The following is a 57,671-nucleotide window of genomic DNA, read 5'->3' as shown; positions in this document are numbered from 1 at the left end:
CAAACGATTGTTGCAGGGGGTAGCGATTTTTCAGCTCGCGGAGCGGATAGAGTCGGTACAGCATCCCTTTGAGGCGGTGCAGGAGCGAGCGGGGCGTCTTCAGCGGCGCGACCAGGCCGCGCTCGCGGAGGAGTTGCTTCGATTCGAGTTGCGCCAGGCTGCCGATGTGCATCTGAATGAAGCGGTGGTGACGCTTCCTGGGCGGCAGTAGTCGCCGTTGGAGATGCGTGTTGGCCGAATCGGGTGGCCGGCGCTTAGGCTGTGGTCTGTGCGTTCGCTGCTGTCAGGAGTCTTGATGGTTCAGGCTGCCCCCGGCGTGGGGCAGCCGTTTTTCGTGTTCCAGCCATACACGCCCTATGTGTCAGGGGATACCCGATACACCTATGATCGCGATCTGTTTAATACCCGCGATTCGCGGCTGTCGTCGTCTCAGGATCTCGAGACAACCCTGAACGGGCGCTACGGTGGTCGCGGTTACCTTTGGCGCCCCTGGTTCTCACAGTTATCCTCTGATCTGGATGTGAATCTTAGTCATCGCGTTGCCAGCGGTGATACCAGTAGTGACGAGTCGGTTTCCTGGGATGGGTCGCTGTCGGCCTCTCTTGATCTGGTGCCGCGTAGCCATGTGCCGTTTAACTCGTCGCTGTTTTATTCTCGCGATGATACGCAGTCGGAGTTGTTGCGGTTGCGAATGCAGCAGGAGGTAAACACCTTTAGTCCGGTTGTACCTGACTATCGCTTCAGCTACGAGTACGAGAACCGTCGTCGGCGCACCAGTGAGAGCGAGCGTCACAACTTTTTGTCTCGTCTTGATGGTGACTACCGGCAGCATGATTACAGCGCCCAGCTGAATGTGCTGCAGCTCAATAATGAATCCTCTACTTCCGCCAGCGAGACCCTTACTTACGATTTGACCGCAGATCATCGCTATGACTGGCGCGATGATCTGTCTGTGTCGGAGTTTGTCAGTGCCTTTGATTCGACTACAGACAGTGGTGATTCTGAGGCTTGGGCCGGTGGAGCGCAGACGAATGTGATCGCAACCTGGAGTCCGCTGGGGAGTTGGTCCGGTAATGCGCTGCTGTCGGCGCGGCAGAACGAAAGTTCCTTTGAAGATACGTTCGACCGAACCAGTTTTCGTCAGACCGAATACACCGGTTCAGTAGCGTTGGAGTACCGTCCCAATAGCGATTTTCGTACCAGTTTGTCATCGACCTATTCTCACGTTGATCGCCGCGAGGATGGTGTCAGTGAGCAGTCCGATGTGGTTCTGTCATCCTTCTATACACCGGCGTTGACCACGCTTGGCGAGTTCGACTATCGGTGGGATGCCTCTGGGCGTTACCGGGTCGCGTGGGTCAATTCGGTGCGGACGGATGATGCCGATGCCGGGGTCGGGCATACCTTGAGTCGCCGTTGGGGTGGTCGTGGTTCTGAGTGGCTTTTGGATATCAATCAGGATCTTTCCAGTAGTTTTATCCAGGCGAGCGAAACCTCGGATGTGGTCGAGCTGAGTCAGCGGGCGTCGCTGAGTTGGCGAGGTGAAGCTGAGTCCTATCGGGATTATGCGCTGCTCTCGTTTTCTGATCGGCGCGAGTTTTTCGGTACTCGGGCCGAGGCTCAGTCGATTGACATGAGTTTTAATCGCCAAGGCGACCTAGGGCGGTTCAGTCGCTGGGAAGTTGATGTCAATTATCAGATCTTTCGTGAGGTTGGCGAGGATGGGCAGAGCTCTGTGGATGACGACGCCAGCTCTCGTGGCAAGTTGACCCTCCTGTATACTCGTGCCAATGTCTGGGGCATCTTTAACCTCTACTTCCGTTCCGAGTTGGACGCGCAGTTGGACTATGAAAAAGAGGATGACAGCGTAATGCGCGACAGTCGCTGGGAGAATGCGCTGGAGTACCGTTTGGGGCGTCTTTCTTCGGAGTTGTCGGTGGAGGTTACCGAAGCGGATGATGGTGCAACAGGGGCGTTGTTCTTTGAAGTGCGCCGGCGGTGGGATAGTCGTTAACGCAGCTGCGGCTGAGCAGAATGGCTGGTTTCATTGTCCTAGCTCAATAGAACCGAAGTTTCGCCGCAAAATTGCGCTCAGAGCTGCAGTATAATGTTGCGGCTTTTTTGTGGGCATTGTGAGTGTTGGAACGGATTCTCAAACCTTGAACTAAAGAAACTGGAGTGAAACCAGAATGATGAAGGCAGTCAGCACGCTAGCGACCGTACGCCGGATCGCACTGGCGATGTGCCTCTTGCTTGGTGGGTTGATCGGTTCGACCGCAGCCCACGCAGAGTATGGGGACATCGTGATCAACAACTATTCCGATGAGGCGGGTATGCGCCCGGCCATTTTCCCGCACTGGTTTCACCGCATCCGTTTCCGTTGCAAAGTGTGCCACGCTGATCTTGGTTTCAAATTTCAGGCCGGCGGCAACAAAATCAATATGTTGAAAATCATTGATGGTGAGTTCTGTGGCGCCTGCCACAACGGCGAAATCGCATGGTCTCCCGAGAACTGTAACCTGTGCCACTCCGGCAAGCCGGGTACGCCGACTCAGGTTCACCACAGTACCGTACAAAAACTCGTTGACCGTAAATAAGGAGGTGGATCGTGTTGGTAACAATCTTTAAACGGTCTGCACAGGCCGCGCTGCTCGCCTCCTTTTCATTCGCTGCCGTGGCAGCAGATGATCTGGCTGCGGGTAAGGGTATCTATGACAAGGCCTGCTTCGCCTGCCACAAATCAGGCGTCATGGGAGCTCCCAAACTGGGCGTCAAAGAAGATTGGCAAGTCCGTGTCGATCAGGGGCGTAAAACCCTGCTCGACCATGCGCTGAACGGCCTGAACAGCATGCCGGCTCGTGGTGGCAATCCCGCGCTGAGTGATGCTGATATCACCAATGCCGTGGCCTATATGGTCGATGCCGCTGGTCTTAAGCTGGATGGTGGTGCTGCCAAAGCCGCTGCCGCCAAGCCTGTTGAGAAAAAGGCGCCGGTCAAACCGGTTGCCAAAGCTGAGCCTAAAGCGGAACCCAAGGCCAAATCTGCGCCGGTAGCTGCCGCCAAGCCAAAGCCGACGGTGAAGTTTAACCGGTTGATGAAATCGGCTGATGAGTGGAACCCGCCGCCGGCAGAAGACGGTATTCATGATCCGGACAACGAAGGCGTCGTGCTGCTGCAGTCCCCGCGAGAAGGTATGCAGGGATTTGCACCGGGTATCTCCGGCAACCGCGTCGACTGGGTGAAAACCCTTGAAGCAGGAACAATCAACCCGCGTTTCGACCGGTTGGACCCGACCAAGAAGCCGTTCGTGATGGATCTGAATATTGTGCGCGAAGTGAAGGGCTCGATGCCTGACGTGGTTTATCCCCACAAGCAGCACACGGAGTGGCTCGACTGTTCCAACTGTCACCCGGATATCTTTGTGCCCAAGAAAGGGGCCAACCAGATCAGCATGGCGGCGATCCTGTTGGGTCAGAAGTGTGGCGTCTGTCATGGCAAGGTGGCATTCCCTGTCACCGAATGTAAACGCTGCCACTCCAAGTCCAAGAAATCTGTTGCGTTTAAAGAGTAACTTGGCAGCCTGAGAGAAAGCCGATTGTTAACTCTGTTAGCGGTCGGCTTTTTGTGTTTTCTGTCCTATGAGTCGTTCAGCGACGGTTCAGGTAACTCAGCGAGAATAGGTTATGAAAAAGGCATTAGTAGTAGCAGTAGGATTGGTGTTGGCAGGTTGTCAGTCGGTCCCGGAGAAAAACGCAGTGGCTCCTGCAGCGGCTGCCCCCGCGGCTCAGGCTGAGCCACAGGTTCAGGCGCCGGTCCAGCCGGTTGCGCAAGAGGTTGAGCCCGTTGCTGCGCCTGTGAATACTGCTCCGGCGGAGCCGCAGGTGGTTGCAGCCGTTGCCACCGAGCCTGCCGCGCCGGTCAAAGTGACCAGTAATGAGCCGCCAAAGCCAGCGAGCAGCAGTGCGATGGCGATGGATCCGCGGATGGACAAGGTGGTAAAACTGATCTATTCCTCATCGGGTGCCAAGCAGGTTATGGAAAGTGATAGCCCCAAGGCGCTGGAGTATCACGAAAAGGCCAAGGCGTTGTACCGGCAGGCAACCGAGGCGACCGAGAAGAGTGAAGCCTCGCGGTTGCTGAATGATGCGGTGAAAGCGATGTACACGGCGATTCGCTCAGCCTCGCCGGAGAAAGTGCTGGCGTCCAAGAAAAAGGCGGATTTCGACAAGCTGCATCGTTCGGTGGATACGTTTGTCGAGCAGCATGAGCGTATCAGTCAGGAGAAAGGCGCGAACGGCGAAGGCAAGGCGTTGCGGGAACAGGTCAGGGTGCTGGTGGTAGAGGCAGAAAATCTGTTCGCTCAAGGGCGCTCTGATGATGCGCAGCACCTGTTGCGCGAAAGCTTCGAAATGCTGCGCGACTCCATTGAAACGATGCGCGGCGGCGATACGCTGGTTCGGAGTCTGAACTTCGCCACCAAGAAGGATGAGTACGACTACGAACTGGAGCGTTATAAATCACAGTTGCTGTTGGTTGATGTGCTGCTGGAGTCCAAGCGCAAGAGTTCGGCCTATGTCGCCAAGCAGGTTGATCGCTTTGTCGAAGTGGCCGAGGGCGACCGCGCCAAAGCCGAGGCCGCTGCAGGCGGAGGGGATCACGAAACCGCGATCAAGCATCTGGAGGATGCGCGTAAGCAGATTGTTCGCGCGCTGCGCTCCGGTGGCATCTACGTGCCGGGGTAAGTTAAACGAAGTCGGAATGTAGCGATGGGCCTATGAGACTAATTCATAGATACTCTCGGGCATAACCATCTGGTATATTCTCTCGCTGCTCTTTAGAGCGTTATTGTCAACACGGTAATAGGTTGGAACTATGAAAAAAGTTATTGCTTTTGCGGCTGCTGCGCTGCTGAGTTCTGGTGTTTTCGCTGCTGATGGCGAAGCCGTATACAACAAAGCCTGCGTCAACTGCCACGCGGCAGGTGTTGCGGGTGCTCCCAAGGCACACGACGCCGATGCATGGGCACCTCGCCTGGCTGCCGGTATCGATGCGCTGGTTGCCAGTTCAAAAGCAGGTAAGGGCGCTATGCCCCCGAAAGGTCTGTGTGCAGATTGCACCGATGAAGACCTGAAGGCTGCGATCGAGTTTATGGTTAAGTAATACCGGTTCACAGACTTGCGAGTCTGTGCCCAAACAAAGCCCGGCGAGCGTGAGCGCGTCGGGCTTTTTATTGCTGTTTTTTTAAAAAACATTTGCATACAATGAACTCCAGTTTGTATCGGTAGTCGCGCAAGGCGAGTATTGAGTTCGAAAACTAAGGAGTGTTTCAGGGTAACGTTTTCATGGGATACCGGTTTTTCCCCCAGATCTGTGCCCTGCTGACAACGCTGCTTATTCTCACTTTTGTCTGGTGGCTCGATGGCGTTGAACGCCAGAGCAGCTACCAGGCCAGCCGCGCCGATGTTCAGCGTGCCCTCAGTTCCACCCGCGCCAAGCTTGAATCCAGTCTTAACGAGCGTTTGTCACTGGTGCAGGGGCTGGCGGCCTTTGCCAAAACCTTTATCCGCTCGGAGCGTTCGTTTTCTACTCAGGAATTTCTGGACTACGCGCGTGAGCTGCAGGGTGGCCGGATCGGTATCCGCAGCCTGCAGCTGCAGCCGGGGGCGGTGGTGCGGTATGTCTACCCCATCAAGGGTAATGAAGCAGTAATCGGTCATGACCTGTTAGCCGATCCCAAGCGGCGGGATGCGGTGCGCAAAGCGATCGACAACCGTCGTTACGTGCTTGCCGGACCGGTTGCACTGATGCAGGGAGGCACTGCGCTGATTGGTCGCCAGCCGATCTATCACGAAGCGGGCGATAAAGAGGAGTTTTGGGGCTTTGCCACCATCCTGCTGGACGTTGAACCCTTGTACCGTGACGCGGGTTTCTTTGATGACGACACCGGGGGACTGGTCTATGCACTGCGGGGAGTGGATGGCGAAGGTGCACGGGGCGGCGTATTCTTTGGTCCCCCAGCGGCCTTTGAAGACCGCCCGCTGATTACCAAAGTGTCGCTGCCATCGGGTAACTGGGAGCTGGCGGCCATCCCCAGTCGGGGCTGGGAGCCCGTGCCGCAGCCTTGGTGGTTTTATGTTTTTGGTGTGCTGCTGGCGTTGGTGGCCGGCTGGCTGGTGCTGGTGCTGTTAATGGCGCCCAGCCGTTTGCGCCAAGAGGTGTTGGCCAAGACGCGTGACTATGAGCACACCGTCGATGCGCTGAAAAAAGAGAAGGCGCTGGTGAATGCGATTATCGATTGTGTGCCTGACCTGATCTTCTGCAAGGACTTGCAAGGTAACTATCTGAGTTGCAACAAGGCGTTCGAGCGTTATATCGGGCTGCCCCGCTATCAACTGCTCAAGCACCGGGATGCTGAGCTGTTCCCCCATGACATGCCAGCCCATTTCCACGAATTGGACCAGTCGCTGCTCGCTGACTCAAGTAGCCTGCGCGCCGAAGAGTGGGTGACCTTTTGTGACGGACGCAGCGTATTGCTTGATACGCTCAAGGTGCCCTTTTTGGATGCCGAAGGTGACGTGGTGGGGATGATCGGGGTCAGTCGCGACAGTACCGAGCGCAAGTGGGTCGAGCAGGCGCTGAAAGCGAGTGAGAAAAAATACCGCGAACTGATTAATGGCCTCGACGAGGTGCTGTACCGGGTCCGTCTCAGCGACCAGCATTACGAGTTCGTCAGTCAGGCCGCTGCCAATGTGTTCGGGTTTGAGCCGGATCGATTTCTTGGCGATAGCGGCTTCATTCACCGTATCGTCCATCCGGATAGCCAGGCGGCGTTCAGCGATTACTGGTATCAGTTGAGCAAGGGCGAAATGCCGCTGACGTTCGAGTATTCGATCACCGACTCCAGCGGTCGTCAGCGCTGGATCATGCAGTCGGCGCGGACGGTCAGTAATGATCGGGGCCAGGCGGTTGCGGTGGAGGGGATCTGCCGGGATATCACGGTCAGTCGGCGTACCGAACGAATACTCAACACCATCTCCGAAGGAGTATCGGGGGTTCTGGGTGAGGCGTTTTTCGATGCGCTGGTGGCCTATCTGGCCGACGCGCTGGATGTGGATTATGCGTTTATTGCCCGGTTCGGGCAAGGTGATGACCATGCGCACACCATCGCCGTGCGGGCCGACGGCGCCAAGGCGGACAATTTCAGCTATGCGCTGTCCGGGAGCCCCTGTGAGCAGGCAGCCGCGGGTGGGGTCTGTGCTTTTGAGCGCGACGTCGCCAGCTTGTTCCCGCAGGATTTGCTGTTGGCTGAGATGGGTATTGAGAGTTACGCCGGCACTCGCCTGATTAACTCCGAAGGTCATGTGGTCGGGGTGTTGGTACTATTGGATCGACATCCGTTGGCTAACCCCGAAATTGCCAAATCGATGCTGGAGATATTTGCGGTGCGGGCGGCGGCGGAGCTGGAGCGCATAGCGGCTGACAAGAGCCTGCGCAAGCTTTCCTGCGTGGTGGAGCAGAGCCCCTCCGCGGTGGTCATCACCGATGTGGGTGGCGGGATTGAGTTCGTCAACGATGCCTTCGTTCGTATCAGCGGATATAGCCGCGAAGAGTTACTTGGGCAGAATCCGCGGATGCTCAAGTCCGGCAAGCAGAGTGCCGAATTCTATCAGGAGTTGTGGCAGACGATTCGCACCGGCGACAACTGGCACGGGGAGCTTCTGAACCGGCGCAAGAATGGTGAGCTTTACTGGGTCAGCTCATCCATCTATCCCATCTCAGTGGACGGCAAGGCACCATCGCACTTTGTGCTGTTGACTGATGATATTACCGAACGCAAGCAGAAAGACGCGCGCCTGAAAATGGCATCGACCGTATTCGATACCACTTCCGAGGCGATTATCGTCACCAATTCAGACAACAAGATCCAGATGGTTAACCCGGCGTTTACCCGCATCTCCGGCTATGAAGCGGACGAAGTCATTGGGCGCGATCCCGGTATTTTGAGCTCGGGGCATCATGATGCGGGCTTCTATGAAGAGATGAATCGTGAGCTGCTGGCTAATAACCGCTGGGAGGGAGAGATCTGGAATCGACGCAAAAACGGTGAGATCTTCCCGGAGTGGTTGTCGATTGTGCGGGTGCTCGATGACTTTGGTCAGGTTGAGCAGTTTGTAGCGGTATTCAGTGATATTTCCAAGCGCAAGGAAACCGAAGGGCTGCTCTATCAGCAAGCCAACTATGACCTGCTGACGGAGCTGCCTAACCGCATGCTGGCGTCTGACCGGCTCTATTCGGCGTTATCGCGCGCCAAGCGCCTGAAAACACAGTTGGCGGTGCTGCATATCGGCATCGATCGCTTCAAATGGGTTAACGATACCTATGGTCATGATGCGGGTGACAGTCTGCTGAAAGATACCGGCTCACGCCTGAGTTCGGTGGTGGGTGAATCCGACACCGTGGCGCGCCTGAATGGCGACGAGTTTCTGGTGGTGCTGCCGGAGATTCGCAGCAGTCACGACGCCGAACAGGTGGCCTCGGCGCTGGTCCATCGCCTTGCCAAACCGTTCCAGCTCGACAAGGGCGAAGCTTATCTGGCGGCCAGTATCGGGATCTCCCTCTACCCCATCGATGCCGAGGACGTTACTGCACTGCTGCACCATGCCGACAGTGCCATGTGGCGTGCCAAAGAGGCGGGTGGTAATGGCTACCGCTTCTTCACCCATGAGATGAATGTTGAAGCGCAGGCCCGGGCCGATCTGGAGAAAGATCTGCGCCGGGCGGTGGTGGAGCAGCAGTTTGAGGTTTACTATCAGCCCCTGATTGGCATGCAGGGAGGCCGCGTCACCGGCGCTGAGGCGCTGATCCGTTGGAACCATCCAGAGCAGGGCGTAATCCCGCCGGGACGCTTTATCCCGCTGGCCGAAGAAACCGGGCTTATCGTACCTATCGGCCAATGGGTGCTGGAACAGGTGTGTCAGCAGCTCAACAGCTGGGCTGCGCAGGGTCAGCTGTCGTTACGGGTGGCGGTCAATATGTCGCCCAAGCAGTGTTTCGAGTCCAACGGTGTCGAGACGATCTGTCGCGTGATCAGGGAATCGCGCGTCGATACCGGGTCGCTAGTGCTGGAGATCACTGAAAGCATGTTGATGGAAGATGAGCGAGCGCTGCGCAGTCTGCAGCAGATTCGCGATCTTGGCGTGCGGCTGTCGATGGATGACTTTGGCACCGGCTATTCATCGCTTAGCTACCTGAAGCACTTTCCGATCGATATTCTCAAGATCGACCGTTCGTTCATCATGGGGCTGCCGGGAGATCGGGGCGATGCTGCCCTGGTTGAGGCGATTGTTGCCATGGCGCGCAGTCTGGAGCTGGAAGTGGTCGCTGAAGGGGTAGAGCTTGATTCGCAGAAAGAGTTTTTGCACTCCCTGGAATGCAATTATCTGCAGGGGTTCTATTACGGCAAGCCGATGCCCCTTGCCGCTTTCGAACAATTTGTAAACCAGTATAATGCTCCCGCCCCCTAAACTTTTTAACCTTTCCTTTGTCTGAAGGCGCGGGGCCGCAAGGCATGGGACATTCTCTGATTCTTTAGGACCGCTATGACCCTTTTCTGGATTCTGGTCGCGCTGATCACGTTGGCCTCGCTTCTGTTCATCTGGTGGCCGGCGCTGAAGCAACGGCAGCAGACGCAGGCTTTGGACCGCAACGCGCAAAATGTCGCCATCTTCAAAGAGCGCCTTAGTGAACTTGAAGAGGAGCGCAAGCAGGGCAATCTTGACGACGAGAACTTCGAGTCGCTCAAGCGCGAACTGGAACTGAACCTGCTCCAGGAGGTGGATGACAGTGACCTGCCCCAGCTGCGTGAAGAGCGCAGTCTCTGGCTGCCGGTGGGGCTGTCCCTCTTGGTTCCGGTACTGGCCGTTTATCTGTACCTGCAATGGGGTGCCAGTACCGAACTGGCGATGCCACGGCAACAGCAGCAGGCGAGCCATCCCGATAGCGGCCACGACATGCAGGGTATAGAGCAGCAGATTGCCAACCTGGAAGCGCGGCTGCAGGAGAATCCGGATAATTCGCAGGGTTGGTTTACGCTTGGCCGCACCTACATGACCCTCAACCGTTATGAAGAGGCTTTCAACGCCTTTACCCGGGTCGGTGAGCTGGTGGGCGAGCATGCCGAGATTCTCAGCCAGCAGGCGCAAGCGATCTACTTTGGTGCCGGCCACCGGGTGACCCCTGAAGTGGAAGCGATCATCAAGCGCGCTCTGGAGCTTGATCCGGATGATCCCGGTACCATCGGGCTGTTGGGAATTTCAGCTTACGAATCGGGTCAATACGTAGAAGCGATCGAATACTGGCAGCGCCTGCTCCGCAGTGATCGCCCCAATATTAACCGCGAAGGCCTGCAGTCAGCGGTGGCTCAGGCGCAGGAGCAACTGCGCCAGCAGGGTATTGATTACCAGGTACAGCCGGTGGAGCCGGCGGCGAGTGCTGAATTGACGGTAGCGGTGGCGCTGGCGCCTGAGCTGGCGGCCAAGGCCGCACCGGATACTACCGTGTTCGTTTACGCTCAGGCGGTACAGGGGCCGCGGATGCCTTTGGCAGTTGCCAAGTTGCGGGTGAGTGACCTGCCGACCCGAGTGGTGCTTAATGACGCCATGGCGATGGGGCCGATGATGAAGCTGTCCTCGGTGGACCAGGTACAGATCAAAGCAACGGTCAGTTTCTCTGGCACTCCCGGCACTAAATCCGGCGACTTGACCGGAGTGGTCAGTCCGATTGCGGTGCACGAAAACAGCGAGCTGATCAACGTGTTAATTGATCAGCAGGTACAGTGACCTCGCCACGAATTTTGATTTTTTAGGGTAGGAACTCAAATGACTCCGAAACGAAAGAAGCGAATGGCTTTTGTGCTGGCTGTGGTAGTGGGGGTCAGCATCGCCGTTGGCCTTGCCCTCTACGCGCTGAACCAGAACATCAACCTGTTCTATTCACCGACCCAGATCGCTGCCGGTGAAGCGCCGGTTGGACAGCGGATTCGTGCCGGTGGCATGGTGGTTGACGGCAGCGTAAAGCGCGACTCCTCGAGTCTGGAGGTTCGCTTCGGCCTGACTGACTACGAGCAAACGGTGACCGTTGCGTACAGTGGTATCCTGCCGGATCTGTTCCGTGAAGGGCAGGGGATTGTCGCGCAGGGTGCCATGGATAGTGACGGCGTCTTTCGTGCTACTGAAGTGCTGGCCAAACACGATGAAAACTACATGCCGCCTGAAGTGAAGGCGGCACTGGATGCGGCGGGTAAGACTGTCGATGGCAAAGATGTCGCGACCAGCAAGAGCGGGGGCTAAGTATGATTCCTGAGTTTGGTACCCTGACGCTGACCATTGCGTTGGCGTTAAGTCTGGCGCTGGCCGCCGTGCCACTGGTTGGTGCGTCTACCAACAACCTGACCATGATGAGTTACGCTCGCCCCTTGGCTAACGGGGTGTTCGCGTTTTTGACCCTCAGTTTCGCCTGCCTGTTCTATGCCTTTGCAACCGATGACTTTTCGGTGGCCTATGTGGCCAACCACTCCAATTCGCTGCTGCCGTTTCAGTACAAGATGAGCGCCGTTTGGGGCGGCCACGAAGGGTCGCTGTTGTTGTGGATCTGGACCCTGGGAGCCTGGACTTTCGCTGTGGCCCGTTACAGCAAAGAGATGCCGCTGGATATGCTCTCCCGGGTGCTGTCGGTACTGGGGATGATTTTGATCGGCTTTGGTCTGTTCGTGCTGACGACCTCCAACCCGTTTGGGCGTTATCTGCCTGATTTTCCGGCCGATGGTGGCGACCTTAACCCGTTGCTGCAGGACTTTGGCCTGATCGTCCATCCGCCTATGCTCTATATGGGTTATGTGGGCTTTTCGGTCGCTTTTGCCTTTGCTATCGCGGCGTTGCTGAGCGGCCGTCTGGATGCGGCGTGGGCGCGCTGGTCGCGGCCCTGGACCAATATCGCCTGGGTTTTTCTTACTTTGGGGATCGCTCTGGGCAGCTGGTGGGCATACTACGAGCTGGGCTGGGGTGGCTGGTGGTTCTGGGATCCGGTCGAGAATGCCTCGTTCATGCCGTGGCTGGTGGGTACCGCGCTGGTTCACTCGCTGGCGGTGTCTGAGAAACGCGGGGTGTTCAAAAGCTGGACTCTGCTGCTGGCCATTACCGCGTTTTCACTGAGCTTGCTCGGTACCTTCCTGGTACGTTCAGGGGTTCTGACCTCAGTGCATGCCTTTGCCACCGACCCGACCCGCGGTTTCTTCGTGCTGATGTTGCTGGCGATCACCGTGGTGGGTTCGTTGCTGCTGTTCGCGATCAAAGCACCGAGCGTAAAAGCGGAATCGAGCTTTAGCCTGATCTCGCGAGAAAGCTTTTTGTTGGTGAACAATATCATTCTTGCTGTGGTGGCCTTTACGGTCCTGCTGGGTACTATCTACCCCCTGATTGTCGACGCCCTGAATCTGGGTAAATTGTCCGTTGGCCCGCCCTATTTCAACGCCTTTTTTGTGCCGTTGATGAGCTTGCTGACTCTGTTTCTGGGCATCGGGATGGTGTCGCGCTGGAAGAATACCAGCCTCCAGTACATCCTGCGTCAACTGGCGGTTGCCGCTGGGCTCAGTATTGTTATCGGTATTGCTGCACCACTGCTGTACGAGGGTGAGTTCGAGTTCTGGGCCTCTCTGGGCGTGGCGTTGATGATGTGGATCGTACTGGTATCAATCCAGGATATCCGTCACAAAATCAGCAACAAAACGGATAAGCTGGCCGCCCTCAAGGGGCTCAGTCGCTCCTATTACGGTATGCTGCTGGCCCATATTGGCGTGGGTATTACCGTTGTGGGCGTCTCCATGGTTTCTATCTATAAGCAGGAACTGGATGTGCGCATGGCGCCCGGCGATACCGTAGAGGTGGAGGGCTACCGCTTTACCTTTAAGGAGTTGACCGAGCGCCAGGGCCCCAATTTCGTCAGCGACAAGGCGATTATCGAGGTTAGTCGCGATGGCCGTGTGGTTCGGGAGATGCGCCCTGAGAAACGTATCTATACGGTCCAGCGTATGCCCATGACCGAGTCAGCGATCGATCCCGGCTTGTTCCGCGACCTCTATGTGGCGATGGGCGAAGAGCTGGGTGGTGGCGCGTGGGCGATCCGTATTCAGCACAAGCCGTTTGTGCGCTGGATCTGGCTTGGCGGCATCTTCATGGCCCTGGGGGGCACTCTGGCAGCCATGGATAAGCGCTATCGAAAGGGGCGGCGAGTCGCTGCCACTGCCTGACGTAATCGGGAGTTTTAAAGCTTTATGAACGTAAGACGGATTTTGTTGTTCCTGCCCGTGGTCTTGGCCGTACTGCTGGGCTTGTTTCTGTGGAAAGGGCTATCGATGGATCCGCGTGAGTTGCCATCGGCATTGATTGGCAAGCCATTTCCGGAGTTTCAGCTGGCATCGCTGCAAAATGATGGTCGTCAGTTGACCCGTGACGACCTCATCGGTCGTCCGGCGCTGGTCAACGTCTGGGCGACCTGGTGCCCGGCGTGTAAGGTCGAGCATCCGCAGCTGATGAGTATTGCCCGCCGTGACGGGGTCCCGATCTACGGCATTAATTACAAGGATGATCGCGCCGCAGCGCAGACCTGGCTGCGCCAGTACCAAAATCCTTACCAGTTCAATATCTATGATGACGAAGGCAAACTGGGCTTTGATCTGGGAGTTTACGGCGCGCCGGAAACTTACATCATCGATGCCAAAGGCGTTATTCGTTATCGTCTTGCCGGCCCCATCGATATAAAAACCTGGGAAGAGATGCGCGCGATGATTCGTGAGCTGGAGGCAGAAAGCTGACTGTTGCAATCGCTCTAGCCCTTCACCTGCTGGCAGCAACTGTCTGGGTGGGGGGGATGCTGGCAATGCTCACCGTGGTCCGTCCGTCTGCGGTCAAGCTACTGGAGCCGCCCCAACGGCTCGCCTTCATGGCGGAAGCGCTGCGGCGTTTCTTTCCCTGGGTCTGGTCTGCCGTGATTCTGTTACCGTTGACCGGTTACGCATTGCTGTTCTGGGTATACGGCGGCATGGCAGCGGCGCCGGTTTACCTGCACCTGATGCAACTGGTCGGGTGGGTGATGATTACTGTTTTTGGCTGGATCAGTCTGGTTGCCTATCGGCGTTTGATCCGTGCCCGCGCTCAACAGCAAACGACTGCGGCCGCGGCCGCGCTGGAACAGATCCGGCGCCTGGTGCAGCTTAATACGCTGCTGGGTGTGCTGGTGCTGGTGGTCGCGGGGGCGGGGCGTTACTGGAGCTGATCGGGTGCGACCGGAATAACCAATGGCTTCGGCCGTTGCGGTTTGGGTGGGTTGACCGAGCAGGTGCCGATTGATGGTCCGAAACAGCGTTTGCCGTTCAGCCACTGAGCGCCTTCAAATAACGCGCCACTGAGATCCGAGCCTTCCAGATCGGCCCCTTTCAACCGGGCACCACGAAAATCTGCTCCTTCCAACTGCGCTCCTCCCAAGCGTGCTTGAGCCAGGTTGCTATTGGCGAAGCTGGTGTGTTTGACCACATGGGTGGCGGCCGCATCCACGGTCCGCAGATCCGCCCGTTCAAGATTACTGTTGCTCATATCGACCCAGCGCAGGGTGGCGTTGTGGAACACGGCGCCTGCCATGTTGCTGTTGCTCAGGTTGCTGCCGGTAATGCTGGTTTGGTCGAAACGGCCGGCCGCCAGATTGGTATACGTCAGGTTGGCCCAGCGAATAATGGTTTGTTGCAATTTGGCGTTGCCGAGGTTGGCCCCGCTGAGATTGGCCGACGAGAAGTTACTCCAGTTGGCGTTGGCCCAGGCAAGATTGGCCTGAGAAAGATTAGCCTGGGCGAAATTGGCGCTGACCAGTATCGCATTGCCCAGATTGCTCTGCTCCAGATTCGCCTCAACCAACGTGGCATTGGAGAGGTCAGCAGTGGCCAAGTTGGCCCGCATCATCGAACTGTTGCGCAGGCTGGCATGATTCAGTTTGGCGCCGGTTAAAACCGCTTCGTCGAGTATGCTGCCATCGAGCCGTGCGCGTTGCAGATCGGCTTCTGCCAGATTGGCTCCGGTAAGCGATGTGGCGCGAAGGTCCGATTCGCTGAGGTCGGCAAATCGCAGATCTGCCTGATCGAACTGTCCCTGCTGTAGTTGAGCACCGCTCAGCTTGGCGCCGGTTAAGGTCGCGCTGGTGAGGTTAACGTTGCGAAGGTCTGCGCCGCGAAGGTCGGCTGCGGCGAGGTTGGCGTGGCTGAGATCTGCACCCTGTAGCGAGCGGTTACTCAGATCGCACTGGAACCAGTCAACACCTGGTGCGGCTGCATCGGCGCAGCTGGCGAGCGCTTGTTGGTTCAAGGGTAAGGCGACAAATACCACAGCAGCGGTAATAAACCTCATGCATTCATATCCTTAGGAGTCGAGGCCGGAATGCAGAGTTTAGCAGAAAGTGATGTCTGTCAGGAGAGCGGAAGGCCCAGCAGGCGGAGGACCTGCGTCAGCTGCTTCGATGCGACTTCAAGGCTGCGCAGGGCATCAGGGTAGGCTGCGCGCCCGGCCAGGTCTTCGGCTTCCTTGAATGCGTCTTCGCTATGCTTCAGGGACTTCCGGGTCCACTGGTATTTGTCGGGCAATTGACCGTCCGGGCTCACCAGGTCAAACAGTTGCAACAGACCCTTGTAGCGCTCCAGCTCGTACAGGTATTCCTGCTCCGGAGTATCGAAGTCCTGACTATAGACGATGGTTGTGCCGCCCTTGAGTGCCGATACGGCGGTAATGGTCAGCATGTAGGCTTCGTTGAGCACCTCGTTGGCTTCGCCGTAGTTCTCGTGTTGGCCAAGGTTGCCAGCCAGTTGAAGCAGGCTGCTCAGCTGATCTGCGTCGAGGGGATTGTCATCTTCACTTTTGACCATCGCCCGCTGCACATAGAGGCGAAATGATTCGATACTGACCGATAACTCATTAAAGCGGGTCCGCTGTGCATCGCCCCTGTCAATGGCATCAGCGACAGAGCCGGAAGCAGCGGAGTAGAACTGCATCGCCTGCTCGAGCTTTTCACGCACGGCATCAAAGCGGCGGGCATCCATCGCCTGCTGGGCAACGGCGACATGATCACGGGCGTGAGCCAGCCGCTCTTTCGCCAGTGAGCTGTCGCCATTATCTATGCGGCGGGCGCTGGCGGAGTTTTCCAGCATCCGCTGCATCAGTGCGAGCTTTTGTTGCAGCAGCTCGCGACTTTCATTGCTGTAATCACTGGGTGCGGCCTGCAGTGCGCTAACGGGCAGGCTGAGGCTGATAAATCCCAGCAGAAACAACGTAATCAGTAGGCGTGAAACCTGTCCCATGGTGTCTAACTCGGCCGATATGACGCGGAGGCAAAAAAGTGATAAATGTCTATCGCTTCAAACTATAGTGCGCAGCGAATACACTGTAAACAGTTAGGGGTATTAGCGCTTAGTCTAGACCTTGAGTAATCTGGCTGTGGAGTGTTTACACGGACAGGGCGCGCGCGTACTTTCTAGTATGACTATTTTACTGCTGCTGGCTGCTTGATGAAGAGACCGATACTGTTGCCCCTGGCCGCGCTTGGCCTGCTGCTGTTGGCCGCCCTGCCGGTGCGTGCGGATTATACCTTGATGGAGGCGATCAACGAGGCCGGGCGCCAGCGCATGTTGACGCAACGAATCGTTAAGTCGTATACCCAGTTGGGACTCGGGGTTGCCGACGAGCGGAGTCGCTCGGAGCTGCGCTATGCCATGGAGCTGTTCCAGTCACAGCTTGATCGCCTTTACCAGGTGGATAAGCTGCCGGGGGTTCATCAGCAGCTGGGGCAGATCGAAACCATCTGGGCCAGTTTTCAGCATCTGGCTGCGGGTGAGGTCGACAAGCAACGCGCCAAAGCGCTGCTGGCCATGAGCGGGGTGTTGCAAAGCGAGTGCAATCGTCTGGTGACGATTTTGGAGAAAGCGGCCAACTCCCGCCTGGGAGCGCTGGTGAATGTGGCCGGGCGACAGCGCATGCTGTCGCAGCGGCTGACGACTTTTTATCTTATGCGCAGCTGGGGGATCGAGCACCCGGCCCTAGACCCCGGTATTCGCAATACCCGCGCGGAGTTTCGTAAGGCGCAGGCACTGCTGCGTGAGAACAGCCTCGATAATCTGGAAATTGTCGAGCAGTTAGCGCAGATTGATCAGGACTGGGCCTGGTTTGAAAGCGCTCTGGAGCAGCCTCAGGGCGAGCGCTACGATCTGGTAGTGATGGATGCCAGCGAAGAACTGCTGCATTCGCTCGAGTATCTGGTGGCTCTCTATGAAGTCGCAGCGGACCCTAACCTCTAGTTTCCGACTCTAACCGGGGCTTATCGCCCAGCGGGATTCCGCAACTGTCAGTGGCTCCAGCTGGCGTAGCTGCTGTTCCAGAACCTGAATGCTGGCTTCGGAAGGGTCCTGGGCCTGTTGCTGCCGCTGGTTGATTCGCTGGCGTAGTTGTTCGACCTCGCCAGCGCAGGTAATGATGCTGACGGGGATGTTGCGTGAAATTGCGGCTTCAATAAACGGCTGGCGCTGGGCCTGGTACAAGAACGCGGCATCGACGATAACCCCTATGCCGTGATTCAGCAGCTGCAATGTCTGTTCCAGCAGATAGCCGTAAGTGCGTTCGTTCGCCGCTCCGGTGTAACGCTGCGCCAAAGCCGGAAACAGGCGCTTGCGTTCGCAGTCAGAGCGCAGTCTGATCAAACCTGACTGCTGCGCCATCCGGGCGGAGTGCCAGCTTTTGCCACTGCCGGAGACTCCATGCATCAGCATCAGCTGCGGTGGTGTGGGCCGCTGATAGCGGGCTGCCAGCTCGATATAGCCTTGTGCTTCCGTGACTCCCGCGACCGGATCGCCAAGTAGCGCTACCTTGGCTCTCACCATGGCGCGGTAGCTCTTAAACAGTGGCAGTAGCGTTACACCGCTGTAGTCTCCGGTGATTTCCAGATAGCGGTTGAGCAAACGCCAGGCCAGCGCGCGGCGCTGTCTGCGCTCCAGGTCCATCAACAGAAACGCCAGATCGTTGAGGGTGTCGACCCAGCGATAGCGCGGATTGAACTCGATGGCGTCAAAGGGGAGCGGCTCCTTCTGCCACAGGACAATATTGCCCAGATGCAGGTCACCATGGCCTTCACGAACCCTCCCCTCCCGGCGACGCTGGCGCAGCAGCGGTTCATGTTGTTGCAACTGCCGGCGGCTCCACTGCTCGATCGCGGTCAACTCGGGGAGAGGCGGGCGATCACCGCAGGAGGCGCGGATCTGGGCAAAGTTCTGCTCCACCACCTGAGTCACGGTCTCCACCGAGCCCCAGTCACTCTCGGTCGGGGCGGGGCTGAGAGACTGGTGGAAGGCAGCCAGGCGCTCCGCAAGCCGATCAATTATTGCTTCGCTGAGCTGGTGGTCGGCATCCAGCGCGCTGAGTAGCTGGGATTGCGGGAACTGGCGCATCCTCACCGCGAATTCGACCCTGCCGTTATCGATGTCGGCGTCTGCCATGTCTGCGGGTTCCGATGTCAGCGATAGTGCCCCGTCGGCGGCTCGCTCGACGCGCACCAGGTCGACGTAGAGTGGTGCCGCCAGACGCTGATTGAGGCGTAGCTCGTTAACGCAATCCTCGCGCCTGCGGGCCAGGGTGGTGAAATCAAGAAAGCCGAAATTTACCGGCTTGCGGAATTTATAGGCGTAGGGGCCGGTCAACAGTACCCAAGATATGTGAGTCTCAATCACACCAAGGCCCTCGACCGGATGGTCGAAAGGGGCCTGCTGTTGCAGTTGTCCTATCAGCGTGTCGTTCACGTTCGCTCCCCAAGTCTCCGGAATCTGATTATACTCGCGCCATGCCAAAAAAGAGTTCTGCTTCACCCTCCCGTCGCACCAGCAAGAAAGGTGCGGCCGCTACCCGTTCCCGTTCCTTCCGCTGGTGGCCCCTACTGTTAAAACTCGGTTTGGTAGTGCTGGTTTTGGGCGGCGGCGCGCTGGTGTACATGGATGCCACCATTCGTAGTCAGTTTGAAGGCAAACGCTGGGCATTGCCGGCCAAAGTCTACGCCCGGCCGCTGGAGCTCTATGCCGGCCAGCGACTGCCGGTTGCCGATCTCAAAGAGGAGCTGCGCCAGCTCGGCTACCGCTTTGTCAGCTATCCCAAACGCGCCGGCGAGGCGTCTGTCGCCGATCAACGGGCGCTACTTTTCAGTCGGGGTTTTCTCTATGCTGACGGGCCCGAGCCCGCCCGCCTGCTGGAACTGCGGTTTGATGGTGACCGGATCGCGCACTTGAGTGGCAGCGAGGGTGCGTTGCCGCTTGCGCGGCTGGAGCCGGTGCTGGTCGGGGGTATCTACCCCGCGGATAACGAAGATCGCGAGCTGGTTCGGCTGCAACAGGTGCCGCCCACGCTGGTACAAGCCTTGGTGACGGTGGAGGATCGCGACTTCTACCAGCATTTCGGTATCTCGCCCAAAGGTATAGCGCGGGCCATGATCAGTAATCTGCGGGCGCGGGCGGTGGTCCAGGGGGGCAGTACGCTGACTCAGCAACTGGTCAAGAATTACTTTCTCACCAGCGAGCGCAGCTTGTGGCGCAAGCTGATGGAAGCGCCGATGGCGATGCTGCTGGAGTTGCATTACAGCAAGGACGAAATCCTCGAATCCTATTTGAATGAGGTCTATCTGGGCCAGTCCGGGTCACGAGCTATCCATGGTTTTTCACTTGCCAGCCAATACTATTTTGGTCGTCCGTTGGCCGACCTCAGTCTCGAGCAACAGGCGCTGCTGGCCGGATTGGTTAAAGGGCCATCCTACTATGATCCACGGCGTCATCCGGAGCGGGCAACGGAGCGCCGTAATCTTGTGCTATCGCTGATGCGTGATCAGGGGCATATCTCCGACGCCGACTTGCTGCGCGCCCGCCAGCGGCCGCTGGGCGTGGTTGAACGCAGCCAGTTGTCAAAGGGCGCGTTTCCCGCCTATTTGGATCTGGTAAAGCGGCAACTGCGTCAGGATTACCGTGAACAGGATCTCGCCAGCGAAGGGTTGCAGGTGTTCACCAATCTGGACCCGCTGGTGCAGCGCAAAGCCGAGCAAAGTGTTCAGCGGGTGATCAAACGTCTGGATGGCCGTTTTGGTTCCCGGGTTGAGGGGTTGCAGGCAGCGCTAGTGGTAGGTAACAGCCAGACCGGCGATGTCGTGGCGGTGGTGGGTGGGCGTGATCCACGCTATCAAGGTTTTAACCGGGCCCTTGATGCGGTGCGTCCCATCGGCTCATTGGTCAAGCCGGCCGTGTATCTGACCGCGCTGGAGGAGCCGCAACGCTTCACCCTGTCGAGCTGGATCGACGATAACGCCGTTACCTTGCAAAACCCTGACGGCAGCTATTGGACACCCTCCAATTTTGACCATAGTGAACATGGTGTGGTGCCGCTGCATCAGGCGTTGTCGCGCTCCTACAATCTGGCGACGGCGCAGTTGGGGCTGCGCCTGGGGGTCGATAAAGTGGTCCATACCCTCGAGCGGCTGGGAGTGCGCCGGCCGGTCAGTCCCTACCCGGCGGTGCTGTTGGGTGCGGTCAATCTCAGCCCGCTGGAAGTGACGCAGGTTTACCAGACCATTGCCGCCAACGGTTTTGAAACGCCGCTAAGGGCGATTCGCTCGGTGTTAACGGCCGACGGCGAGTTGTTGTCCAGTTACCCGTTTGAGTTGCAGCAGCAGTTCGAACCGGCAGTGATGCACCTGTTGCAATACGCGTTGCAGGAGACGGTGCGCGAAGGCACCGCGCGTCAGCTCTACCAGCGTTTTCCGGATTCCCTCAACATGGCGGGCAAGACCGGCACCACCAATGATCAGCGTGACAGCTGGTTTGCCGGATTTACCGGCGATTATCTGGCGGTTGCCTGGCTGGGGCAGGATGACAACCGGCCGACCCCCTTAACCGGCAGCTCGGGCGCACTGCAAGTGTGGTCAGAGTTGATGGCCGAACTGCGCCCTCAATCTTATCGGCCGATGGCCCCGGAGTCGGTCAACTATGTCTGGATTGATGATGCAACGGGTGAGCGTACTGGCGACTTCTGCGAGGGAGCTCGGTTGTTGCCTTACGTGGCGGGTAGTGAACCTGCCGGTTATCGGGGCTGTGGAGTCGGCATTCAGCGCACGCTAAACTGGTTCAATCATCTATTTGGCGGTGAGGGAGGTTCCCGGTGAGTCTGATGCGGGGCGCTGTTTGGTTGCTCTTGATGGCGACACTGGCAGGGTGTGCCGGTGGGCGTTATACGCCGCCGGTCGAGGATCGCGCTCACCCGGAAGTGGGCGCACCGGCAGGGGGTGTTGTGGTGGCTGAACCGCCGATGGTATCGCCTCCTCCCGCGGCGGATGAACCTGATCGAGGGGCGTCGGCCCCTGCACGTCGCCCCACCGATCCGCTTTCACCGGCGGTGGTCGCACTGTTGGACCAGGCGTCACGCTATGAGACTGCTGGGCAGCGGCAGCAGGCGCTGGCGTACCTTGAAAGGGCGCAACGTATCTCGCCGCGGGAGCCGCAAGTGTACCTGCAGTTGGCGCGGGTGCGGCTGGCGATGAATGATGTTACGCGAGCGGTGCAACTGACCGAGCGAGGGCTGGCATTGGCGCCCTCCGGCAGCCAGGTGCAGGAGCAGCTACTGCAGCTTAAACGTCAGCTTGGCGAGCGCCACTGATGTGGCCTCGCCGGCAGCGGACTTATTCCATCGAGCCGAACCAGTCTTCAATCTCGTTGAGTTGCTTGCGCTCGAAATAGTCATCGATCCCCTGGCGAACGGCCTGGCGGCCCCGACAGCGCTCATAATCGCGGTGGGTGATCCCCAACTCTTCGTCGTCGATCACGAACTCGGGATAGTCGGCGGGGGTGGGTTTGGGCTTGCTCACTTCAGTCTCCTGCAGCCGTGGTACTTCAGTTGCAGTTTTAGGAGAGAGCCGGCATGTCGTCCAACGAAAGTTTTTGCTCGTTAGCGTAAATAAATTTGAGAATCGATCAGATCGCCTGATCCAGGAATGCGGGATTAAGGACCGAAGCGATTCTCTCCGCCCAGCGGTCCAGTTCGGCGCGCACCTCGTCGCGCTCGGCGCCGCTGGCACTTTGCAGGTGTTGTTCGCGTAACGCCAGATAGCGCCGGTGGATTTCGGCTCCACTGAGGCCTTCTACCTTGGCCTGCCACATCAGGTGGCTCATATCGGCTGTAATCTGATAGGTGCGTGGTGGCATAGCCGCTTCCCGCGTGCTGAACTCTCGCTCAAAAAGTGATCCTAGATCATTTTTGCGGCCGTTGGCAACGGTATACGGTGTCAGGGGTGTCTGAAACGACTTTAAATCTGCCGGTGTCGCCGGCGACTATGCTTACTCCATATTCGGTAATCAAGAGGTCCCTATGTCTGCAGATGAGTTACACCTGAACCTGCGAAATCTGAGTGTTGACGACTACCCGGCGGTAAGGAGGCTGATGGACCGGGTATACGACGACATTGGCGGTGCATGGCCGGAAAGCACCATCAGCAAGCTGGTCAAGGATTTCGAGGCGGGCCAGATCTGCATCGAGGATGGCAATGAGATCGTGGGTATGGCGCTGACCGTGAGGGTGGATTATCGCAAGTTTCGCAACCCGCACACCTATGATGACCTGATCGGCAAGCGAATGCAGGTATTGAATAATCCCAAAGGGGATGCGCTCTACGGCCTTGATGTGCTGATACACCCGGATTACCGCGGCTATCGCCTGGGGCGGCGACTGTACGAAGCGCGCAAGGATCTGTGCCGCCAGCTTAACCTGCAGGCGGTGCTGGCTGGGGGGCGGATTCCCGGGTTCCAGCAGCATGCCGACGAGATGACCCCGCAGGAGTATATCGAACGGGTGGGGCGGCGGGAGTTTCATGATCCGATCCTGTCGTTTCAGCTGTCCAACGATTTTCAGGTCAAGCGGGTGTTGCGCCAGTACATGCCCGAGGATGAGAAGTCGCAGGGCTACGCGACTTTGCTGGAGTGGTCCAATATCTTCTATCAGCCTGACACCTCTCCTCTCAATCAGCCGAAAACTCAGGTCAGGGTCGGCGTGGTCCAGTGGCAGATGCGAGAGTTTCATAGCGTCGAGGATGTGCTGCAACAGGTGGAATACTTCGTTGATGCGGTATCCGACTACCAAAGTGATTTTGTACTCTTCCCCGAGTTTTTCAATGCGCCGTTGATGGGATTGACCGACTCCAAGCAACGGATGGAGGCGATCCGCTTTCTGGCCCAGTTTACCCAGCGCTTTCGGGACGAGATGTTGCGGATGGCGGTGGAGTACAACATCAACATCATCACCGGTTCCATGCCGTTAATCGAGAACGAACGCCTCTACAACATCACATACCTGTGCCGTCGAGACGGTACCATCGAAGAGCAGTACAAACTGCACATCACCCCCCATGAAAAATGGGACTGGGTCATTGAGGGCGGTGACAAGCTGCAGGTGTTTGATACCGATGCCGGGCGGGTAGGTATCCTCATCTGTTACGACGTCGAGTTTCCGGAGCTGGCACGGTTGATGGCCGCTCAAGGGCTGGAGATTCTGTTCGTCCCCTTCTGGACCGACACCAAGAATGGTTTTTTGCGGGTGCGTCACTGTGCTCAGGCGCGGGCGATCGAGAACGAGTGCTACGTTGTGATCTGCGGCTCGGTCGGTAACCTGCCGGCGGTTGAAAGCCTGGATGTGCAGTATGCACAGTCGGCCGTGTTTTCGCCCTCGGACTTCTCCTTTCCCCATGACGCGGTGATGTCGGAGGCGACGCCGAACACGGAGATGATTCTGTTTTCGGATCTGGATCTGGATCGACTCAAGGTGATTCGCAACGAGGGCTCGGTCACCAATCTTAAAGACCGGCGTGAGGAGTTGTATACGCTCAGGTGGTGTGGTCCGAGCGACGAAAAAAGGAGCTAAAAAAACGGGGCCATCAGGCCCCGAAAGCTTCGTACTTGAACAGGATTAGGTTGGTACGAGAGAGAGTGTAAACTGTTCGCCCTATTTCTTTAAATACGAATGATAATAATTATCACAAGCATGGTTGATTAGTGATGCTTTTGCCACTGCTGGGTGCGTGCATTGCGCAGCAGACCCAAATAGGGCGAGGGGGTGTTGCGGTGGCGCAAGCCGAGGCTGAAGCCGCTGTGTTGCGGGTCGGCGGTGCAATGCTGGACATGGGACCATAGCGTCAGCGCCTGGTCTGCTCCGCCGACCGCTATCTCCAGGGTCAAGTGGATGCCCGCCGGCAGTCGCTGGGGACAGTGAACACGCAAGCCGCCTGCGGATATGTCGGCGGTACTGGCATTGAGTCCTGAGCCGTCGGGCAGCGTAATGCGCACCGGGCGATGAGTGCGATAGCGGGGTTCGGTGCGACGGTCATGCTGGCTCATGGTAGATCCTGATGATAAAAATCACCGTCTAAGTCTAGTCTTGATCTGGAGGAGAGGTCGATTGTTTGGTTTTGTTCCGGAGCTGTCCGGTGTAGTGGGGTTGCTCGGTTACTGCGGAATTGCGGTATTCGCCGTGTCCGGAGCCCTTGATGCGGCGCGTAACCGTATGGATATCCTCGGCTTTATGCTGATTGGAACCGCTACCGGTCTGGGCGGCGGCACCTTGCGCGACCTGTTGTTGGGGTTGGCGCCGGTATACTGGGTTCGTGAGCCTGCTTACATCACCCTGTGTCTGGTCGTGGCGGCGATAACCTATTTTGTGGTGCCCTTTATCGACAGTCGCAAGCGCGCGCTGGTGTGGATGGATGCCATCGGCTTGTCGTTGTTTTCGGTTACCGGCACCCAAATTGCGCTAACGGCCGGAGTGGCGCCGTTAGTGGCGGTCTGTATGGGGGTGATGACCGCTACCTTCGGCGGCATTATTCGCGATGTGCTGTGTGGTGAGTCATTGGTGCTGGGCGGGCGCGAACTTTACGTGACCGCCGCCCTGGCCGGTGCCTCAACCCATCTGGGGCTGGTGTTGATCAGTGTACCTGATGATCTCGCTTTGCTCGGGGGCTTTGTGGTTGCACTGGGGTTGCGCAGTGCGGCTATTCTGTTTGGCCTCAAACTACCGGCGTATCAGGGTCGGTCGGGTGATGGGCAGTGAGCAGGCGGTAGTCCGGCCCGACGTCATCCAGAGCGCGTTTTTATCCCTTTCTTTGCTAAGCAGAACGGCGTTTTTTTGCTACAATGGGCGCCTTTTTGGCGGCGCTTGTTGAGGCGCGTGCGGTGGTTGATCAGCAAAGGGTCTATGGGAATGGGATTCAAACCGGTAAAAGTGGGGATCTGTGGTCTGGGGACCGTGGGTGGCGGTACCTTCAATGTCCTGAAACGCAACGAAGTGGAAATTTCTCGCCGTGCCGGTCGATTGATTCAGGTTGCCGCGATTGGTACGCGCCGCCCGAATCCCGATTGCGATACCAACGGCGTTCAGATCACCAGCGATATCTTTGACGTTGCCCGCAACCCGGAAATCGATGTGGTGGTCGAGCTGATCGGCGGAACCGACGTTGCGCGCGATCTGGTTCTTACCGCGCTGGATAATGGCAAGCATGTGGTCACGGCCAACAAGGCCTTGATCGCGGTGCACGGTAACGAGATCTTTGAAGCGGCCCAGCGCAAGAATCTGATTGTCGCCTTTGAAGCGTCCGTTGCCGGCGGCATTCCCATCGTCAAGGCGATTCGCGAGGGTCTCGCCGCCAACAGCATCAACTGGGTGGCGGGGATCATTAACGGCACCGGTAACTTCATCCTCACCGAGATGCGCGACAAGGGCCGCGCCTTCGACGACGTGCTGGCCGAAGCGCAGGCACTGGGTTATGCCGAAGCTGACCCGACCTTCGATGTCGAGGGGATCGACGCGGCGCACAAATTGACCATCCTCGGATCGCTGGCCTTCGGTATCCCGCTGCAGTTCCAGCACGCCTATACCGAAGGGATCAGCAAGATCACCACCGATGATGTGCGCTACGCCGAAGAACTGGGTTACCGCATCAAGCACCTGGGGATCAGCCGCCGCACGACCGAGGGCGTTGAACTGCGGGTGCATCCGACACTGATTCCCCAGGATCAGCTGATTGCCAACGTCAACGGGGTGATGAACGCGGTGATGGTGGATGCCGACGCCGTCGGGCCGACCCTGTACTACGGTGCTGGCGCCGGTGCCGAAGCCACCGCTTCTGCCGTGATTGCCGATCTGGTCGACGTCGTGCGTACCATGACCGCGGACCGTGACAACCGGGTGCCGCATCTGGCGTTCCACCCCAGCCGCCTGTCAAGCCTGCCGGTACTGCCGATGGAGGAGGTTGAAACCGCCTACTACCTGCGCCTGCAAGCCGAAGACCACCCGGGAGTGTTGGCCGAAGTCACCCGGATTCTGGCTGATCAATCGATCTCCATCGACGCCATTCTGCAAAAGAGCGCGCCTGATAGTGACCTGATTCCGGTGATCATCCTTACCGACGCGGTGCAAGAGAAGCGGATGAACGCGGCGATATCGGCGATCGAGTCGTTGAAGGAGATTCGTGGCGCGGTGACGCGCATCCGGGTCGAACGGCTTAACGGTTAACAGGAGAACGGTTCTACATGAAATACATCAGTACCCGCGGTCAGGCGCCTGCGCTCAACTTTGAACAAGTACTGCTGGCAGGCCTTGCCTCCGATGGCGGTCTCTACGTGCCCGAGCAGCTACCGCAGTTTTCCAGAGAGGAGATCGCCAGCTGGGCCGGTCTCTCTTACGCCGAGCTGGCCAAGAAGATCATCGCCCCGTTTGTGGCCGATACCATTCCCCAGGCGGATCTCGATGCCATTATCGATGACACCTATGGGATCAGCGGCGATGACCGGGTGTTTGCCCACGACGCGGTAGCGCCGCTGAAACAGTTGGATAGCAATTTGTGGGTGCTGGAACTGTTTCACGGCCCGACCCTGGCGTTCAAAGACTTTGCTTTGCAACTGCTCGGCCGTCTGCTCGATTACGTGCTGGAAAAGCGCCAGGAGCGGGTGGTGATCATGGGGGCGACCTCCGGTGACACCGGTTCTGCCGCCATCGAAGGTTGCAAGCGTTGCGACAACGTCGATATTTTTATTCTGCACCCGCACAACCGCGTCTCCGACGTACAGCGCAAGCAGATGACCACTATCGTCGGCGACAACATCTATAACCTGGCGATCGAGGGCAATTTTGACGACTGCCAGCAGATGGTCAAGCAGAGCTTTGCCAATCAGGAGTTCCTCAAGGGGCGTAAGCTGGTGGCGGTCAACTCCATCAACTGGGCGCGGATCATGGCCCAGATCGTCTACTACTTCCATGCCTCCCTGAGCCTTGGCGGCCCACACCGCGAAGTCTCCTTTGCCGTCCCCACCGGTAACTTTGGCGATATCTTTGCGGGCTACCTGGCCCGTGGTATGGGACTGCCGGTGAAGCAACTGGTGGTAGCCACCAACGTCAACGACATTCTGCACCGCTGCATCAGCGCCAACGATTACTCGGCCCAGCCGCTGGTGCATACGCTGTCGCCGAGCATGGATATCATGGTATCCAGCAACTTTGAGCGCCTGCTGTTCGACCTGTATGACCGTGACGGTGCTGCGACCGCGGCGCTGGTGTCCAACATGGCGGCCGGCAACGCCAGCCTTGATTCCAACCGTCTGGCCAAGGCGCGTGAACTGTTCGACAGCTACCGCCTCGACGACGAGGGCTGCGTGGCGGTGATCGCCGACATGTTTGAGCGCACCGAAGAGCTGCTCGACCCGCACACCGCGATTGGGGTAAAAGCCGCGCAGGAGTGCCGCCGTGACGCCAAAACGCCGATGGTGGCGCTGGCCACCGCGCATCCGGTCAAGTTCCCTGAACCGGTGGTGAAGGCAGGTTGCAAGTCGCCGGAGCTGCCGCACCACCTTGAAGACCTGTTCGAGCGCGAGGAGCGCTATCAGGTCCTCCCCAAGGACTTGGCTGCAGTACAGGCCTACATGGCCGAGCAGCTCAGCTAAACTGAGCCTGTCAGCTAAAACGCCGGGCTTGCCCCGGCGTTTTACTAAGCGCGGGTCATCACAGCCGGAGTCGCCCCCAGACCATGGATAGCCTGTTCTTTCTCAGCTCCAAACTGATCTGGGCTTTTGCGCGCCCCGATCACCTGCTGTTGCTGTTGCTGACTGTCGCTGCGGTGCGCGGGCGCTGGCGTCACGCCGGAATCGGTAACGACCGGCGCCAGAGCCATAAACTGCTGTGGTTTACCCTGGTGTTGTTGTGGTTGATTGCGCTCTATCCCGCCGGCAACCTGCTGCTCTATCCCCTTGAAACCCGCTTTAAGCAGCAGCCCGTGGTCGCCGAAGAGCTGTCGGGGGTGGTCGTGTTGGGCGGTGGCGAGAGCCTCGCCCGCAGTCGCTACTGGGACCGGCTGGAGCTAACCGATGCCGGCGATCGCTATCTGGAGCTGCTGGCGTTAGCGCAGCAGTTCCCCGATCTGCCGATCATATTTACCGGCGGTTCCGGTGCCGTTACCCAACAGCAGTTTGGCGGTGCCGACGCGCTGGAACCGCTGCTGCAGCGGCTGGGACTGGCGCAGCGGGTGATACTGGAACGCAAGTCGCGCAACACCTACGAGAATGCGCTGTTTGCCAAACCACTGGCGGATCCGATCAGCGCCGAGCGGGGCGATAAGCCTTGGCTGCTGGTCACCTCCGCGTTCCATATGCCGCGTTCGGTCGGCATCTTTCAAGCGCAGGGTTGGTCAGTACAGCCGCATCCGGTGGACCACTGGTCGTTGCCGCCCGCGAAACAGCGCTGGTACTTTTCCTTGTCGGAGAATCTGGTCGACCTGACCATGGGGGTGCGGGAATGGCTGGGATTGTTCGCCTACAGGCTGACCGGTAAAACCCACCAACTGTTGCCCGGCAGTGCCGGTGCTGGTGTGCCCGAACCGCAGGGGAAATAGATGCAGAAGCTGATTGTTCGCCGTTCGACTGACACCAATCCTCTGGCCGGCAGCGGGTTATCTCCGCTACTCCAGCGAATATTTGCGGCTCGCGGTGTGCAGGGCCCCGATGAGCTGGACACCGGTCTCAAGGGCCTGCTGCCATACCATGCCCTGAAAGATATTGATCGTGCGGTGGCGGTGATCGGCGACACGCTGATGCGGGGCGAACGAATTCTGATTGTTGGCGATTATGATTGTGACGGTGCGACCAGTAGCGCTTTGGCCGTGCTGGGTCTGCGCGCCATGGGTGCCGGTTGGGTCGATTTCCTGGTTCCCGACCGCTTCGCATACGGCTATGGGCTCAGCCCCGAAATCGTGGCGGTGGCGGCACGCTGTGAACCGCAGCTGCTGATCACGGTCGATAACGGCGTGTCGAGCGTTGAGGGAGTGGCCGCCGCCAGAGCTGCCGGCATGCGGGTGGTGGTCACCGACCATCACCTGGCTGGGAGTCAGCTGCCCAAGGCCGACGCGTTGGTGAATCCCAATCAGCCCGGCTGTGAATTTCCCGCCAAGAGCACCTGCGGTGTCGGGGTGATCTTTTACGTGTTGTCGGCGCTGCGCCGCTGGTTGGAGCAGCAGGGCTGGTTTGCGCGGCAGGGTATTCCGCTGCCTAATCTTGCCGATTGGCTCGACCTGGTGGCGCTGGGGACCGTGGCCGATGTGGTCAGTCTGGAGCAGAATAACCGCCGCCTGGTGGAGCAGGGGTTACGTCGTATCCGTGCCGGAAGGGCCCGTCCGGGTATGTTGGCGCTGCTGGATGTGGCCGGCCGCAAGCCGGAGCAGTTGGTGGCGTCGGATCTTGGCTTTGCCATCGGTCCGCGCCTGAATGCAGCCGGCCGGCTGGATGATATGTCGATCGGCATCCGCTGCTTGCTTACCGATGATCCGGCTGAAGCGCGTGCGCTGGCGGCGGAGCTGGATCGCTTCAATCAGGATCGCAAACTGATCGAACAATCGATGCAGGTGCAGGCGCTGGAGCTTCTCAAACAGCTTGATCTGGGGCGTGATGGTGAGCCGCCGGCGGGGGTCTGTCTTTATGAGCCGGACTGGCACGAAGGGGTCATCGGTATTCTTGCATCGCGGATCAAGGACCGCCTGCATCGCCCGGTCATCGCCTTTGCCCGTGCCGAAAATGGCCAGCTCAAAGGTTCGGCACGCTCTATTCCCGGGCTGCACATTCGCGATGCGCTGGATGCGGTTGCCGCGCGCTACCCCGGGCTGTTGACCAAGTTCGGTGGCCACGCCATGGCGGCCGGGCTGACCCTGGATCACGACGGCTTCACGGCTTTTCAGCACGCCTTCTGCGACGAGGCGGCGCGATCTCTCAGCGCGACCCAACTACAGGCCCGGATCGATACTGACGGTGAGTTGTCGCCGCAGGAGCTAACCATGGAGGTAGCACGTGAGCTGCGCTTTGCCGGCCCCTGGGGGCAGCACTTTCCCGAGCCGCTGTTTGATGGCGAGTTCGAACTGGTACAGCAGCGGATTGTCGGCCAGCGCCATCTGAAGCTGGTGCTAGCTGCGGCGGGTGGCTATTGCGTCGATGCCATCGCCTTTAACGTGGATCTTGAACTGTGGCCGAGTGAAGCGCCCCGAGCGCGGGTGGTGTACAAACTGGATATCAACGAGTTTCGGGGGAACCAGTCACTGCAGCTGCTGGTGGATTATCTGGAACCGCTGCCAGTTAAAAGTTAACGCAGCCGGATACCGGACCTTTCCAGCTGGAACCCTTGACGGAGCGGCACTGGCTCCGGGTGACGCTATACCAGGATTCGGTACCGGTGGAACAGCCGTTGGCATCATAGCAGATGCCAAACTCCGCCGGGCTTTGCGAGCCGGTTTCGACCGCGGGTGGCGGTTCCTGAGCCGTCTGCGGCGGGCTGCAGGCGGTGATCAACATGCTCAGTGCTAACCAGAGCAAGCTGCGCATAGTGTATCCCGGATGATATGGCTGAGTGATGCTCATACTTTAACGTATTACTCGGTTACTACGGGTTGAAGGCTCGTGTCATCGGGGTGAATAGTGCCCCGCCCCCTGATGGTCCTAATCGACCCACACCCAGCGGATCAGCTCGCCGAAATCGTCGTAGACCGCTTTTTTGCGTGGCCGCTGTCGCTGGCGGCGGGTGGTTGGCTTGGGCGGTTTGCTCTTGCGCGATTCTATCGCTGCCACGACCTCCTGCACCGGTGTTCGCTCGTTGCGGGGGCCGACAAAGGCGAAGTCCGGTTTGGCGGCCAGAGGGTTGTCCCAGCCGGTGGCACCGCGCGGTACTTCGGCGATCTCACCGCCCTGGGTGAGGAACTCTTCCACGTCTCGCTGCAGCGATTCGCGCAACTCGGCTTTGGTGGGACGATGTTTCATGGCGTCGGTTTGGCATTGACGAACAATCGGACAGTATACCGCGAAATCAACGCGGGCGGATGCCCGGCGGGAATCAGGGGCAGCTGGCGGGCCCCAGGCGCACCAGCGGATTACCGTTGTTGTCGGCAAGGCTGCCATTGGGTTGGCGGATCAGCGCCAGACTGCCCTGATTGCCGGAGCTGGAGCGCCAATCGACTCGATCAGCGGCCGCCTGCCACTGCCCCTGATCCTGTAATGAGGTGCATTGATAACCTGATGCATACAGATTGGGCCGACAGCTTTGGCCGGCACTGAAGTAGCGTCCGTCGTGGCAGTAATGAACGAACAGGGTGATACGTGGACGGCTGGAAGAAACGCCAGTACCGTAGCTGTACTGGTAACTGTAGCCGGAAAGTAATCGGTGCAGCTCGTTGGATGCGGGGGTTGCCAGCGCTTCACGGGCTGGCAGTAACAGCGCCAGTGCCAGTAGTGGTGAAATCGATGACCGGAGCGACATAGACACCTCCGCGTTGCCAAACGCCCTGCCTTGTCGCCAGTATAGGCCCGCCGTCGGGCGGGCCTTGAACAGCCGTTTGAGTTACAGCGACAGTCCCGGCGCCAGGGTTTCCGGCAGGGTAATCCGGTCAGCTTCGAGGCCAGCTACCGGGTAGGCACAGTAATCCGCCGCGTAGTAGGCGCTGGCGCGATGGTTACCACTGGCGCCGATACCGCCGAAGGGGGCCGCACTGCTGGCGCCGGTCAGCTGCTTGTTCCAGTTGACGATGCCGGCGCGAATACGGGCATAGAAATAGTCGAACTGATCACGGCTGTCACTCAATAGGCCCGCCGACAGACCAAAGCGGGTCGCGTTGGCTGACGCAATCGCCGCATCGAAATCGCGGTAGCGGATCAGTTGCAGCAGCGGGCCGAAATACTCGTCATCCGGCAGGTGACTGATGGCGCTCACATCAATCAGACCCGGACTGACAAAGCCGGTGCCGGTCTGCAGCTTCTTCAGCTCCAGCAGCGGCTGGCCCCCCAGTTTGATCAACCGGGTTTGCGCGTCCACCAGTCCATCGGCTGCGGCTTCCGAGACCAGACTGCCCATAAAGGGCTGAGGCTCGGCGTCCCAGCGGCCAACTTTGATGTTGCCAATCGCCTCGCATAGCTCGGTGATAAAGCGATCACCGGTTGTACCCTCGGGCACAAACAGCCGGCGTGCGCAGGTGCAGCGCTGACCGGCGGTGATGTAGGCCGACTGAACGGTCTCATGCACGGCGGCTTTGATGTCGCTGATATCGCCGATAACCAGCGGGTTGTTGCCGCCCATCTCCAGTGCCAGGATTTTCTCCGGCTGACCGGCAAACTGCTGATGCAGCAGGGCACCGGTGCGCGAACTGCCGGTGAAGAACAGGCCGTCGATGCCGGGGTGTTGCGCCAGCGCCATACCGGTTTCCCGCTCCCCCTGCAACAGATTGAGGACGCCTTTCGGCAGCCCGGCCTGTTGCCATAGCTGTACACAAAGTTCGGCCACCGCCGGCGTCAGTTCGCTGGGTTTAAGCAATACGCAGTTGCCGGCGATCAGTGCCGGAACAATATGGCCGTTGGGCAGGTGGCCGGGGAAGTTGTAGGGGCCGAACACGGCCACTACCCCGTGCGGCTTGTGGCGCAGCATCGCCCGGGCCCCAGGAACTTCACTTTCACGGGTGCCGGTGCGCTCGTCGTGCGCCTTGAGCGATATGTCGATCTTGCCACGCATGGCGGTTACTTCGGTGCGGCTCTCCCACAAAGGTTTGCCGGTTTCCTCGGCGATCAGGGTGGCAATCCGCTCGGCGTTGGCTTCCAGTTGTACGCCAAAGGCCCGGATGATCTCGGTGCGCTCGGCCAACGTGTGCTGACTCCAGACCGGGAATGCCTGCCGGGCCGCCGTGACCGCTTCCTCCACCTGGGTAGCGGTGGCGGCTCGGCCTTGCCACAGCGGTTGGTTGATGGCGGGGTTGAGTGATTGCAATGCGGTTCCCTGGCCTTCGAGCCAGGCGCCATTGATAAACAGGGATGCAGACATATCAGAATCTCCGTGAAGCAGACAGTGGCACTACCCTCACCGGGTCGCCGTTGTCGACTTGCAGGGCGGCGGCGACCTCGGGGGTGAGGCGTGCAATGTTGTGGTCGACGTTGAGCGGCGTCAGGCAGCAACGAAATCCTTCGAAGCGTGGTGTGGCCACCAGGAACGGTTCTCCTGCGCCCGCATGGGTGTCGATCAGCGTTTTGGCGTAGCGGCTTTCCCGCACCGCGCGGATCTCGTTGACCGGCGCTTCCAGCAGCGGGCCGGCGTCGAAGATGTCAACGTAACCGGTGTAGCGCAGCCCCTCGGCTTCCAGTAGCTTGCGCGCCGGAGTGGTGTTGTCGTGGGTGTGACTGATCACCTGGCGGGCGGATTCCGGCAACAGGTTGGTGTAGATCGTATGTTTGGGCATCAGCTCGGCGATAAACACCTTATCCCGCGCCGACAAACGGTCGGCCTCGGCAAAGTCAAGGCTGAAGAAGTGTCGCCCCAGCCCTTCCCAGAAGGGGGATATACCCTGGGCATCGGAGTAGCCACGCATCTCCGCGATCAGCCGTTGGTCAAACCGCTCCGGGAATTCGGCCAGAAACAGGAAGCGGGATTTGCTCAACAGGTGGCCATTCTTGCCGTGGCGAAAATCCGGATCCAGGAACAGGGTGCATAGCTCCGAGCAACCGGTATGGTCGTTGCTGATAGTCAGGGTGTTGATGCGGTTGTAGACCTGCAGTTCGCGGGAGGCATGCACCAGCGTGCCGACCCGATAGTTGTACCAGGGCTGATCGAGGCCTACCGCCGCTTCGATGGCGCTGCAGCCCACCACCTGACCGCTGGCGGTATCCTCGAGCACGAACAGGTACAGGGCGTCTTGCGGCGCGGTGTTGGCGTTGAAGGCCGCGAGTCCCGCGTCGAGTTTACCGCGAGTCTGTACCTCGTCATCCTGCAACGAGGTAAAGCCGGGGCCGGTCTTGCGCGACAGGGCGCGCAGGGCATCCCAGTCGTCGGCGCGAATCGGTCGGATGACCATCATGGTATTGCTACTCCGCTCGGACCGCCATGGAGCGGTTCCGGGTTAATGAAGGTTCTGGTTGTCAAGCGCGGCCGATATCTTCCGCCGCCACGGGGATGGTCCTCACCGGTTCGCCGTCGGTGATGCCGAGGCGTTCGGCATCATCGGCACTCAACGTGGTGGTTTCGGCAACGACACGGGTCAGCAGGCAGCGATAGTCCTCCAGCCGCCCGTTGCTAACCAGCATCCAGGGGGCATCTGCCGGCACGCGGCCGATGTTGGCCTTGAGTTCGCGGCTTTGCTCCACGCTACGGATCTGGTTGGTGCGGTGCTCCAGCGTGGGGCCGGCATCGAAGATATCGACGTAACCGCGGTAGTTGAACCCTTCGTCTTCAAGCAGCGCCATGACCTCCTCAACGTCCGGGCGTGGCTCACCGAGGCACGCCTGGGCGGCGGGTGTCAGCAGCGGTACGTAGACGGGGTAGTGGGGCATCAGGTCGGCGATAAAGCTTTTGGCGTTGATGCCGGTGAGATAGTTGGCGCGGTCAAACTCCATGCTGAAAAAGTGGCGCCCGAGACAATCCCAGAACGGTGAGTTGCCGTTATCGTCGATGCTGCCCTGCAGTTCCACCAGGGTGCGGGCGGCAAAACGCTCGGGGAACTGTGCCATGAACAGCATTCGCGCTCGGGACAGCAGGTGCAGGCTCTCCGGGGTGCGGTGCTCGCCATCGATAAACAGGGTGTAAAGGCGCGAGCAGCCGGTGTAGTCCTGACACAGGTGCAGGGCCGGAATGCGGTTGTGAATCTGCAGATCGCTGGAGGCGTGAACCACTTCGTCGATGCGGTAGCTGTAGAAGGGGGCACCCAAGCCCACTGCCGACTCGATCCCGGCAACGCCGATCACTTGGCCATCCTGCTCCAGCACAAAATGGTAGCTTTCCCCTTCGGCTCGCCGGACCGCTTTGCGCAGCGACTGCTGGGTGCCGCCGATCAGTTCACTGAGATGATCGCGATTGGCGGGCAGGGTGGTCAGTCGGCCACCGGAGATCACGGCCAAACGCTCCAGATCCTGAATGTCGGCAAAATTGACCGGGCGTACGCTTAGCATGAGTGCTCCTTCTTCCAGAGCGTCGGGTCGCTGGCGGCCAGATGCAGCAGGATCAATGCCGACAGCTTGGCTCGTGGCACCAGACTGTTGACCTTAAGGTATTCGTCGGTGCTGTGAATGGCACCGCCCTGAACCCCAAGGGTATCGATATTGGGAATACCTGCAGCGGCTAGATTGTTGCCATCACAGCAACCGCCGGTGGGCAGCCAGTCAAGCTGCAAGCCGATCTCGGCGCCGCAGTGGCGGGCCAGTTCCAGCAGCCGCAGGTTGGTGGCGTTCAACAGTTTGGGTTTGCGGCCAAAGCCGCCATGCAGTTTGACCGCGATGCCGTCGCGGTCGCTGATCCGCGCGCGGATCGCTTCCAGTTCGGCCAGGAACCAGGCTTCGTCGTCGGGATGAGCGATGCGAATGTTAAAGCGCCCCAAGGCGCGGTCCGGCACCACGTTGAGCGCGCCACCACCCTCGATAAAGCCGGGGTTGATGGTAACGCCATCGCGCTGGCCATTGAGGTCATCGATGGCGCTGATCATGTCGCAGAGGGCGCGGATGGCGTTGCGCCCCAGATGATGTTCGCGACCGGCATGGGCGCTGCGCCCCTCCACCACGATGCTGAAATTGCCGCTGCCCTTGCGCTCACCGGCCAGATTGCCGTCCGGGAAGCAGGGCTCGTAGATCATCCCCAGATCGCAGCGTGTCGCGGCGTCGCTGATCAATGGCGCGGAGCCGATGGAGCCGATCTCCTCATCGGGGTTGAACAGGAGCTCCCAGCCGACCCGTTCCGCCAGTGGACTGCGTTCCAGCGCTTCCAGCGCGTTCAGCAGCACCGCGATACCACCCTTGAGGTCGGTCACCCCGGGGCCGTTGAGGGTGTCATCATCCAGCCAGAGCACCTGCTGAAACGGCGAATCGATGGCGAACACGGTGTCCAGATGGGCGCAGAAGAACAGCTGCAGCGGTGCTTCGGGGCGTTGGCGCAGACGGATAGCGTTGCCCAGTTCGAACTGGCTGATGGAACCATCCGGGTTGACCTGCTGGTAGGGCGTTACCGGCAGCACCTCAGCGCTGAGGCCAAAGTGCTCGCGGGCGTATTCGGCCAGACGCGCACCGACGCGGTTGACCCCGGCGGCATTAAAACTGCCGGAGTTGATCTCTGCCAGCTCGATGGTCAGATCCAGCATCGGCTGATGGCGGGTGTCGAGCCAGCCGAGGGCTGCGTTGAATTGGTCTGAAAGTGGGTTGGGTCTCTCCATCCGTTCATTATTGATCAGTGAGCGGAAAATAACTGTTGTGGATGCGACCCGTTTTTATCGCGGGTTGGGCTTTACTCAAAAAAGGCCAGCGAGCGCTGGCCTTTTTCGGGTTGCGGCGCGGCTAGTGCTGTCGGCGCCGGTAGAGTACGGCAAGGCCCAGACCCATCAACCACAGCGTGGCGGGCAGGGGGACGTCGGTGGTGCCGGGAGGCGGCGGTGCGCCGGTGTCCGCCAACAGCAGGTTCTCGAACATCTGCTGGTTATCGCCGGCGTCCAAACGGCCTGCATCGAAGACGTTCTGATCGGTGATCAGAAAGATGCTGCCCGCGCCGATATTCTCAAAGCCCATCATCACCGAGGTCAGGTTGTGCCCCAGCATCAGCACTTCAGGCGCGCCGAGGATGGGAGCAAAGGCGGCGTAGTTGTATGAGTCAACGCCCGCGGTCAAATCATGGTCAAGAATCTCGCCATTGGCCCGCAGGGCGGTTTGGCCTCCTGAGTCCTGAATTTGGCTATTAACGATGCTCATCGCGCTGCCGAGGAAGGACAATGCGCTGTTGATGCGAATATTTTCAGCTTCACCAAAGCCGCTACCATGCTCACCCATAAAGGCGATCCGGCCACCCCCGGCGAGGAAACCCGCCATCGCGGTCAGTTCGCTGTTGGTGTAGTCGTTGGCCGGCTGCACCGCCCAGAATAGCTCGATTCCGGCCAGGTCGCCGGCGGTAACTTCGGTATTGATGATTGATGAACTGTGTCCGGCCAGGCCGTCGTAGAAGGCGTTTACTCGCGTGTAGGTGTTGCTCAAGGTGGCATCACCGGTAACGAGAACCTCTGCAGACCACCCCGTCGACGCCATTACCAACAACAGTGCACCGATACACCGTGTGAGTAGCTGTTTCATAGGGTTTCCCTCATGTGTGTAGATCCGTTGTTACGAAAAGTTGCTTCCTTGAAGGCCGCTGAGCGGTAGAACCAACTGTCGTCTGCAACGATGCATAGGGCGTGCCTGTGATAACCAAGTGCCTGAAATGTTGAGATAGATCATCTTTGAAGGTCGGAAAATAGAGTACGCGGTGTAAAAAAAACAGACGATCAAAAAATGTCGGAAAAATTTACACATTAGTGAGCTTGAATTCAGGGTGTTGCGGTGAAACGCAGATGAAACGGGTGTTTTTTCGTTATGGCTGATTTATTGCATTTTTTTAGGGGGTGAGGTTTTTTTCTTCCGGGAGTAACAATATGAGATTTGTAGCGGTGCTACGTCAGCTGGCGGTGGTGTTTCTCTGCCTATCGGCCTTTTCAGCTTCAGCGCAGGCTGGAGTGGTGCACATATTCGGCGATCGCAGTGGCGATCGTGCGAATCTCGCCAGTTCGCTGGTCGGATTGGGACATACCGTCGTCAATACGGCGGCGTTGGCGACCGATCTGAGCGGTTTTGATGCGGTCTGGCATGTCGGTGCGTTTTCGGCGTTGGGCAGTGGTCAGCAGACACAGTTGTCCGGCTATATTCAATCGGGAGGCGGTGTGCATCTGACCGGCGAGCGCCCCTGCTGCGACGTGATGAACGATTCGATTGAAACCTTGATCAACAGTTTGGTTGTGGGCGGTGGGGTTAGCGTTGGCCGGCAAGGCGATTCCGGTGCGGGGACTGCTCTGGTCAATGCTGGCGTTGTCGGTGGTTTGGCTTCCGCTCCGAATCTGCTCAGCGGTTTGGTTCTTAGCGCCAGCGGCGTCATCTCCGGTGTTAGCGGCGATAACGTGTTTGCCACATTTAATGGGCAGACCGTCGCTGCGGCCTGGGATTCTGTTGATCTGCTGGGTGGTGCCGGGCGGTTGAGTCTGGTGATGGATGTCAACTGGTTCAGTAACCCGGGAGCCAACCTCGCCGCGTTTGCAAATGTTCAAACCTTCCTGGAGGGTGGGGCACAAACTCAGCCCCAGGCGCAGGCGGTTCCTGAGCCGGCCTCGTTAGCGCTGGTGCTGCTGGGCATCGCTGCCTTCGGCGCGCGTCGCCGCATGCCGTTGTGATCGGCAAAGCATAGATCGATAAACGCCCTCAAAAGAGGGCGTTTTTTGTTTTAGCATGAAAAACGGCCAGCCTAGGCGTTGGCCAGCGTCTTGGCCACAGCCCGTTCCAGCCGCGCCAAGCCTTCCGCAATATCAGCGTCACCGATCACGAGCGAGGGCGCCATCCGCAATACGTTGGGGCCGGCAACCAGCAGCATCAGCCCCTCGTCGCGGGCAGCGGCGAGGAACTGGGCCGCCTTGCCGTGCCAGGCTTCGACCAGTTCGGCGCCGATCAGCAGCCCTTTACCGCGTATCTCGCTGAAAATCGCGTGCTTGGCGTTGATCGCCTGCAGCCCTTCAACGAACTGCTGGTGCTTCTGTTTGACGCCGTCGAGCAGGGCGCGGTCGTTGATGATCTCGATCGCTTCGCCGGCCACCGCGCAGGCCAGCGGGTTGCCGCCGTAAGTGCTGCCGTGGGTACCGAAGCCGAAGCTGCCGGCCACTTTATCGGACACCAGCATGGCGCCGACCGGGAAACCGCCGCCGAGAGCCTTGGCGCTGGTGAGAATGTCCGGGGTGACGCCCAAGCCCATGTAGGCATACAGCTCGCCGGTGCGGCCGACGCCGGTCTGGATCTCGTCGAACACCAGCAGCGCGTTGTGCTGGTCGCAAAGCTCGCGAACCTGGCGGGCAAACTCGGGGTCGGCGGGGATGATGCCGCCCTCGCCCTGAATCGGTTCCATCACCACGGCACAGGTTTTGTCCGAGATTACCGCTTTCAGCGCATCGATATCGTTGAAGGGTACGTGGGTGATGCCGGCGGGGACCGGCTCGAACCCTTCGCGGTACTTCTTCTGGCCACCCACGCTGACGGTGAACAGCGTGCGACCATGGAACGACTGGTTGAACGAGATAATTTCGTGTTTTTCCGGCCCGACATGGTCGTAGGCATACTTGCGCACCAGCTTGAACGCCGCTTCGTTGGCCTCGGCACCGGAGTTGCAGAAGAACACCTTGTCGGCAAAGGTGGCTTCGGTGAGTTGCTTGGCCAGCCGTAGCGCGGGCTCATTGGTGAATACGTTGGACAGGTGCCACAGCTTATTGGCCTGCTCTTTCAGTGCCGCCACCAGACGCGGGTGGCAGTGGCCGAGGGCGTTAACGGCAATGCCGCCGGCCAGATCGATATACTCGCAGCCGTCCTGATCCCAGACCCGCACGCCTTCACCGCGCACAGGTACCATCGCCTGCGGGTTGTAGTTGGGGACCATCACCTGATCGAAGGTGGCACGGGTTACTGCATCATTTCTCATGGTTGTTCCTCTAGGGCGCCGCTGGGGGCGCTATTGTCGTCATATCGGGTTGGATGCCGAGCTCTAGTTCAGCTGCCCCAGCTCGCGCACGGCGACGGACAGCATGGCCAGGTTAGGTGCATCCTGGGTGGCGATTTCGTTACAGATTGCCTGGAAGTGGGACAGCGGTTGCAGGTGTTCCATCTGCCACAAGGTCAGGCGCTGGTCGATCGCCAGTCCCGCATCGGTACTGGTCAGCAGCCGCTCGCTGGCGCGCACCAGCGCGCGATCCAGTTCGTCGGCGAGGGAGGCGCGGGCCTTGCGTGACCAGAGGTCGTTACCGGGAAGCGCGGTAATCTGGTCGCGCAACGGCTCCAGACCGAGGGTGGCTTCCATCGCCAGATAGCCGGCCGCCGCCAACGGGGTGTCGTGGTCGACCCAGCCGGCCAGGCGCACCATGTCGAGGGCATAGTACTGGCGTGGCAGGTCGCCCATGCGAGCCGCCAGCTCCACGGGCAGGCCGCAGTCGCGTAGACGTTCGCTGCTGGCTTCGGCGGCTGTATCGGCGGGAATAGCCGCCAGCGCAGTTTGCACGCCCGCGGCAAAGTTTTCCACCAGACTGCTGACCGACAGCGGGCGTGGCTGGGTGCGTAGCAGCCATAGCGCGGCACGTTCCAGCAGTTGTTGAATGTCGATCAGCAGGCCACCAAACAGCTCGTCACCGAGCGCCGCTTCGTGGGCTTCCAGCGCCTGCCACAACGGGCTGATGGCAAAGATGTCCCGGGCGGCAAAGAACGCGCGCACAGCGTCCAGTGCGGTACAGCGGGTTTCATCTTGCAGATAGGTAACAAAGGTCGAGCCCATGCGGTTGACCACCAGGTTGGTGACATGGGTGGCGATCAGTTCCTGGCGCAGCGGGTGCAGGCGCAGTTGCTCGGGGTAGCGCTTGCGGATCTCGGCCGGGAAGTAGGCGCTGAGTTCGTTGGCCAGGTCCTCGTCACTGCCGATTCCCTCCTCAACCAGCAGGTCGAAGTTGCGCAGTTTGCTGTAGGCCAGCAGTACCGCGATTTCCGGACGGCTCAAACCGCCGTTGGAGCGCACCAGTTCCTCCAGTTGCTCGTCGCTGGGCAAGAACTCCAGTTTGCGCTTGAGGCGGCCCTCCTTTTCCAGCAACTGAATCAGCTGGCGATGGTCGTTGATCAGGTAGCCCGCCTGGCGGTTGCAGAGGCTGAGCACCTGACTTTGCTGATAGTTGTGGCGCAGCACCAGCGCGGCCACGTCGTCGGTCATGCTGGCCAGCAATTTGTTGCGCTGCTTGGCGGTCAGATCCTGAGCACGAACCTCCTGGTCCAGCAGGATCTTGATGTTGACCTCGTGATCGGAGGAGTCGACGCCGCCGGAGTTGTCGATGGCGTCGGTGTTGATCAGGCCGCCGTTCTGGGCAAATTCGATCCGTCCTCGCTGGGTACAGCCGAGGTTGCCCCCCTCGCCGACGATGTGCGCGCGCAGCTCGTTGCCGTTGATACGGATGGCGTCGTTGGCGCGGTCGCCGACCTGGTCGTGGGACTCACTGCTGGCCTTGACGTACGTGCCGATACCGCCGTTCCAGAACAGATCCACCGGTGCTTTCAGAATCGCTTGCATCAGTTCGCTCGGTGCCAGGCGGCTGGCGCTGATCCCCAGCGCTTCACGCGCTTCATTGCTGAGAGTGATCGACTTGGCGCTGCGCGGGAAGATGCCGCCGCCTTTGGAAATCAGCTTGCGGTTGTAATCGTCCCAGGTGGAGCGCGGCAGTTCGAACAGGCGCTTGCGCTCGGCAAAGCTGGTGGCCGGGTCCGGGGAGGGGTCGATAAAGATATGCATGTGGTTGAATGCCGCCACCAGGCAGGTCTGGTCCGACAGCAACATGCCGTTGCCGAACACGTCGCCGCTCATGTCGCCGATCCCCACGGCGGTGAAGGGCTCGCGCTGACAGTCGATGCCGCGTTCATGGAACAGTCGCTTGACCGATTCCCAGGCGCCGCGGGCGGTGATCCCCATCTTCTTATGGTCGTAGCCGTTGGCACCACCGGAGGCAAAGGCGTCGCCCAGCCAGAACCCGTATTCAAGCGAGATGGCGTTGGCGATATCACTGAAGGTGGCGGTGCCCTTATCCGCGGCGACTACCAGATAGGGGTCGTCCTCGTCGTGGCGAACCACATCGGCCGGCGGGATGATGCGCTCGCCAGCACGGTTGTCGGTAATATCCAGCAGGCCGCGGATAAAGGTGGTGTAGCAGCGAATCACCTCGTTCATCACCTCGTCACGACTGCTGGGCAGTTGCTTGGGTACAAAACCACCTTTGGCGCCCACCGGCACGATGACCGCGTTCTTGACCAACTGCGCCTTGACCAGCCCCAGCACTTCGGTGCGGAAATCCTCGCGCCGGTCGGACCAGCGCAGACCGCCGCGGGCTACCTTGCCGCCGCGCAGGTGCACCCCTTCAACCCAGGGCGCATAGACGAAGATCTCGAACTTGGGCCGCGGTTGCGGTGCGGCGGGAATATCATCGGTGGCCAGTTTGAAGGAGAGGTAACCCTTGAATCCGTGCTCGCCACGTTGATAAAAATTGGTCCGCAGCATCGCCTGAATGACGCTGAGGAAGTGGCGCAGGATGCGATCCTGGTCGAGGTTTTCCACCGCATCGAGAGCTTCTTCCAGGCCGCTGATCAACTCGGCACCGCGGGCATCACGGTCCTTGCGGAAGTCTGGGTCAAAGCGTGCCTCGAACAGCTGCACCAGCTTGCGGCAGATGTGCGGGTTACTCGCCAGGGTCTGCTCCATGTAGCTCTGACTGAAAGGGAGGCCGAGCTGCAACAGGTATTTGCACAGGGCTCGCAGAATCACCACCTGCCGATAACTGAGCCCGGCAGCGATCACCAAGGCGTTGAAGCCGTCGTTCTCCAGCTCGCCCTGATAGGTGCGGGTGAAGGTCTCCTGAAACTGGCGCTTGAGGTGGCTGTCTTCGGGATCGAAGCTGCCGGCGACGGAGAGACGGAAATCGAGCATCCAGTAAGGGCTACCCTCGCTGTCGCGCAATTCGTAGGGGCGGGCGTTGAGAACACGAACGCCCATCTGCTCCAGAATCGGCAATACATCGGACAGCGCCAGGCTTTCGCCACCGCCGAGGACCTTGAAGTGCAGGCTATCGTAGCTCTCCAGCGGACGATAGATGTAGGTGGACAGCTGGCCGCTTTCCAGTCCGGCCAGCCGCTGCAGGTCGGTGACTGCGCGCCGCGGGCTGTAGTCGTCGCGATAGCCGGCGGGCAGTGATGGACCAAACTGGCGCAATAGACGGTTGGCATCGGCTTCGCCCAGCTTCTCCATCAGGGCAGCGTGCAGGCGGTCCTGCCAGGATGCCATCGCTTCGGACATCTCCGCTTCCAGGGCTTCCACTTCTACCTTGTGCTGGCTTGATTCCTCGCAGTGGATGGTGAACTGTACCTGCGCCAGGGCATGGTCGGTTAACAGCACGTTGAAGTCGCTGCTGGTGCCATCAAAGGCATCAAGCAGAATCTGCTGCATCTTCAGCCGCAGTGCGGTGTCGTAGTGGTCGCGCGGCACCAGAATCAGGGCGTTGATAAACCGGCCGTAATTGTCGGGGCGCATGAAGATCCGCAGCTGGCGCCGCTCCTCGCAGTCGAGCATGCCGAACAGGGTGGCTTCGAGCTGCTCGTAACTGGCTTGCAGCATCTCGTCACGGGGGAACGTATGAATCAGGTGCCGCAGGGTCTTGCCGCTGTGGCTGTTGGGGTGGAGTCCCGAACGCTGCTGCAGGCGTTTGATCTTGCGCCGCAGCAGAGGAATGTCGGTAACCGGCACGGTATAGGCGCTGGAGGCGTACAAACCGAAGAAACGCCACTCGCCGATCACCTCACCTGCGGCGCTGATTTCACGGACGCCGACAAAATCCAGGTAGGAGGGGCGCTGAATGGTCGAGCGGGTAGTCGATTTGGTCAGGATCAGCAGCTCAGGGCTGCGTGCCAGTTCGCTGAGCCGGGGGCTGAGGGCGATACGTTCCATGTCCGCGCTGATGTTACGGAAAATTCCCATGCCGCTCTTCGGCTGGTACACCAGCTGGCAACTGCCATCGGGCTGATCTTCATGGCGATAGTGGCGGTAACCGAGAAACACGAAGTGGTCATCCTGCAGCCAGCGCAGAAACGCGATTGCTTCCTCGGTGTCGTCACTGTCCGCGGTTTTAGCCTGATTGACGGACCAGTCGATTACCGTCTGTAACTGATCCTGCATCAGGCTCCAGTCGCTGACAGCCGCGTCCACTTCGTCGAGCACCTGCTCAACCCGCTTGCGCGTCTCCAGCAGGGCCTCGTCACCGGACTGATGGTCGATTTCAAACCGCATCAGCGCTTCGTTGGTGGCTTTGGCGGCTGAGGAGCCTTTGGCAAGAACCTGCTTGAGCTTGCCGTTGCCGTCCCGCAACACGTTCAGTACCGGGTGGGTGACCCGGTGCACCTGCTGGCCTGCTGCAACCAGCGCCATGGATATGCTTGAGACCAGAAACGGGCGGTCGCTGACCAGCACTTCCACCACGGTGTGGGTACTGTGCCAGCGATGGTCCTCCGGATTGGGGTTGTAGACCTTGATCTTGGCCTTGCCGCCACGCCGGTTCTGGGCCAGATCCAGCAGACAGAGTACCGAGCCATATAGATCTTCGGCTGACTGACTGAGCAGTTCGCGATTGCTGGCCCGGGCATAGAACTGGCTGGCCAGTTGCTGTGCCAGCTCGATCCGTTCGGTGGGCAGGCGTTCACTGAGCAGACTATTAAGTTCGCTCAGGGCTGAGGGCTTGTGTCCGACCTTTTTATTCATGAGTGTTTGTTATGCTTCTTGTGTCGAGTTAAAGGAACTGCCGAGCGTCGTTTTTGCATTATGGGGAAAAGCGCTACGGCGCGACAGGGGGCCTTTTTATACCAAGCGACCTCGATTTTAGGCGAGCTGACATGGCGCTGCCTGAAGTCTAGCACCCGGCTGGGAAGCCATTATGCTGGCGCTCGGGAATTATTCGATGGGGCCTCGCCGGCGGCGCGGTGTTTAATATATTCTCGTATCTGTTAAAAATATAACAACAACGGGTGTCGCCAGACGCCGCCCTTTATCACCACTGCGAGGCCTTAATGATCGGGCGAACGGAGACACTGCTGCAGGCTCGCCAGTCGCCGCTGCGATTCGGTTTTTTACTGCTGCCCGGTTACTCCCTGATTGCGTTTTCTTCCGCTATCGAGCCGTTGCGGATGGCCAACTGGGTGTCGGGCAGAGAGCTATACGAAACCGTTACGTTGAGCCACGAGGGGGAAGCGGTCCTTAGTAGCGCTGGTGTGGTCACACAGGTTGATGCAGGGTTGGACAGGTCGGTACGGCTGGATGCGCTGTTTGTCTGTGGCGCCAGTCCGGTGGCCAAGACCGGCAATGAGCCGGTGGTGACATGGTTGCGTCAACAGGGGGCTGCGCAGTCGGCCTTGGGCGGGGTGGGAACCGGCTCCTATCTTCTTGCCTGTGCCGGATTGTTACGCGGGCGGCGGGCGACGATCCACTGGTGGGATCTTGATAACCTGCGCGAGGAGTTTCCGGATACCCGCGTTACCAATAACCTGTTTGAGATTGACGGTAATCGCTATACCTGCAGCGGTGGCAGTGCATCGATGGATATGATGCTGTTCCTGATCGGTCAGCAGCACGGCTTGGCGCTGGCCGCAGCCATTTCCGAGCAGTTTGTATGTGAGCGGATTCGCACCAGTGAAGACCCGCAGCGGGTGCCGTTGAAAGCCCGCGTCGGTGTCAGTCAGCCCAAACTGATCGAGGCGGTAACGCTGATGGAGGCCAATATCGAAGAGCCGCTGACCACCGACGATCTGGCATTTCATGTGGGAGTTTCACGTCGCCACCTGGAGCGGTTGTTTAAGAAGCATCTGGATACTGTGCCGTCGCGCTATTATCTGGAGCTGCGGATGGAAAAGGCGCGACAGATGCTACAGCAAAGTGATAAGCCGATCCTGCAGGTAGCCCTTGCGTGCGGCTTCACCAGCGCCTCTCACTTCAGTACCGCTTACCGCAGCCAGTTTGGGGTGACTCCGCGCGAGGATCGCAAACGCGCCGGTCAGGCCGCCGTCGCGAATCCGGTGATGGGTTTTTCGTCACCGCTACGTCGGTAATGATCCGGCGCCGGGTGTCCGCTGTGTTTGAACCTTTCGAGCCACAACGCACAATATCCTGCGGTGGCAGGGAAGGCGACACCGTGCTTGTCCCACACTGCCTGCTGTCCCGGTAGATCGAGCTAACCCGCTGTCAGTCGTGGGTAAATAGGCATTTGCCTTATGGGGGAGGTGGCGAGCGGGTGGTAAAGTTAAGGGGTTACTGATGTTAGGGATTACTATCGATGACGCCACGCCCTCTACCATGGATGAAGCCGGGCGACCTCATCCTTTTCGATCTGGAAAGCCTGCCATGGCCTGCATATCTGCGTCTGGTAGAGCGGTTTTTCGAGGTGCGGGAGCGCCGGCTGGTGTGTTTGCGCCAGCAGGAAAACCGGGTCGAATACCAGGTGTTTAACCCTGACGGCACCCTGGATGCGGTGCTGATCTGTCGCCAGAGCCGGCGCTCAATCGATGAGTCGGAGTTGTGGCGGTTGAACCAGTTGATGCAGATCCATTCCGTTCGGCGTGGCTTGCTGTTTTCGCCCGGCGCGTTTGATTCCGGTGTGTACCTGCGGGCCAGCGACGTCAACGTCGAGCTCTACAGTGGTAACAAGCTGCGGGTGCGGGTGGAAAGCCTGCGTGGCGATCAGCGTCGGCAGGTGATGGATGCGATCACTGCCAAGCCTCGGCCGATACAGCAGTCGAGCTAGAACAACCGGCCGTTGATGGCCGGTTGTTTTTTCGGGTGCACGTCCTACAGCGTTGCAAACACCTTCTCGGCGGCATCCAGTGTGAACTGAATATCGGCGTCGGTGTGCGCTGCTGACATGAAGGCCGCTTCATAGCTGGCAGGAGCCAGATAAACGCCCTGCTCCAGCATGCCATGGAAGAACTTGTTGAACCGCTCGCCGTTGCACGCCATCACCTGGGCGTAGTTGGTGACCTTGGGTTCCTCGGTGAAGAAAGCGCCGAACATGGTGCCCACATGGTTGGTGGTGAAGGGGATGCCGGCGGCATCGGCCCGCTGCTGGAGACCTTCTACCAGCTGGGTTGTGCGGTCAAACAGGGGCTGGTAGAAATCGGGCTGGGTAATAGCGGCGAGCTGCGCCAGGCCGGCGGCCATGGCGACCGGATTACCGGACAGCGTGCCAGCCTGATAGACCGGCCCCAGCGGTGCAATCTTCTCCATCACCTCTCGGCGCCCGCCGAAGGCTCCAACGGGCATTCCCCCGCCAATTACCTTGCCTAGAGTGGTTATATCCGCTTTGACACCGTAGTAGCCCTGGGCCCCTTGTGGGCCAAGCCGGAAGCCGGTCATTACTTCGTCGATAATCAGCAGTGCGCCATGCTGGTCGCACACCTCGCGCAAGGTTTCGAGGAAGCCGGGTACGGGCGGAATGCAGTTCATGTTGCCCGCTACCGGCTCGACGATGATGCAAGCCACCTGTTCGCCAACTTCGGCGAAGGTCTGCTTAACCCCCTCGATGTCGTTGTAGGTCAGGGTCAGGGTGTGTTCGGCCAGCCCTTTGGGCACGCCCGGTGAGCTGGGAACTCCTAGCGTCAGCGCACCTGAACCGGCTTTCACCAACAGTGAATCGGAATGGCCGTGGTAGCAGCCTTCAAACTTTACGATCTTGTCGCGGCCGGTATAACCGCGAGCCAGGCGGATGGCACTCATGGTGGCTTCGGTTCCGGAGCTGACCATGCGCACCAGCTCAATGTGTGGCAGCAGTTCACAGATGCGGTTGGCCAGTTCGGTTTCGATCTCGGTTGGCGCGCCAAAACTAAGACCTTTCTGCATCTTCTCCATCACCGCGTTGGTGATGCTCGGGTGGGCATGGCCCAGTAACATCGGCCCCCAGGAAAGGACGTAATCTACGTAGCGCTTGCCGTCTGCATCGTACAGATAGGCGCCTTCGGCACGATCGATAAACAGCGGTGTTCCGCCTACGGCTTTGAAGGCGCGGACCGGCGAGTTCACACCGCCTGGAATGACGTTTTTGGCTTGTTCGAACAGGGTTTCAGATCGTGACATGACTCGTTCCTAGGGTTGTACGTGTTGGCGTGCGCGCGAGGCAAACAGCCGCTGGTAGACGCGGGCGCGATTCTCCGTGTCGTCGGTGGCAAACAGATCACCGACAACGGCGACCATGTGCGCACCGTGATTAATGACAAGCTGGGCATTATCGCTAGTTATGCCGCCAATCGCCACTATCGGCAAGGGCAGCTCGTTGCGTGCCTGACGCAACAGCGCCAGAGGGGCGGGCGTTGCCTTTGGCTTGGTTGTCGAAGGAAAGAATGCGCCAAAGGCCACATAGTCGGCTCCCTCCAGACTTGCCTGTTGTGCCAGCGCGAGTTGGTCATGGCAGGTTACCCCGATGATGGCGCGGACTCCCAGCAGGGCGCGTGCTGCGGCGACCGAACCATCGCCCTGGCCCAGATGAACCCCTGCGGCACCGGAAGCGGCTGCGAGTTCGGCGTCGTCGTTGATCAGTAACGGGCGTTGATAGCGCTCGCAAAGTTCTGCAAGCCGGCGCGCCTGCTCCCGTCGCTTGTCGTGATCGCGGGATTTGTCGCGGTACTGCACCACCGTTGCACCGCCGCGCAGGGCGGCTTCGACCCGCCTCAGCAGGGTGGGGGTGTCGGTCAGCAGAGTGCTGTCGGTAATGGCATAGAGGCCGGTTAGTACTCGATTCATAGATGCCCCGAGCGGCGAAACTGCTGCTCAATATCGTCGCGGAACAACAGCCCACGGGGCGCGCCCTCGAAGCTCATTACGCAGAGCCCGTCGACATTGTGTTCATTCATGCGATTGAGGGCGTCCTTGAGAGTTGCCTGAATCTCGATGGTAGCCAGATCCCGGCGCAATGCCGGCAGCTCCAGCAGGTCCAGCGGAGTATCCTTCGGGATCTCGTCACCACCTGTTTGCAGCAGGTACAGTGCCAGATCTGCTCTTGCCAGTGCTACGTGCGCATGTTCGCCGCTAATCAGAATCCAGTCCCCCGGGGTGGCGGCCAGCTGCTCGGCGCCCGCATGGGTGGTCAACCGCTCTGGTGCGTTAATATGGCCACGCATCAGCGAAATTACCGAGGTTTTATCAAGAAAGTGGTCGAGCGGTGCGCGCCGCCAATCCAGGCCGCGAAGCCCCAGCAACGCCTGAAAAACCGATCCCTGCGGGGTAAAAAAGCGGTAAATGAGGGTTGAGGTGATGATCGCCAGCATACCCGGAAACAGAATATTGGGGTTCAGGGTCAGCTCCAGTAGTGCCAGCAATGCGGCCAGCGGGGCCTGCAGCGTGGCGGCCATCATCGCGCCCATGCCGAGCAGTGCATAAAGGGTAACTTCCGATACCGGCTGGTTTGCCGCGGCGATCCCCAACAGACCGATGCCACCGCCTGCAGCCGCACCGATAAGCAGGCTGGGGCCGATCAGCCCTATGGGGGCGCCAACCCCCACGCTGAACGCGGTTACCGCCAGCTTGGCCAATGCCAACAGTAGCAGCAGTTCGAACGTGCTGTTACCGGTGAGGATCTCAGTCAGGGTGTCGTAGCCGATGCCCATTACCTGTGGCATCCATTGCGCTACCAAGCCAACGGCCAGGCCCGCCAGTGGCAGACGCAGCCAGATCGGGTAGTCGTTCAGGCGATGACTAAAGGTGGCTATGCGGGTAAACACCACCGCCATCAGGCCGATGATAACGCCCAGCAGTAGAATGAACGGGACTTCGCTCAAGGTGTAGAGGTCAAGCGGTGGCAGCAGAACGTGTACTTCGTCGCCATGTAATAGCTGGAAAGCGAGTGCCGCGGTGACCGCCGCAACCAGCACCGGAATAAATCCAGCAACGGTGTACTCCATCATCACCACCTCCATGGCGAAGATGATGCCGGCGATGGGGGTGTTAAATGAGGCTGCGATGGCCGCTGCGGTGCCGCAGCCCACCAGGGTTCGCAGGCTGTTGTTGGGTAGCTTCAGTCGTTGCCCCAACAGACTGGATACCCCGGCACCCAAGTGCACGGCGGGGCCCTCGCGGCCTCCGGAGTGTCCGCTGCCGAGCATCAGCACACCGGCAATGAACTGGGTAAGCAGGTTGCCGAGCGGCATCCGTCCCTGGTGGTAGCTCAGGCGCTCAAGCACGTGGGTAATGCCGACACCACTGCTCGCGGGCCAGCGCCATAGCACCAGTCCCACTATTAGTCCCCCGCCGATCGGAAGGGCGAAGCGCATGGCTGGCGAGAGTTGTTCGAAGCTTTCAGCGCCGTCCGGCAGCCCGGCTTCCAGCGGCAGGGTGATGGCATAGCGGAAGGCGAGTATCACAGCGGCGGTCAACAAACCGGACAGAAAACCCAACAGAGCCCACTGGGGCAGGGCCTCCACTTCGCTCAACCGCAGGCGGAAATGGTTGAGGCTGAGGGAGTCCATGCGCATGACTGGATTGTTTCCTTTGGGGTTGTTGGTAGCGAGATACTTTAGGTTTGGGTCACGGGCCCTTATTATAAGCACTTTTCCACAATGGGTTAGAGGTTGTCGTGATCAAAGTCGGAATCGTAGGTGGAACCGGTTATACCGGTGTCGAACTGTTGCGCTTGCTGGCGCGCCATCCAGATGTTGAGTTGACGGCCATTACCTCGCGTTCGGAAGAGGGTGTGCATGTCGCTGATATGTACCCCAATTTGCGCGGCCTGGTGGATGCCACCTTCAGCCAGCCTGACGTGGACCGGTTGGCTGCCTGCGATCTGGTGTTTTACGCCACCCCGAACGGGGTTGCCATGAAGCAAGCGCCGGAGCTGCTGGCGCGTGGTGTACGCGTCATCGATCTGGCTGCTGATTTTCGTATCAAGGATGTGGCTACCTGGTCGCAGTGGTACGGGATGGAACATGCCTGCCCGGAGCTCGTTGCAGAAGCGGTGTACGGCCTGCCGGAAGTGAGTCGTGAGCAGATTCGCGCCGCACGTCTGGTTGCCAATCCCGGTTGTTATCCGACCGCGGCCCTGCTCGGTTACCTGCCGCTGATGGAGAACGGGCTGATCAACCGCCGCCGCTTGATTGCCGACTGTAAGTCGGGAGTTAGCGGTGCTGGCCGCGGTGCCAACGTAGGTACTCTGTTGTGCGAGGCGAGCGAAAGCTTTAAATCATATGGTGTGGCGGGGCATCGCCATCTGCCGGAGATAAAACAGGGGTTGGCTGAGGCCGCCGGATTCCCGGTGGGGCTGACCTTTATTCCGCACTTGCTACCGATGATTCGCGGTATCCATGCCACCTTGTACGGGGTGCTCAAAGATCCGCACGGCGACCTGCAGGCGCTGTACGAAGAGCGCTACCGTGATGAGCCTTTCGTCGATGTGATGCCTGCGGGCAGCATGCCGGAGACTCGCAGTGTCAAAGGGGCCAACTATTGTCGTATCGCGGTGCATCGGCCTCAGGATGACGACACGGTGGTGGTGCTTTCGGTGATCGACAACCTGGTCAAGGGCGCGGCGGGCCAAGCGGTGCAGAACATGAACATCATGTTCGGACTCAAGGAAACGGCGGGATTGGATGTTGTCGCCTTGATGCCCTAGGCCGGCGGCGATAATACTTGACTAAAAAGATCGGTTAAGCAGATAATGGCGCCCATGCACGAGCGTCACGCGGAGGTTTCATGAGCGCGGTTCAGGAATATGACGACAGTCCCTTGGTGTTTACTCAGGCGGCTGCCGCCAAGGTCAAGCGACTGATCGAAGAAGAGGATAACGACAGCCTTAAGTTGCGGGTGTTTGTCACCGGGGGAGGTTGCTCCGGGTTTTCCTATGGCTTTACCTTTGATGAGGAAGCTGCTGAAGATGATACTGCGGTCGAAAAGGACGGGGTGACCCTGCTGGTAGATCCCATGAGTTTCCAGTATCTTGCTGGCGCAGAGGTTGATTACAAGGAGGGCCTTCAGGGCTCGCAGTTTGTGATCAAAAACCCCAACGCTACAACCACCTGCGGCTGTGGGTCCTCGTTCTCGGTCTGAGTCCGCGCCACTTGCTAATCAAAACGCCCCGCATTTGCGGGGCGTTTTGATTAGGCCTCACGGGTGTTGCCTGACTCGCAGGAAACTGGCAAAACGCGGTAAGCCATTGGCTGTGATGCCGTAGTACTTGTATGTCACCTCCGTACCCAACGGGGGAGGGTGGCGGCGTTGTTGATCAGTGAAGCCGCTGCCTAGCCGGAACTGGCGCCCCTGTTGATCTTCCACCAACAGCGCTCCGAGCCTACCCTGATGCTTGCCTTTGCCCGGCAGGTGGGCGATGACGACCGCTTCGGCGTCGGCGTGAAGTTTCAGCTTGATAAGATCGTCACTGCGCCGAGCATGGTACCTGCTGTCGCCCCGATGCAGCATCAGCCCCTCGCCACCCTCATCCGTTACTTGCTCTAGCCGGGAGAACAGTTGTTCGCGGTTGGTCGCGCGCTTCTGTCTTACCAGTTGTAAATGCGGCAGTTGGTGGCGGCCAACCAACTGCTCAAGACTACCGAGACGCTGGCTGAACGGACGGGGGTCGTGGGGGAGGTCAAAAACCCAGTAGCTGATATGCCGCCAGGCCTCGTCATTGCCAACACTATTGATTGCCGAGAGCACGCGTTCGAATTGTTGGCGCCCGGCCCACAGTTCGCCGTCCAGTGCGGTACCCGGAAAGCCGGCGATAAACCAGTCCGGTGCGGCCAGTCGATTGCCGCTGCGGCTGAGAAGCTGGGTGCCGTCCCAGTATGCGCGAACACCGTCCAGTTTTTCGCTGACCCAGTAGTCGGATACGTTAATGCCGTGGTGATAGCGATTAGCCAGCATCAGCTCGGGCGGCGCCGCGAGAGGCGTGCCACTCCAGAGTATCAGCCAAAAGGTGATCATCCTGATCATCGTCGCCTCCTTGCGGTTATGGTCAGCAAGGAGCTTAGTTTAATTGATCAGTGATTCAACCCGGCGGGTGAGAGGGTGCCCAGAATGCGTGGTCCGGAGGCCCCGGTGACTGCGGGTAAATTACCTGGCTGGCGATCGACGAAACGCTTGGCCAGCCAAGCGAAGGCGATCGCTTCCACCCAGTCCGGGTGCAAGCCGAGACGCTCAGTGGAGGCGATGCGAAGCTGCGGTAGGTGATGGCTCAAACGCTTTACGAGAGCGAGGTTGTGGGCGCCGCCGCCACAGAGGTACAGCTCCTTGATGGGCAGGGGGTGGCGGCGGAGCTCTGCAGCGACGGAAGTGGCGGTCAGCTCCAGCAGGGTGGCCTGCACATCCTGTGGCTCGGGAATCGTCTCGAGCTGATCCAGATGGTGATCAACCCAGCCGATGTGGAACAGCTCGCGACCGGTGCTCTTGGGCGCGGGCTCGATAAAGTAGCCTTCGCTGAGCAGGCGTTGCAGCAACTCAGGAACAATACGGCCTCGTTCTGCCCAGCTGCCGTTGCGGTCGAACGGTTGGTTGAGATGGCGCTGACTCCAGGCATCCATCAGCACGTTGGCCGGACCGGTATCAAAACCGCTGACTACATCAGTCGGCGCTTTGGGCAGCAGGGTGATATTGGCCACGCCACCCAGGTTGAGGATTGCCCTGTCTATGCTTGTCGAGCGAAAACATTGGGCGTGGAAAGCTGGCACCAGTGGCGCACCTTGTCCTCCCGCGGCGATGTCACGCCGGCGGAAATCGGCGACGACATCGATGCCGGACAGCTCGGCAAGGCAGTTGGGGTCGCCCAACTGGATGGTGAAAGCGGGATCCTGGCACGGCCGGTGGCGGATGGTCTGACCGTGGCTGCCGATAGCAGCAACGGCGGAGTGCGGGATGTCGGCCGCTGTCAGTAGCTGACGCACGAGATCGGCTTGCAGACGGGCAAAGGTGATATCGGTGCGGCCCAGCCGTTCGATCTCGTTATCGCCGGGTTGGGTCAGGGCCAGCAGTTCGGCACGCAGCTGCGCGGGAAGTTCTCGGCTGGTAGCATGAACAAGGCGGCAGCTGCTGTTGCTGAAGTCAACCAGTGCCGCATCGATACCGTCCAGACTGGTGCCGGACATCAGGCCGATATAGTGGTTTGTTGTTGGCACGTTACTCAGCTGACGCCAGTTGAGTGTTGCGTAGCGTATCCAGCTGCGCCAGCAGGGGTTGGGACTGCAGACGGAAGGAGGCCATCTCCTTCTTGGGTAGCGGTTTGGCCTGCGGCAGTGGAACCGTCAACGGATTACGATGGACGCCGCTAACGCGGAATTCATAATGCAGGTGCGGGCCCGTGGCGTAGCCAGTACTGCCCACGTAGCCGATGGTTTCACCCTGCTTGACCCGCTTGCCGCGCTTCATCCCGGGCTTGATTCGGCTCATGTGAGCATAAAGGGTGGTGTAGCGTTCGCCGTGTTGAAGGATTACGGTTTTGCCATAACCGCCTTTACGACCCGCGAGGATGACCTTGCCGTCGCCGGAAGCTTTGATTGGCGTGCCGGTGGGGGCTGCGTAGTCAACCCCGCGGTGAGGGCGGTTGGTTTTGAAGATCGGGTGCTTGCGGTTGGGGTTATAGCGCGAGCTGATGCGGGCAAAGTCCACCGGGGTGCGCAAAAAGGCCTTACGCATACTGTCACCGCTGGGGGTAAAGTAGTCCGCACGGTCGTTGCTGTCGGTAAAGCGAACAGCCTGGAAGGTCTTGCCCTGATTAGTGAATTCGGCCGCCACGATGTAGCCGTTGCCGATTTTCTTACCGTCCAGCCAGCGCTCTTCATAGATCACGCCAAAGCTGTCGCCTTGGCGGATATCGAGTGCAAAATCAACGTCCCAGCCGAAGATGCCAGCCAGCTCCATGATTTTCTTCTGGGTCAGGCCCGCTTTTTCTCCAGCCAGGAAAAGTGACTGATCGATGGAGCCACCACGATAGACATGGGTGATTTCGGGTTCGCGTACTACGTTTTCAAAGCGCCATTGCTCATCGGCGCGGGTAAACAGGGTGCTGGTCAGTGCCGAGGTGACGTGGCGTAGTTTTCGCAGATTTCCGTTGTCAATCAGGAACTCCAGCTGTTGTCCCGGCTTAAGGGAGTTGAGTGCTTTGCTGGGTTTGATGTCATTTAACAGCGGGTACATCTGGTTGGGACCGAGGCCCGCTTTTTGAAACAGAGTGGTCAGGTTGTCGCCAGAGCGGACGCTGATGCGCAGCCAGCTTTCTGATGCTTCTTCGGGATCTGTTGTGATGTCCTGAACGTTTTGGTTACTGCTGGTCTGGACTTCTGGCTTGACCGGATCAGTGACGTTGGCGAGTTGAGGCTCGGCGTTGAGTGTTGCGGTTGTGGGCGCGGGTGCCGGGGCCGAAAGTTCTATCTGAATGCGATTGGCGGCGACCTCTTTTGACGGCAGCAGGGAAACGAACCCCAGCAGCACAACGCACAGACTCATCACAATGAGATGAGTGCGCGGAACCTGCTTGATGTGGGAGACAATCTTCTGCTTGGTCATGATGCTTGGATACCGTTATTTGTGCGCATTATAAAAAAAATGCGCTTTGCTGCCTATGATGCAGGTCTTATTTGTTTACTCCGCATCCAGTCGTTAGAATACGGCGCTTTCCTTTAAACCCAGTTTTAGCGGGCGATACCGACCGATGACGGCAGTTAATCCACTACTTCAAGATCTTCAGCACCGCGGGCTGATTGCCCAGACCACCAATGAAGAGGAGCTGAACGAGCTGCTCAATAGTGGTGCTGTTACCCTCTATTGCGGTTTCGATCCGACAGCCGATAGTCTTCATCTCGGCCATTTGGTTCCGCTCTTGATGCTAAAGCGCTTCCAGGATGCTGGGCATCGGCCTATCGCTCTGGTCGGCGGGGCGACGGGGCTGATCGGCGATCCCAGCTTTAAAGATCAGGAGCGTCAGCTCAACTCCGCTGAGGTAGTGGCGCAATGGGGGGATTGCCTCAAGGCGCAGATTAGTCGGTTTATCGACTTCAGCGGCGACGAGGGCGCGGTGCTGGCCAACAACTATGATTGGACCGCCGGTGTTGATGTGTTGAGCTTTCTGCGTGATGTGGGTAAGCACTTTACGGTCAACAAGATGATCGCTAAGGAGTCGGTTAAGCAGCGGATCGACCGTGAAGGGGCGGGTATCTCCTTTACCGAATTTACCTACCAGATTTTGCAGTCCTACGATTACCAGCAGTTGAACAGCCGCTATGGTTGCACCTTGCAGATTGGTGGCAGCGACCAGTGGGGTAATATCACCGGCGGAATTGATCTGACTCGGCGTATGAACGGCGCCCATGTGCATGCCATCACGTTGCCGCTGATCACCAAGTCCGACGGTACCAAGTTTGGAAAAACCGAGGGCGGTGCGGTCTGGCTCGACCCCAAGAAAACCTCCCCCTACGCCTTTTATCAGTTCTGGTTGCAAACACCTGATGCGGATGTCTATCGGTTCTTGCGCTTCTTTACTTTCTTGCCGGTCGAGCAGATTGCAGCAATCGAGCGCGCAGACGCAGAGCGTGCCGGGCGGCCTGAAGGCCAGCGGGTGCTGGCGCAAGAGGTTACCAAGCTGGTTCATGGCGAAGCCGGACTCGAAGCTGCTGAGCGGATCACCCAGGCGTTGTTCAGCGGCGATACCTCGGCCCTGAGCGAGAATGATTACGAGCAATTGAGTCTCGATGGTTTGCCCTCGAGCATGTTGCTCGCTGAGGAGTTGGTTGAAAAGCCGCTTACCACGCTTTTTGCGGAGGCCGGGATGGCTAAAGCCGGGCGCGAAGTGAAAGATGCACTGCAGCGCAATGCTGTGGTGATCAATGGACGTAATGTCGGTCTGGATCAGAATATGGCAGCGGCAGAGCTGTTTGATTCCAATAATGCACTGTTCGACCGCTTTTTCCTGGTGAAGCTGGGGAAAAAGAAGCATCACCTGTTCATGATCTGAGTGCTCGGCTTGGTTGAGCCCACGAGGCGAGCTAAGGGCGCGTAGAGCGCCCTTTTTTCTGGTTGGGATTTATTTCATATTTTTTTATCAAGGCCGTTGACAGGGTTTGGCGAGGCTGTAGAATGCGCCCCCACGTTGCCGCTGACGAAGCGGGAGCGGCACAGGAAAACAGGTGATTTTGAAGTTAAAAATTATCGGTTTTCGCGGTTGACTCCGCATCGGGCAGCGCTATAATGTGCGCCCTGCTTGAGACGAAAGACACCTCGCTCAGGCACGCTCTTTAACAAATCGACCATGCAATTCGTGTGGGCGTTTGCCGGGATGAAGCAGTAAAGCATTATCAAGGTAAACGACTCGTGAATTCATTTAACTACAACGTTTACGTTTAGTTAGGTTTTTTACAGTAGTTACTTTGAGTCAGATTTGGCTGTTTTCGGACGGTCACAAAATTTGAACTGAAG

Annotated in this window: 49 protein-coding genes (1 of these 49 running past the window's edge); 27 read left to right on the top strand and 22 right to left on the bottom strand. The window is 59.1% G+C overall.

The window, feature by feature from the left end; all coding sequences use genetic code 11:
* The 12 genes from JJQ76_RS16505 to JJQ76_RS16450 form a co-directional block, all read left to right on the top strand.
* Positions 1–211: the final stretch of a peptidylprolyl isomerase gene (locus tag JJQ76_RS16505; RefSeq protein ID WP_210398064.1), read on the top strand. 788 nt of this gene lie to the left of the window's left edge; 211 of the gene's 999 nt are visible here — the last part of the coding sequence; its start codon lies beyond the left edge, outside the window; the stop codon is at positions 209–211.
* 84 nt (positions 212–295) lie between these two features.
* On the top strand, positions 296–2,014 hold the full coding sequence (locus JJQ76_RS16500; RefSeq protein ID WP_210398063.1) for a hypothetical protein: 1,719 nt from the start codon (positions 296–298) through the stop codon (positions 2,012–2,014).
* Between the two features lie 175 nt (positions 2,015–2,189).
* Positions 2,190–2,597: a c(7)-type cytochrome triheme domain-containing protein gene (locus JJQ76_RS16495; RefSeq protein ID WP_210398062.1), complete on the top strand. Its 408-nt coding sequence runs from the start codon at positions 2,190–2,192 to the stop codon at positions 2,595–2,597.
* Positions 2,598–2,608: 11 nt separating this feature from the next.
* Positions 2,609–3,571, top strand: coding sequence for a c(7)-type cytochrome triheme domain-containing protein (locus JJQ76_RS16490; RefSeq protein ID WP_210398061.1), 963 nt, complete (start codon positions 2,609–2,611; stop codon positions 3,569–3,571).
* A gap of 112 nt (positions 3,572–3,683) precedes the next feature.
* On the top strand, positions 3,684–4,742 hold the full coding sequence (locus JJQ76_RS16485) for a hypothetical protein (protein ID WP_210398060.1): 1,059 nt from the start codon (positions 3,684–3,686) through the stop codon (positions 4,740–4,742).
* A gap of 130 nt (positions 4,743–4,872) precedes the next feature.
* Complete coding sequence (locus JJQ76_RS16480; RefSeq protein WP_210398059.1) at positions 4,873–5,160, top strand: c-type cytochrome; 288 nt, start codon at positions 4,873–4,875, stop codon at positions 5,158–5,160.
* 182 nt (positions 5,161–5,342) lie between these two features.
* Positions 5,343–9,524: an EAL domain-containing protein gene (locus tag JJQ76_RS16475; protein ID WP_210398058.1), complete on the top strand. Its 4,182-nt coding sequence runs from the start codon at positions 5,343–5,345 to the stop codon at positions 9,522–9,524.
* Positions 9,525–9,599: 75 nt separating this feature from the next.
* Complete coding sequence (ccmI, locus tag JJQ76_RS16470; RefSeq protein WP_210398057.1) at positions 9,600–10,838, top strand: c-type cytochrome biogenesis protein CcmI; 1,239 nt, start codon at positions 9,600–9,602, stop codon at positions 10,836–10,838.
* 39 nt (positions 10,839–10,877) lie between these two features.
* Positions 10,878–11,348, top strand: coding sequence for a cytochrome c maturation protein CcmE (gene ccmE / locus JJQ76_RS16465; RefSeq protein WP_210398056.1), 471 nt, complete (start codon positions 10,878–10,880; stop codon positions 11,346–11,348).
* A 2-nt stretch (positions 11,349–11,350) separates the two neighbouring features.
* Positions 11,351–13,303 carry a heme lyase CcmF/NrfE family subunit gene (locus tag JJQ76_RS16460; RefSeq protein ID WP_210398055.1) on the top strand — a complete coding sequence of 651 codons (1,953 nt, stop codon included), beginning with the start codon at positions 11,351–11,353 and terminating at the stop codon, positions 13,301–13,303.
* A 24-nt stretch (positions 13,304–13,327) separates the two neighbouring features.
* Positions 13,328–13,867, top strand: a complete 540-nt coding sequence (locus JJQ76_RS16455; protein ID WP_210398054.1) for a DsbE family thiol:disulfide interchange protein — start codon at positions 13,328–13,330, stop codon at positions 13,865–13,867.
* A 65-nt stretch (positions 13,868–13,932) separates the two neighbouring features.
* On the top strand, positions 13,933–14,328 hold the full coding sequence (locus JJQ76_RS16450) for a CopD family protein (RefSeq protein ID WP_210398053.1): 396 nt from the start codon (positions 13,933–13,935) through the stop codon (positions 14,326–14,328).
* Here JJQ76_RS16450 and JJQ76_RS16445 read toward each other — a convergent pair.
* Positions 14,316–15,446, bottom strand: a complete 1,131-nt coding sequence (locus tag JJQ76_RS16445) for a pentapeptide repeat-containing protein (RefSeq protein ID WP_210398052.1) — start codon at positions 15,444–15,446, stop codon at positions 14,316–14,318. The genes JJQ76_RS16450 and JJQ76_RS16445 overlap by 13 nt on opposite strands.
* Before the next feature lie 59 nt (positions 15,447–15,505).
* Positions 15,506–16,390 (bottom strand): hypothetical protein, encoded by an 885-nt coding sequence (locus JJQ76_RS16440; protein ID WP_210398051.1) that lies wholly within the window; start codon positions 16,388–16,390, stop codon positions 15,506–15,508.
* Between the two features lie 207 nt (positions 16,391–16,597).
* Between JJQ76_RS16440 and JJQ76_RS16435 the strand changes: the two genes are divergently transcribed.
* The gene (locus tag JJQ76_RS16435; protein ID WP_210398050.1) at positions 16,598–17,383 is read left to right on the top strand and encodes a type IV pili methyl-accepting chemotaxis transducer N-terminal domain-containing protein; all 786 of its coding nucleotides are present in this window, start codon (positions 16,598–16,600) and stop codon (positions 17,381–17,383) included.
* Between the two features lie 9 nt (positions 17,384–17,392).
* Here JJQ76_RS16435 and JJQ76_RS18290 read toward each other — a convergent pair whose 3' ends face one another.
* Positions 17,393–18,874 (bottom strand): bifunctional aminoglycoside phosphotransferase/ATP-binding protein, encoded by a 1,482-nt coding sequence (locus tag JJQ76_RS18290; protein WP_210398049.1) that lies wholly within the window; start codon positions 18,872–18,874, stop codon positions 17,393–17,395.
* Positions 18,875–18,915: 41 nt separating this feature from the next.
* Here JJQ76_RS18290 and mrcB point away from each other — a divergent pair, with 41 nt between their 5' ends.
* Positions 18,916–21,270, top strand: a complete 2,355-nt coding sequence (mrcB, locus tag JJQ76_RS16425) for a penicillin-binding protein 1B (protein WP_210398048.1) — start codon at positions 18,916–18,918, stop codon at positions 21,268–21,270.
* A gap of 5 nt (positions 21,271–21,275) precedes the next feature.
* Positions 21,276–21,761 carry a tetratricopeptide repeat protein gene (locus JJQ76_RS16420; RefSeq protein WP_246481070.1) on the top strand — a complete coding sequence of 162 codons (486 nt, stop codon included), beginning with the start codon at positions 21,276–21,278 and terminating at the stop codon, positions 21,759–21,761.
* Between the two features lie 22 nt (positions 21,762–21,783).
* Here the strand turns inward: JJQ76_RS16420 and JJQ76_RS16415 are convergent, their stop codons facing one another.
* Entirely contained in the window at positions 21,784–21,969 is a 186-nt protein-coding gene (locus tag JJQ76_RS16415) for a hypothetical protein (protein ID WP_210398046.1), read from the bottom strand.
* A gap of 106 nt (positions 21,970–22,075) precedes the next feature.
* Positions 22,076–22,306 carry a hypothetical protein gene (locus JJQ76_RS16410; protein ID WP_210398045.1) on the bottom strand — a complete coding sequence of 77 codons (231 nt, stop codon included), beginning with the start codon at positions 22,304–22,306 and terminating at the stop codon, positions 22,076–22,078.
* Between the two features lie 163 nt (positions 22,307–22,469).
* Between JJQ76_RS16410 and JJQ76_RS16405 the strand changes: the two genes are divergently transcribed.
* Positions 22,470–24,014, top strand: a complete 1,545-nt coding sequence (locus JJQ76_RS16405) for a bifunctional GNAT family N-acetyltransferase/carbon-nitrogen hydrolase family protein (protein ID WP_210398044.1) — start codon at positions 22,470–22,472, stop codon at positions 24,012–24,014.
* Positions 24,015–24,142: 128 nt separating this feature from the next.
* Here JJQ76_RS16405 and JJQ76_RS16400 read toward each other — a convergent pair whose 3' ends face one another.
* On the bottom strand, positions 24,143–24,487 hold the full coding sequence (locus tag JJQ76_RS16400; RefSeq protein ID WP_210398043.1) for a PilZ domain-containing protein: 345 nt from the start codon (positions 24,485–24,487) through the stop codon (positions 24,143–24,145).
* A 61-nt stretch (positions 24,488–24,548) separates the two neighbouring features.
* On the opposite strand from JJQ76_RS16400, the gene JJQ76_RS16395 reads away from it, so the two are divergent.
* The 5 genes from JJQ76_RS16395 to recJ all read left to right on the top strand — a co-directional run bounded on the left by JJQ76_RS16395 (position 24,549) and on the right by recJ (position 30,762).
* Complete coding sequence (locus tag JJQ76_RS16395; RefSeq protein WP_246481057.1) at positions 24,549–25,196, top strand: trimeric intracellular cation channel family protein; 648 nt, start codon at positions 24,549–24,551, stop codon at positions 25,194–25,196.
* A gap of 150 nt (positions 25,197–25,346) precedes the next feature.
* Positions 25,347–26,657 carry a homoserine dehydrogenase gene (locus tag JJQ76_RS16390; protein ID WP_210398041.1) on the top strand — a complete coding sequence of 437 codons (1,311 nt, stop codon included), beginning with the start codon at positions 25,347–25,349 and terminating at the stop codon, positions 26,655–26,657.
* Between the two features lie 17 nt (positions 26,658–26,674).
* A complete protein-coding gene (thrC, locus tag JJQ76_RS16385; protein WP_210398040.1) occupies positions 26,675–28,081 on the top strand; it encodes a threonine synthase in 1,407 nt (468 codons plus the stop codon).
* Between the two features lie 83 nt (positions 28,082–28,164).
* Positions 28,165–29,025 (top strand): YdcF family protein, encoded by an 861-nt coding sequence (locus JJQ76_RS16380; RefSeq protein WP_210398039.1) that lies wholly within the window; start codon positions 28,165–28,167, stop codon positions 29,023–29,025.
* A complete protein-coding gene (recJ, locus tag JJQ76_RS16375) occupies positions 29,026–30,762 on the top strand; it encodes a single-stranded-DNA-specific exonuclease RecJ (protein ID WP_210398038.1) in 1,737 nt (578 codons plus the stop codon).
* On the opposite strand, the gene JJQ76_RS16370 is transcribed toward recJ, so the two are convergent.
* The 8 genes from JJQ76_RS16370 to JJQ76_RS16335 all read right to left on the bottom strand — a co-directional run bounded on the left by JJQ76_RS16370 (position 30,752) and on the right by JJQ76_RS16335 (position 37,741).
* Positions 30,752–30,997 (bottom strand): YdgH/BhsA/McbA family protein, encoded by a 246-nt coding sequence (locus JJQ76_RS16370; RefSeq protein ID WP_210398037.1) that lies wholly within the window; start codon positions 30,995–30,997, stop codon positions 30,752–30,754. The genes recJ and JJQ76_RS16370 overlap by 11 nt on opposite strands.
* Before the next feature lie 114 nt (positions 30,998–31,111).
* A complete protein-coding gene (locus JJQ76_RS16365) occupies positions 31,112–31,429 on the bottom strand; it encodes a hypothetical protein (protein ID WP_210398036.1) in 318 nt (105 codons plus the stop codon).
* Positions 31,430–31,502: 73 nt separating this feature from the next.
* Entirely contained in the window at positions 31,503–31,925 is a 423-nt protein-coding gene (locus JJQ76_RS16360) for a hypothetical protein (protein ID WP_210398035.1), read from the bottom strand.
* Positions 31,926–32,006: 81 nt separating this feature from the next.
* Positions 32,007–33,473 carry a succinylglutamate-semialdehyde dehydrogenase gene (astD, locus tag JJQ76_RS16355; RefSeq protein WP_210398034.1) on the bottom strand — a complete coding sequence of 489 codons (1,467 nt, stop codon included), beginning with the start codon at positions 33,471–33,473 and terminating at the stop codon, positions 32,007–32,009.
* A 1-nt stretch (position 33,474) separates the two neighbouring features.
* Positions 33,475–34,500 (bottom strand): arginine N-succinyltransferase, encoded by a 1,026-nt coding sequence (gene astA / locus JJQ76_RS16350; protein WP_210398033.1) that lies wholly within the window; start codon positions 34,498–34,500, stop codon positions 33,475–33,477.
* A gap of 61 nt (positions 34,501–34,561) precedes the next feature.
* The gene (locus JJQ76_RS16345; protein WP_210398032.1) at positions 34,562–35,587 is read right to left on the bottom strand and encodes an arginine N-succinyltransferase; all 1,026 of its coding nucleotides are present in this window, start codon (positions 35,585–35,587) and stop codon (positions 34,562–34,564) included.
* Entirely contained in the window at positions 35,581–36,837 is a 1,257-nt protein-coding gene (locus JJQ76_RS16340) for a hydrolase (protein ID WP_210398031.1), read from the bottom strand. Before JJQ76_RS16340 ends, JJQ76_RS16345 begins: the two co-directional genes overlap by 7 nt.
* Positions 36,838–36,958: 121 nt before the next feature.
* Positions 36,959–37,741 (bottom strand): PEP-CTERM sorting domain-containing protein, encoded by a 783-nt coding sequence (locus JJQ76_RS16335; RefSeq protein WP_210398030.1) that lies wholly within the window; start codon positions 37,739–37,741, stop codon positions 36,959–36,961.
* Between the two features lie 338 nt (positions 37,742–38,079).
* On the opposite strand from JJQ76_RS16335, the gene JJQ76_RS16330 reads away from it, so the two are divergent.
* Positions 38,080–38,868: a PEP-CTERM sorting domain-containing protein gene (locus tag JJQ76_RS16330; RefSeq protein ID WP_210398029.1), complete on the top strand. Its 789-nt coding sequence runs from the start codon at positions 38,080–38,082 to the stop codon at positions 38,866–38,868.
* Positions 38,869–38,939: 71 nt separating this feature from the next.
* Here the strand turns inward: JJQ76_RS16330 and JJQ76_RS16325 are convergent, their stop codons facing one another.
* Together JJQ76_RS16325 and JJQ76_RS16320 are read right to left on the bottom strand one after the other, a co-directional pair.
* A complete protein-coding gene (locus JJQ76_RS16325; protein ID WP_210398028.1) occupies positions 38,940–40,157 on the bottom strand; it encodes an aspartate aminotransferase family protein in 1,218 nt (405 codons plus the stop codon).
* A gap of 63 nt (positions 40,158–40,220) precedes the next feature.
* Positions 40,221–45,005 (bottom strand): NAD-glutamate dehydrogenase, encoded by a 4,785-nt coding sequence (locus tag JJQ76_RS16320; RefSeq protein ID WP_210398027.1) that lies wholly within the window; start codon positions 45,003–45,005, stop codon positions 40,221–40,223.
* A 305-nt stretch (positions 45,006–45,310) separates the two neighbouring features.
* On the opposite strand from JJQ76_RS16320, the gene JJQ76_RS16315 reads away from it, so the two are divergent.
* Both JJQ76_RS16315 and JJQ76_RS16310 read left to right on the top strand, forming a co-directional pair.
* A complete protein-coding gene (locus JJQ76_RS16315; RefSeq protein ID WP_210398026.1) occupies positions 45,311–46,345 on the top strand; it encodes a GlxA family transcriptional regulator in 1,035 nt (344 codons plus the stop codon).
* 224 nt (positions 46,346–46,569) lie between these two features.
* Positions 46,570–47,037 (top strand): hypothetical protein, encoded by a 468-nt coding sequence (locus JJQ76_RS16310; protein ID WP_210398025.1) that lies wholly within the window; start codon positions 46,570–46,572, stop codon positions 47,035–47,037.
* A 44-nt stretch (positions 47,038–47,081) separates the two neighbouring features.
* Here JJQ76_RS16310 and hemL read toward each other — a convergent pair whose 3' ends face one another.
* Genes hemL through JJQ76_RS16295 form a run of 3 tightly spaced genes read right to left on the bottom strand, consistent with a single transcriptional unit; the run spans position 47,082 to position 50,752 of the window.
* Complete coding sequence (gene hemL, locus JJQ76_RS16305) at positions 47,082–48,362, bottom strand: glutamate-1-semialdehyde 2,1-aminomutase (protein ID WP_210398024.1); 1,281 nt, start codon at positions 48,360–48,362, stop codon at positions 47,082–47,084.
* Between the two features lie 9 nt (positions 48,363–48,371).
* A complete protein-coding gene (thiE, locus tag JJQ76_RS16300; RefSeq protein ID WP_210398023.1) occupies positions 48,372–49,025 on the bottom strand; it encodes a thiamine phosphate synthase in 654 nt (217 codons plus the stop codon).
* Entirely contained in the window at positions 49,022–50,752 is a 1,731-nt protein-coding gene (locus tag JJQ76_RS16295; RefSeq protein WP_210398022.1) for a chloride channel protein, read from the bottom strand. The genes thiE and JJQ76_RS16295 overlap by 4 nt, the downstream gene beginning before the upstream one ends.
* Before the next feature lie 101 nt (positions 50,753–50,853).
* On the opposite strand from JJQ76_RS16295, the gene argC reads away from it, so the two are divergent.
* Both argC and erpA read left to right on the top strand, forming a co-directional pair.
* Positions 50,854–51,885, top strand: coding sequence for an N-acetyl-gamma-glutamyl-phosphate reductase (gene argC, locus JJQ76_RS16290; protein ID WP_210398021.1), 1,032 nt, complete (start codon positions 50,854–50,856; stop codon positions 51,883–51,885).
* Between the two features lie 80 nt (positions 51,886–51,965).
* Positions 51,966–52,319 carry an iron-sulfur cluster insertion protein ErpA gene (gene erpA, locus JJQ76_RS16285; RefSeq protein WP_210398020.1) on the top strand — a complete coding sequence of 118 codons (354 nt, stop codon included), beginning with the start codon at positions 51,966–51,968 and terminating at the stop codon, positions 52,317–52,319.
* Positions 52,320–52,376: 57 nt separating this feature from the next.
* Here erpA and JJQ76_RS16280 read toward each other — a convergent pair whose 3' ends face one another.
* The 3 genes from JJQ76_RS16280 to JJQ76_RS16270 are packed head-to-tail and all read right to left on the bottom strand — an operon-like array spanning position 52,377 to position 55,766.
* Positions 52,377–53,201 carry a DNA ligase gene (locus JJQ76_RS16280; protein ID WP_246481055.1) on the bottom strand — a complete coding sequence of 275 codons (825 nt, stop codon included), beginning with the start codon at positions 53,199–53,201 and terminating at the stop codon, positions 52,377–52,379.
* A 47-nt stretch (positions 53,202–53,248) separates the two neighbouring features.
* Positions 53,249–54,379 (bottom strand): anhydro-N-acetylmuramic acid kinase, encoded by a 1,131-nt coding sequence (locus JJQ76_RS16275; protein ID WP_343232550.1) that lies wholly within the window; start codon positions 54,377–54,379, stop codon positions 53,249–53,251.
* Position 54,380: 1 nt separating this feature from the next.
* On the bottom strand, positions 54,381–55,766 hold the full coding sequence (locus JJQ76_RS16270) for an OapA family protein (RefSeq protein WP_210398019.1): 1,386 nt from the start codon (positions 55,764–55,766) through the stop codon (positions 54,381–54,383).
* Positions 55,767–55,911: 145 nt separating this feature from the next.
* Here JJQ76_RS16270 and tyrS point away from each other — a divergent pair, with 145 nt between their 5' ends.
* On the top strand, positions 55,912–57,210 hold the full coding sequence (gene tyrS / locus JJQ76_RS16265; RefSeq protein ID WP_210398018.1) for a tyrosine--tRNA ligase: 1,299 nt from the start codon (positions 55,912–55,914) through the stop codon (positions 57,208–57,210).
* The last annotated feature ends 461 nt before the right edge of the window (positions 57,211–57,671 follow it).

This window comes from Motiliproteus sediminis (assembly GCF_017912535.1).
Taxonomy (GTDB): domain Bacteria; phylum Pseudomonadota; class Gammaproteobacteria; order Pseudomonadales; family Balneatricaceae; genus Motiliproteus; species Motiliproteus sediminis.
Note: the sequence above shows the minus strand (reverse complement) of the source record. Positions and strands in the feature narration are given on the sequence as shown.

Bases quoted from the DNA above. Each gene is read 5' to 3' on its own strand.
- hemL (WP_210398024.1), bottom strand. From the start codon at position 48,362: ATGTCACGATCTGAAACCCTGTTCGAACAAGCCAAAAACGTCATTCCA.
- JJQ76_RS16380 (WP_210398039.1), top strand. From the start codon at position 28,165: ATGGATAGCCTGTTCTTTCTCAGCTCCAAACTGATCTGGGCTTTTGCG.
- JJQ76_RS16320 (WP_210398027.1), bottom strand. From the start codon at position 45,005: ATGAATAAAAAGGTCGGACACAAGCCCTCAGCCCTGAGCGAACTTAAT.
- JJQ76_RS16315 (WP_210398026.1), top strand. From the start codon at position 45,311: ATGATCGGGCGAACGGAGACACTGCTGCAGGCTCGCCAGTCGCCGCTG.
- JJQ76_RS16325 (WP_210398028.1), bottom strand. From the start codon at position 40,157: ATGAGAAATGATGCAGTAACCCGTGCCACCTTCGATCAGGTGATGGTC.
- tyrS (WP_210398018.1), top strand. From the start codon at position 55,912: ATGACGGCAGTTAATCCACTACTTCAAGATCTTCAGCACCGCGGGCTG.
- JJQ76_RS16370 (WP_210398037.1), bottom strand. From the start codon at position 30,997: ATGCGCAGCTTGCTCTGGTTAGCACTGAGCATGTTGATCACCGCCTGC.
- JJQ76_RS16340 (WP_210398031.1), bottom strand. From the start codon at position 36,837: ATGGAGAGACCCAACCCACTTTCAGACCAATTCAACGCAGCCCTCGGC.
- astA (WP_210398033.1), bottom strand. From the start codon at position 34,500: ATGATGGTCATCCGACCGATTCGCGCCGACGACTGGGATGCCCTGCGC.
- JJQ76_RS16475 (WP_210398058.1), top strand. From the start codon at position 5,343: ATGGGATACCGGTTTTTCCCCCAGATCTGTGCCCTGCTGACAACGCTG.
- ccmE (WP_210398056.1), top strand. From the start codon at position 10,878: ATGACTCCGAAACGAAAGAAGCGAATGGCTTTTGTGCTGGCTGTGGTA.
- JJQ76_RS16330 (WP_210398029.1), top strand. From the start codon at position 38,080: ATGAGATTTGTAGCGGTGCTACGTCAGCTGGCGGTGGTGTTTCTCTGC.
- astD (WP_210398034.1), bottom strand. From the start codon at position 33,473: ATGTCTGCATCCCTGTTTATCAATGGCGCCTGGCTCGAAGGCCAGGGA.
- JJQ76_RS16405 (WP_210398044.1), top strand. From the start codon at position 22,470: ATGTCTGCAGATGAGTTACACCTGAACCTGCGAAATCTGAGTGTTGAC.
- thiE (WP_210398023.1), bottom strand. From the start codon at position 49,025: ATGAATCGAGTACTAACCGGCCTCTATGCCATTACCGACAGCACTCTG.
- JJQ76_RS16460 (WP_210398055.1), top strand. From the start codon at position 11,351: ATGATTCCTGAGTTTGGTACCCTGACGCTGACCATTGCGTTGGCGTTA.
- JJQ76_RS16440 (WP_210398051.1), bottom strand. From the start codon at position 16,390: ATGGGACAGGTTTCACGCCTACTGATTACGTTGTTTCTGCTGGGATTT.
- recJ (WP_210398038.1), top strand. From the start codon at position 29,026: ATGCAGAAGCTGATTGTTCGCCGTTCGACTGACACCAATCCTCTGGCC.
- JJQ76_RS16310 (WP_210398025.1), top strand. From the start codon at position 46,570: ATGACGCCACGCCCTCTACCATGGATGAAGCCGGGCGACCTCATCCTT.
- JJQ76_RS16335 (WP_210398030.1), bottom strand. From the start codon at position 37,741: ATGAAACAGCTACTCACACGGTGTATCGGTGCACTGTTGTTGGTAATG.
- JJQ76_RS16495 (WP_210398062.1), top strand. From the start codon at position 2,190: ATGATGAAGGCAGTCAGCACGCTAGCGACCGTACGCCGGATCGCACTG.
- JJQ76_RS16400 (WP_210398043.1), bottom strand. From the start codon at position 24,487: ATGAGCCAGCATGACCGTCGCACCGAACCCCGCTATCGCACTCATCGC.
- JJQ76_RS16295 (WP_210398022.1), bottom strand. From the start codon at position 50,752: ATGCGCATGGACTCCCTCAGCCTCAACCATTTCCGCCTGCGGTTGAGC.
- erpA (WP_210398020.1), top strand. From the start codon at position 51,966: ATGAGCGCGGTTCAGGAATATGACGACAGTCCCTTGGTGTTTACTCAG.
- JJQ76_RS16390 (WP_210398041.1), top strand. From the start codon at position 25,347: ATGGGATTCAAACCGGTAAAAGTGGGGATCTGTGGTCTGGGGACCGTG.
- JJQ76_RS16485 (WP_210398060.1), top strand. From the start codon at position 3,684: ATGAAAAAGGCATTAGTAGTAGCAGTAGGATTGGTGTTGGCAGGTTGT.
- JJQ76_RS16360 (WP_210398035.1), bottom strand. From the start codon at position 31,925: ATGTCGCTCCGGTCATCGATTTCACCACTACTGGCACTGGCGCTGTTA.
- ccmI (WP_210398057.1), top strand. From the start codon at position 9,600: ATGACCCTTTTCTGGATTCTGGTCGCGCTGATCACGTTGGCCTCGCTT.
- JJQ76_RS16280 (WP_246481055.1), bottom strand. From the start codon at position 53,201: ATGATCAGGATGATCACCTTTTGGCTGATACTCTGGAGTGGCACGCCT.
- JJQ76_RS16345 (WP_210398032.1), bottom strand. From the start codon at position 35,587: ATGCTAAGCGTACGCCCGGTCAATTTTGCCGACATTCAGGATCTGGAG.
- JJQ76_RS16435 (WP_210398050.1), top strand. From the start codon at position 16,598: ATGAAGAGACCGATACTGTTGCCCCTGGCCGCGCTTGGCCTGCTGCTG.
- mrcB (WP_210398048.1), top strand. From the start codon at position 18,916: ATGCCAAAAAAGAGTTCTGCTTCACCCTCCCGTCGCACCAGCAAGAAA.
- JJQ76_RS16270 (WP_210398019.1), bottom strand. From the start codon at position 55,766: ATGACCAAGCAGAAGATTGTCTCCCACATCAAGCAGGTTCCGCGCACT.
- JJQ76_RS16500 (WP_210398063.1), top strand. From the start codon at position 296: ATGGTTCAGGCTGCCCCCGGCGTGGGGCAGCCGTTTTTCGTGTTCCAG.
- JJQ76_RS16365 (WP_210398036.1), bottom strand. From the start codon at position 31,429: ATGAAACATCGTCCCACCAAAGCCGAGTTGCGCGAATCGCTGCAGCGA.
- JJQ76_RS16450 (WP_210398053.1), top strand. From the start codon at position 13,933: ATGCTCACCGTGGTCCGTCCGTCTGCGGTCAAGCTACTGGAGCCGCCC.
- JJQ76_RS16480 (WP_210398059.1), top strand. From the start codon at position 4,873: ATGAAAAAAGTTATTGCTTTTGCGGCTGCTGCGCTGCTGAGTTCTGGT.
- JJQ76_RS16420 (WP_246481070.1), top strand. From the start codon at position 21,276: ATGCGGGGCGCTGTTTGGTTGCTCTTGATGGCGACACTGGCAGGGTGT.
- thrC (WP_210398040.1), top strand. From the start codon at position 26,675: ATGAAATACATCAGTACCCGCGGTCAGGCGCCTGCGCTCAACTTTGAA.
- JJQ76_RS16455 (WP_210398054.1), top strand. From the start codon at position 13,328: ATGAACGTAAGACGGATTTTGTTGTTCCTGCCCGTGGTCTTGGCCGTA.
- JJQ76_RS16410 (WP_210398045.1), bottom strand. From the start codon at position 22,306: ATGCCACCACGCACCTATCAGATTACAGCCGATATGAGCCACCTGATG.
- JJQ76_RS16445 (WP_210398052.1), bottom strand. From the start codon at position 15,446: ATGAGGTTTATTACCGCTGCTGTGGTATTTGTCGCCTTACCCTTGAAC.